This window comes from Paenibacillus sp. sgz302164 (genome assembly GCF_056120505.1).
The window spans coordinates 398,328-455,998 of the sequence record NZ_JBVYOL010000003.1 but is presented as its reverse complement, the minus strand read 5'-3'; the positions used below and the strand labels follow the sequence as shown (position 1 = coordinate 455,998).

Annotated in this window: 44 protein-coding genes and 1 pseudogene (1 of these 45 only partly in view); 33 read left to right on the top strand and 12 right to left on the bottom strand. The window is 54.4% G+C overall.

The annotated features are described in order from the left end of the window. Window positions 1-83, top strand: partial view of a dTDP-4-dehydrorhamnose 3,5-epimerase gene (gene rfbC / locus AC0LWT_RS07830; protein WP_474680708.1) — the 3' end only. The gene continues 424 nt to the left of window position 1, outside the view; 83 of the gene's 507 nt are visible here — the last part of the coding sequence; the start codon falls outside the window, past its left edge; it ends in the stop codon at window positions 81-83. 255 nt (window positions 84-338) lie between these two features. Further along, window positions 339-488, top strand: coding sequence for a hypothetical protein (locus tag AC0LWT_RS07825; RefSeq protein ID WP_474680665.1), 150 nt, complete (start codon window positions 339-341; stop codon window positions 486-488). Between the two features lie 155 nt (window positions 489-643). Here AC0LWT_RS07825 and AC0LWT_RS07820 read toward each other — a convergent pair. Beyond that, a pseudogene (locus AC0LWT_RS07820) lies at window positions 644-948 on the bottom strand (transposase); the annotation flags it as partial. Between AC0LWT_RS07820 and AC0LWT_RS07815 the strand changes: the two are divergent. The 5 genes from AC0LWT_RS07815 to AC0LWT_RS07795 all read left to right on the top strand — a co-directional run bounded on the left by AC0LWT_RS07815 (window position 942) and on the right by AC0LWT_RS07795 (window position 5,957). Further along, on the top strand, window positions 942-1,367 hold the full coding sequence (locus tag AC0LWT_RS07815) for a right-handed parallel beta-helix repeat-containing protein (RefSeq protein ID WP_474680664.1): 426 nt from the start codon (window positions 942-944) through the stop codon (window positions 1,365-1,367). The pseudogene AC0LWT_RS07820 and the gene AC0LWT_RS07815 sit on opposite strands and share 7 nt — an antisense overlap. A 21-nt stretch (window positions 1,368-1,388) precedes the next feature. Then, the gene (locus AC0LWT_RS07810) at window positions 1,389-1,544 is read left to right on the top strand and encodes a hypothetical protein (RefSeq protein ID WP_474680663.1); all 156 of its coding nucleotides are present in this window, start codon (window positions 1,389-1,391) and stop codon (window positions 1,542-1,544) included. 235 nt (window positions 1,545-1,779) lie between these two features. Beyond that, window positions 1,780-2,352: a carbohydrate binding domain-containing protein gene (locus tag AC0LWT_RS07805; RefSeq protein WP_474680662.1), complete on the top strand. Its 573-nt coding sequence runs from the start codon at window positions 1,780-1,782 to the stop codon at window positions 2,350-2,352. 107 nt (window positions 2,353-2,459) lie between these two features. Next, window positions 2,460-2,963, top strand: a complete 504-nt coding sequence (locus AC0LWT_RS07800; protein WP_474680661.1) for a fibronectin type III domain-containing protein — start codon at window positions 2,460-2,462, stop codon at window positions 2,961-2,963. Between the two features lie 312 nt (window positions 2,964-3,275). Continuing rightward, window positions 3,276-5,957 carry a bifunctional diguanylate cyclase/phosphodiesterase gene (locus tag AC0LWT_RS07795; RefSeq protein ID WP_474680660.1) on the top strand — a complete coding sequence of 894 codons (2,682 nt, stop codon included), beginning with the start codon at window positions 3,276-3,278 and terminating at the stop codon, window positions 5,955-5,957. A 40-nt stretch (window positions 5,958-5,997) separates the two neighbouring features. Here AC0LWT_RS07795 and AC0LWT_RS07790 read toward each other — a convergent pair whose 3' ends face one another. Both AC0LWT_RS07790 and AC0LWT_RS07785 read right to left on the bottom strand, forming a co-directional pair. Beyond that, window positions 5,998-7,305: an aminotransferase class I/II-fold pyridoxal phosphate-dependent enzyme gene (locus AC0LWT_RS07790; protein WP_474680659.1), complete on the bottom strand. Its 1,308-nt coding sequence runs from the start codon at window positions 7,303-7,305 to the stop codon at window positions 5,998-6,000. A gap of 70 nt (window positions 7,306-7,375) precedes the next feature. After that, complete coding sequence (locus AC0LWT_RS07785) at window positions 7,376-7,975, bottom strand: GNAT family N-acetyltransferase (RefSeq protein ID WP_474680658.1); 600 nt, start codon at window positions 7,973-7,975, stop codon at window positions 7,376-7,378. Between the two features lie 129 nt (window positions 7,976-8,104). Here AC0LWT_RS07785 and AC0LWT_RS07780 point away from each other — a divergent pair, with 129 nt between their 5' ends. The 4 genes from AC0LWT_RS07780 to AC0LWT_RS07765 all read left to right on the top strand — a co-directional run bounded on the left by AC0LWT_RS07780 (window position 8,105) and on the right by AC0LWT_RS07765 (window position 12,827). Further along, window positions 8,105-9,058: an aminotransferase-like domain-containing protein gene (locus AC0LWT_RS07780; protein ID WP_474680657.1), complete on the top strand. Its 954-nt coding sequence runs from the start codon at window positions 8,105-8,107 to the stop codon at window positions 9,056-9,058. Then, entirely contained in the window at window positions 8,979-9,701 is a 723-nt protein-coding gene (locus AC0LWT_RS07775; RefSeq protein WP_474680656.1) for an aminotransferase-like domain-containing protein, read from the top strand. Before AC0LWT_RS07780 ends, AC0LWT_RS07775 begins: the two co-directional genes overlap by 80 nt. 95 nt (window positions 9,702-9,796) lie before the next feature. Beyond that, a complete protein-coding gene (locus AC0LWT_RS07770) occupies window positions 9,797-11,266 on the top strand; it encodes a hypothetical protein (protein ID WP_474680655.1) in 1,470 nt (489 codons plus the stop codon). Between the two features lie 124 nt (window positions 11,267-11,390). After that, window positions 11,391-12,827 (top strand): NAD-dependent malic enzyme, encoded by a 1,437-nt coding sequence (locus AC0LWT_RS07765; RefSeq protein WP_474680654.1) that lies wholly within the window; start codon window positions 11,391-11,393, stop codon window positions 12,825-12,827. Window positions 12,828-12,911: 84 nt separating this feature from the next. Here AC0LWT_RS07765 and AC0LWT_RS07760 read toward each other — a convergent pair whose 3' ends face one another. Further along, window positions 12,912-14,174, bottom strand: coding sequence for an MFS transporter (locus tag AC0LWT_RS07760; protein WP_474680653.1), 1,263 nt, complete (start codon window positions 14,172-14,174; stop codon window positions 12,912-12,914). Window positions 14,175-14,206: 32 nt separating this feature from the next. After that, the gene (asd, locus tag AC0LWT_RS07755; RefSeq protein WP_474680652.1) at window positions 14,207-14,995 is read right to left on the bottom strand and encodes an archaetidylserine decarboxylase; all 789 of its coding nucleotides are present in this window, start codon (window positions 14,993-14,995) and stop codon (window positions 14,207-14,209) included. Between the two features lie 1,295 nt (window positions 14,996-16,290). Between asd and AC0LWT_RS07750 the strand changes: the two genes are divergently transcribed. After that, window positions 16,291-16,626 (top strand): hypothetical protein, encoded by a 336-nt coding sequence (locus AC0LWT_RS07750; protein ID WP_474680651.1) that lies wholly within the window; start codon window positions 16,291-16,293, stop codon window positions 16,624-16,626. Window positions 16,627-16,653: 27 nt separating this feature from the next. Continuing rightward, window positions 16,654-18,048 (top strand): beta-N-acetylhexosaminidase, encoded by a 1,395-nt coding sequence (nagZ, locus tag AC0LWT_RS07745; protein ID WP_474680650.1) that lies wholly within the window; start codon window positions 16,654-16,656, stop codon window positions 18,046-18,048. A 157-nt stretch (window positions 18,049-18,205) separates the two neighbouring features. Here nagZ and AC0LWT_RS07740 read toward each other — a convergent pair whose 3' ends face one another. Continuing rightward, window positions 18,206-19,303, bottom strand: a complete 1,098-nt coding sequence (locus tag AC0LWT_RS07740; RefSeq protein ID WP_474680649.1) for a YheC/YheD family endospore coat-associated protein — start codon at window positions 19,301-19,303, stop codon at window positions 18,206-18,208. Between the two features lie 213 nt (window positions 19,304-19,516). Between AC0LWT_RS07740 and AC0LWT_RS07735 the strand changes: the two genes are divergently transcribed. From AC0LWT_RS07735 to AC0LWT_RS07700, 8 genes are all read left to right on the top strand, one after another. Beyond that, window positions 19,517-20,698: a glycosyltransferase family 4 protein gene (locus AC0LWT_RS07735; protein ID WP_474680648.1), complete on the top strand. Its 1,182-nt coding sequence runs from the start codon at window positions 19,517-19,519 to the stop codon at window positions 20,696-20,698. 86 nt (window positions 20,699-20,784) lie between these two features. Beyond that, complete coding sequence (locus AC0LWT_RS07730; protein ID WP_474680647.1) at window positions 20,785-29,289, top strand: WIAG-tail domain; 8,505 nt, start codon at window positions 20,785-20,787, stop codon at window positions 29,287-29,289. Window positions 29,290-29,466: 177 nt separating this feature from the next. After that, window positions 29,467-30,513: a mannose-1-phosphate guanylyltransferase gene (locus tag AC0LWT_RS07725; protein ID WP_474680646.1), complete on the top strand. Its 1,047-nt coding sequence runs from the start codon at window positions 29,467-29,469 to the stop codon at window positions 30,511-30,513. A gap of 86 nt (window positions 30,514-30,599) precedes the next feature. Then, on the top strand, window positions 30,600-33,230 hold the full coding sequence (locus AC0LWT_RS07720) for a glycosyltransferase (protein WP_474680645.1): 2,631 nt from the start codon (window positions 30,600-30,602) through the stop codon (window positions 33,228-33,230). A gap of 47 nt (window positions 33,231-33,277) precedes the next feature. Continuing rightward, window positions 33,278-34,156 carry a UTP--glucose-1-phosphate uridylyltransferase GalU gene (galU, locus tag AC0LWT_RS07715; protein ID WP_474680644.1) on the top strand — a complete coding sequence of 293 codons (879 nt, stop codon included), beginning with the start codon at window positions 33,278-33,280 and terminating at the stop codon, window positions 34,154-34,156. Continuing rightward, the gene (locus tag AC0LWT_RS07710) at window positions 34,153-35,109 is read left to right on the top strand and encodes an NAD-dependent epimerase/dehydratase family protein (protein ID WP_474680643.1); all 957 of its coding nucleotides are present in this window, start codon (window positions 34,153-34,155) and stop codon (window positions 35,107-35,109) included. Before galU ends, AC0LWT_RS07710 begins: the two co-directional genes overlap by 4 nt. Window positions 35,110-35,129: 20 nt before the next feature. After that, on the top strand, window positions 35,130-36,539 hold the full coding sequence (locus AC0LWT_RS07705) for a UDP-glucose dehydrogenase family protein (RefSeq protein WP_474680642.1): 1,410 nt from the start codon (window positions 35,130-35,132) through the stop codon (window positions 36,537-36,539). Beyond that, entirely contained in the window at window positions 36,527-37,303 is a 777-nt protein-coding gene (locus AC0LWT_RS07700) for a HipA family kinase (protein ID WP_474680641.1), read from the top strand. Before AC0LWT_RS07705 ends, AC0LWT_RS07700 begins: the two co-directional genes overlap by 13 nt. Before the next feature lie 71 nt (window positions 37,304-37,374). On the opposite strand, the gene AC0LWT_RS07695 is transcribed toward AC0LWT_RS07700, so the two are convergent. Genes AC0LWT_RS07695 through AC0LWT_RS07685 form a run of 3 tightly spaced genes read right to left on the bottom strand, consistent with a single transcriptional unit; the run spans window position 37,375 to window position 40,331 of the window. After that, window positions 37,375-38,490: a glycosyltransferase family 61 protein gene (locus tag AC0LWT_RS07695; RefSeq protein ID WP_474680640.1), complete on the bottom strand. Its 1,116-nt coding sequence runs from the start codon at window positions 38,488-38,490 to the stop codon at window positions 37,375-37,377. A 12-nt stretch (window positions 38,491-38,502) separates the two neighbouring features. Continuing rightward, on the bottom strand, window positions 38,503-39,633 hold the full coding sequence (locus tag AC0LWT_RS07690) for a glycosyltransferase family 61 protein (protein WP_474680707.1): 1,131 nt from the start codon (window positions 39,631-39,633) through the stop codon (window positions 38,503-38,505). Between the two features lie 5 nt (window positions 39,634-39,638). Continuing rightward, the gene (locus AC0LWT_RS07685; protein ID WP_474680639.1) at window positions 39,639-40,331 is read right to left on the bottom strand and encodes a galactosyltransferase-related protein; all 693 of its coding nucleotides are present in this window, start codon (window positions 40,329-40,331) and stop codon (window positions 39,639-39,641) included. Window positions 40,332-40,541: 210 nt separating this feature from the next. Here AC0LWT_RS07685 and AC0LWT_RS07680 point away from each other — a divergent pair, with 210 nt between their 5' ends. The 12 genes from AC0LWT_RS07680 to AC0LWT_RS07625 all read left to right on the top strand — a co-directional run bounded on the left by AC0LWT_RS07680 (window position 40,542) and on the right by AC0LWT_RS07625 (window position 53,096). Continuing rightward, window positions 40,542-41,636: a glycosyltransferase family 4 protein gene (locus AC0LWT_RS07680; RefSeq protein ID WP_474680638.1), complete on the top strand. Its 1,095-nt coding sequence runs from the start codon at window positions 40,542-40,544 to the stop codon at window positions 41,634-41,636. Between the two features lie 62 nt (window positions 41,637-41,698). After that, window positions 41,699-42,787, top strand: a complete 1,089-nt coding sequence (locus AC0LWT_RS07675; protein ID WP_474680637.1) for a glycosyltransferase family 4 protein — start codon at window positions 41,699-41,701, stop codon at window positions 42,785-42,787. Window positions 42,788-42,813: 26 nt separating this feature from the next. Then, the gene (locus AC0LWT_RS07670; RefSeq protein ID WP_474680636.1) at window positions 42,814-43,929 is read left to right on the top strand and encodes a glycosyltransferase family 4 protein; all 1,116 of its coding nucleotides are present in this window, start codon (window positions 42,814-42,816) and stop codon (window positions 43,927-43,929) included. Further along, window positions 43,926-45,044, top strand: a complete 1,119-nt coding sequence (locus AC0LWT_RS07665; protein ID WP_474680635.1) for a glycosyltransferase — start codon at window positions 43,926-43,928, stop codon at window positions 45,042-45,044. The genes AC0LWT_RS07670 and AC0LWT_RS07665 overlap by 4 nt, the downstream gene beginning before the upstream one ends. A 10-nt stretch (window positions 45,045-45,054) precedes the next feature. Beyond that, a complete protein-coding gene (locus AC0LWT_RS07660) occupies window positions 45,055-46,389 on the top strand; it encodes a nucleotide sugar dehydrogenase (protein ID WP_474680634.1) in 1,335 nt (444 codons plus the stop codon). 123 nt (window positions 46,390-46,512) lie between these two features. Continuing rightward, window positions 46,513-47,952: a glycosyltransferase family 4 protein gene (locus AC0LWT_RS07655; RefSeq protein ID WP_474680633.1), complete on the top strand. Its 1,440-nt coding sequence runs from the start codon at window positions 46,513-46,515 to the stop codon at window positions 47,950-47,952. 28 nt (window positions 47,953-47,980) lie between these two features. Beyond that, entirely contained in the window at window positions 47,981-48,796 is an 816-nt protein-coding gene (locus AC0LWT_RS07650; protein ID WP_474680632.1) for a glycosyltransferase family 2 protein, read from the top strand. A gap of 4 nt (window positions 48,797-48,800) precedes the next feature. Continuing rightward, the gene (locus tag AC0LWT_RS07645; RefSeq protein WP_474680631.1) at window positions 48,801-49,874 is read left to right on the top strand and encodes a glycosyltransferase family 2 protein; all 1,074 of its coding nucleotides are present in this window, start codon (window positions 48,801-48,803) and stop codon (window positions 49,872-49,874) included. Then, a complete protein-coding gene (locus AC0LWT_RS07640; RefSeq protein WP_474680630.1) occupies window positions 49,871-50,599 on the top strand; it encodes a glycosyltransferase family 2 protein in 729 nt (242 codons plus the stop codon). Before AC0LWT_RS07645 ends, AC0LWT_RS07640 begins: the two co-directional genes overlap by 4 nt. A gap of 90 nt (window positions 50,600-50,689) precedes the next feature. Beyond that, window positions 50,690-51,583 (top strand): dTDP-4-dehydrorhamnose reductase, encoded by an 894-nt coding sequence (gene rfbD / locus AC0LWT_RS07635; RefSeq protein ID WP_474680629.1) that lies wholly within the window; start codon window positions 50,690-50,692, stop codon window positions 51,581-51,583. Then, the gene (locus AC0LWT_RS07630) at window positions 51,580-52,737 is read left to right on the top strand and encodes a CgeB family protein (protein WP_474680628.1); all 1,158 of its coding nucleotides are present in this window, start codon (window positions 51,580-51,582) and stop codon (window positions 52,735-52,737) included. The genes rfbD and AC0LWT_RS07630 overlap by 4 nt, the downstream gene beginning before the upstream one ends. 17 nt (window positions 52,738-52,754) lie before the next feature. Continuing rightward, on the top strand, window positions 52,755-53,096 hold the full coding sequence (locus AC0LWT_RS07625; RefSeq protein WP_474680627.1) for a hypothetical protein: 342 nt from the start codon (window positions 52,755-52,757) through the stop codon (window positions 53,094-53,096). On the opposite strand, the gene AC0LWT_RS07620 is transcribed toward AC0LWT_RS07625, so the two are convergent. The 3 genes from AC0LWT_RS07620 to AC0LWT_RS07610 all read right to left on the bottom strand — a co-directional run bounded on the left by AC0LWT_RS07620 (window position 53,093) and on the right by AC0LWT_RS07610 (window position 57,285). Further along, the gene (locus AC0LWT_RS07620) at window positions 53,093-54,088 is read right to left on the bottom strand and encodes a ketoacyl-ACP synthase III (protein WP_474680626.1); all 996 of its coding nucleotides are present in this window, start codon (window positions 54,086-54,088) and stop codon (window positions 53,093-53,095) included. The genes AC0LWT_RS07625 and AC0LWT_RS07620 overlap by 4 nt on opposite strands. Before the next feature lie 174 nt (window positions 54,089-54,262). Beyond that, entirely contained in the window at window positions 54,263-56,260 is a 1,998-nt protein-coding gene (locus tag AC0LWT_RS07615) for an alpha-amylase family protein (RefSeq protein WP_474680625.1), read from the bottom strand. 140 nt (window positions 56,261-56,400) lie between these two features. Further along, window positions 56,401-57,285, bottom strand: a complete 885-nt coding sequence (locus AC0LWT_RS07610) for an AraC family transcriptional regulator (protein ID WP_474680624.1) — start codon at window positions 57,283-57,285, stop codon at window positions 56,401-56,403. Window positions 57,286-57,671 lie beyond the last annotated feature (386 nt).

Below are 57,671 nucleotides of genomic sequence, written 5' to 3'. Positions count from 1 at the left end.
TTGATTGGCCAACTTCCAAACCGATTCTTTCGGATAAAGATCAAAAACACCCGCTGCTGAAAGACACAGAGATCAATTTTTAGAAGAGGGAGAAAGCAGCAGAGCCTTGGCCTGCAGGTTATTGCAATAACAGATCAAGTTAAAGATACCTTTGACGGAGTTATAGAAGCTCAATGGATTGGCCATGAGATTGGCGCAGAAGTATAATTTCCGAAGTAGAATTAAGCACCAAGTATAAAGGTAAAACAATAGATATTCTAGGGCACCAGTTGACTAAGATTGAGGAATTAAATCAACTTCTGACAAGAGTGCGCAGGACAAGGGAAAATCGTGCGCGAGTGATTATTGAAAAGTTTTCCGAGATTGGTATGAACATAATAATGGACGATATTTTGGAGTTTAGTCAGGGCGGTATCGTTGCACGTCCGCATAATGCCAAAGCGATTATTACGCCAGAGGAAGGCCTTCAACTTCCTCCTGGTACATAATTAGCCTCTTGGCATTCGCCAAGGCAGATGGGACAAGGGGTTCCTTGAACCATCAAACTTGCTAGGGCTGCCCCGAAAGTAATTTTAGCTACTGCTCGTTCAGCCCCGTTCTTTATTTGCCAAGATATTTGTGAAATCAACCGCTATGCAAGGGGTTAACCTTGCATAGCGGTTATGCTTTTGTTGCATATTGCTGCTTTTTTCAGCAAATTGTGGGCAAGCGAAAGCCACCCGACCTCTAAGCCTACTTTGGGTAAGCCGCGAAGCAGGAATCGACGGAAGCCCTGGTTGTTTTCCTCTGACCAAACACACTTTCACATTCTATCATCCGACGCACAGATAGGGCTCTGCCTTCTTCACTCCATAGTTGTTCTCTAGCTTGTTCTTTGTAGCGAAGATAGGCTATACCTATTCTAAATTCTCTGTTGCCTGCCGCTTTCGTGCATTTCTCATATGCGGGAATATTGGACGATTGAGAACCTGGAAATTACAAATGACGCTGCATTGCCGGACAAAAGAAACGGAATTTTCGTTCATGGCAACGAGTCCGGCTCGACAGGCGCACCTTTGCATGGCATTCAACTGCTGAATCTGGATGTTCATAACCTAAAAGGCATTCACAAAAGCACCGATGGCGACGTTTGGCGATCAGCCGCCATACAATTTTACGGCATTTTTAACGATGTGCTCGTATCAGGCAACAATGTGCACGATGTAACGAGCGGGGGCATTTTCCATTTTTCTGAAGGCACTTCCGATGGAATCGTCATAAGCAACAATATCGTCAACAAAACGGGACGTGACGGAATTATCGCAGCGCAGGCCAAAAGCGTGCTGGTCGAGTACAATACGGTTTTGGCCGCCGGGATCAACGGCTAAGGGTTTAAATGGATTGCGGGCATGTTCCCGACTTGCGTAGAAAATGCCACTTTTCAATATAACGAACTGGCCAGAACAGTGAAAGAAATTTCAGACGGCCAAGGGCTGGATTCGGACATTTACAATGGCGGCAGCATCGTGTTCCAGTACAATTACAGCCACGACAATTTTTTCTGACCATTGCCAACGATATTTACTGTCCGGCTTGTTTTATCAAAATAAGCAGCGACGGCGGCACAGACTACAGCGAGGGCGCGAAAATATGGAACAATATTTTGTTTGGTGCCGGAGGCATGTACCAGTAGGATATTGTATACGATTTCAACGTTTATACCGGGACCGGCGCTATCCCCGACGATCCTTATTCAATCACAGCGGATCCGTTATTCGTGGCTCCGGGGCAAGGCGGAGATTGGAAGACAGGTCTCGACGGATACCATCTGAAGCCGGAGTCGCCGGCGCTGAACGCCGGCAAAGCAGTACCGGGCAACAGCGCAAAGATTTCTGGGGCAATCCGTTGTACTACGGGCAGCCCGATATCGGCGCTTTTGAATACCAGGCAGCCGACAATAAACCGCCGGGCGGAGCCGCCGGCCAGAGGCCGACAAACCTGGTGCTGAACCCCGATTTTGAAATTGCAACTACAGGCACTGTGCCCTGGTCTTATGGCTATGGGGACGCGGCTTCTCCATTTTCTTTTACGACAGAGCAAAACCATACGGCAAACGGCATCCAATCCATGAAGCTGTCGGGCAAGGGTGGCTATAGAGGAATCAGGCAGGGTATCAGTGTAAAACAAAACACGGATTACATATTTTCCCTTTATGCCAAAACGAACAAAAACGGGGATTCCACGAAAGTAGTCGTATTCAAAGTGCTGGATACGGCGGAGAAAACGATAGGGCAGACGATTATCGGAAACAGCGGCGATTGGAAGTTATTCACGATAAAAGTGAACAGCGGCAGTCTTACGCGTTGCGAATAGCGCGGTGCTGGACGGAGGCATAACAGGCTATTTCGATGCTTTCAGTGCTGCTCCGCGGATTCTGTGGCCTCGGTGTGGCCTGACGGAAGCCTGCCACGGCAGCGAATGTGGGCCCCGCGTCGCTTACTTTAAACTGGCCCACAGCAGCGGACAATGTAGGCGTCGCTCAGTACCGGATTTATGCGGAAGGGCGTTGGCTCGCCACCGAAGCGGGAAATGTGTACGCTTGCGATGTATCCGGACTTGCGGAAAACACGAATTACACGTTCAAAGTAACGGCTGGCGACAGCGCCGGGAATTGGAGCGCAACCGGTTTGACTGCATCGGTAAGAACGGCGGATGCGACTCCGCCAACCGCTGCCATTACCTACAGCAGCATTGCTCTGACAAGCGGCAGCGTGATTGCGACGATGACGCCGAGTGAGCCTGTAACAATTACAAACAACGGGGGTTCAAACAGCTATACGTTTTTGTATAACGGCAGCTATAAGGTGAACATGAACATGTGGTGGGGCAACAACGGCGCCGAATATCGTCTGTATGAAAATGGCGTGCTCATCGATACGCAGACGCTGACCGATCAAACGCCGCAGGCGCAGAGGCATCAGTGACGACGATTGCGAACAAGCAGCCCGACACCTATAAATATCGGGCCGAGCTGGTCAACTATGCTGGAGTCGCCTCCAGCGAACGGGTGATCGTACAAGTGAAAGGATAGCGGCCTGAGTAAATCGCTGTAAGCGCTAACAGCATTGCAGGCACTGCGTTAATATTGCACAAAAAGCCTTGATGATCAAGGCTTTTTGCTTTTTTTGCGGTCGCGATTGCAGTTGGCTTTTAAAAAAGAAGAATTCTGAAGAATGATGTCGAATCTGTGATATAGTAAATGTTGGATGGATTCTTTTGAAAGGATGAAGAGTGTTATGCCCGATAATCCTTTTCCAATTAGTGCCCTCTATTTTCTCATTGCCGTGTCCGGTTTATGCGTCATTTTAACGTATTGGTTGCATGCGAGAAAAGCGAGACTTTCGAAAGAATATCAAGATTTGTTTCTATCGTTACATAATAATGATTTGACGGCTATTTTTTCTTTTGATGCGGAAGGACGCATTACCCGAGCTAACGAAGTGGGATTGTCTGTGTTCGGATATGCTTTTGCTGAAATTGAAAATACCGATATAACGGATCTGTTCCGGTCCGACGCTGCTTTCCACGCGCGTTTAAAAGATATGGTTGCAAATCCGCGGCAGTATGCGGAAACAAGCAAGCGGCCGCTCTCCGCAGCGTGTACATGCAAGGACGGCAGGGTCATTTATTTAGACGTATCCGTCGTTTTCCGTTTGCAAATGGGGGGACATAAGGGAGGCTTTCTTCTCGCGCAAAATGTGACCGAGCAGAAAGTATCCGAGCAGTTGAAACACGAACAGGCTCAAATACTGGAGACGATCGTTCAAGGAACATGCATGAACGAGATCATGCACAGCATTGTATCGATCATCGAAAAGAATCATCAGAACCGGATTTGTTCGATTTTGCTCGTGGACGAGGAGACAAATACGCTGCATACGGCGTCGGCGCCTTCGCTTCCGGCGGCGTATACCGCTTTTATTAACGGAAGCCGCATTGCGTCTGATGTCGGTTCTTGCGGCAAAGCCGCATACTGCGGTGAAACGGTTATCGTGGAGGATATTGCAACCGATCCCTTATGGATCGGTTACAGCGAAATTGCGCTGGAGCACGACCTTCGCTCCTGCTGGTCTACGCCTATTTTTTCGCACAGCGGCAAAGTGCTGGGTACATTCGCGATGTACGCCGGAACGGTGTCCAGACCGGAGCTGCGCCATGTCGAGAGTCTAGAGGGCTATTCCAGGCTTGTGGGCATGGCAATTGACCATAAGCGATCGGAAGACAAGCTTAGGGAAAGCGAATTTCGGTACCAGCTGATCGCCGATAATATGTCCGATTTCATCTGTCTGCGCGATATAACAGGCAAGCTGACCTTTTTGTCCCCATCGTACCGGAAATTTACTCAGAATGAGCAAATCTCGATGCAATCTTTGATTCATGAAGAAGATTTGCCTAAACTTATCGATCACTATCAGAGAAGTATTCGCGAGCGCAAATCTCTTACGCTGGAAGCAAGAGTTTGGAGTGTGCAGGAAAATAGCTATGCATGGTTGGAGACCCATATCAACCCGATTATGAACGTCGAAGGCGAAATCGAGTATGTTATGTTCGTTTCCAGAGATATTACCGCCATTAAAAATTATGCTCATTCCTTGGAGCAAATGGTTTACTTCGATTCGTTGACGGGATTGCCCAACAGGCGGTTTATGACGTTGAAAGTGGCCGAGCAAATAAAGCGCGTTAAAGACCGGAAAGAGTCGTTTGCCCTGCTCTATTTGGACTGCGATCGGTTCAAAAATTTGAACGAATCGCTAGGTCATGAGGCTGGAGATTATTTTTTGCAGATGATGGGAGCCCGGCTTAAAGAATGTATGCTGGAGCAGGACACCGTTGCTCGCGTAGGGGGCGATAGTTTTATGCTGCTTCTGTCGGGCCTTCATGCGGAGGAGGAGGCTTTGCAGGTAGCCGACCGGCTGCTGAATGCCTTGCGGAAGCCTTGGGAAATTAACGGGGAGGTGTTTTACTTAACCTCCAGCATCGGTTTGGTTTATTACACGGGGCAAAGCGAGTCGGAAATGATGCAGCAGGCGGAGGTTGCCGGTTACAGCGTCAAGCGCTCTGGCAAAAACAATTTTAGAATTTATCAGCCATTTGCCGAAAGAACGGCGTCGTACAACTCGTTTTTGCTGGAAAAAAATCTTGCCGGCGCGTTGGGCCGGGGCGAGTTCGAAGTTTGGTACCAGGCCCAGGTGAACAACCAAACGGGGGAGATCGTCGGAGCAGAGGCGCTGCTGCGCTGGAACCATCCTCAGTGGGGGCTTATCTATCCCGGCGAATTCATACAATTGGCGGAAGATACGGGCCAAATCGTAGAGATCGGGTTATGGGTTTTGAAGTCGGCCTGCCTGCAAATGGTGGAATGGCAATCCAAAGGGCTGCCGAGGATGCATATTTGCGTCAATATTTCTCCGCGGCAGCTTCATGAGCCTGGATTTATTTCCGCGGTCCGGAGAGTGCTGGTGCAAACCGGGCTGGACCCCGGGCTTTTGTATCTGGAAATTACGGAAGGCATGCTGCTGCGGGACGATCCCGGAACGCTTGAGCTGCTGAATCAATTGTGCCAAACCGGCCTTCATCTATCGGTTGACGATTTTGGGACAGGTTATTCATCTTTGTCTTACATTAAAAGCTACCCAATTGATCTCATAAAAATCGACCGCTCTTTCATCCGGGATATTCCTCACGATTCCGATGATATCGCCATTATTAAAGCGATTATCGACATGTCGAAATCGATGGAAATTTCCGTGCTGGCGGAAGGGACGGAGAGCAGGGAGCAGGTTGAATGCTTGCGCGAGCTCGGCTGCGAAGTCGTGCAGGGCTATTTGTACGCCAAGCCGATGAACGCGGAAATTTTCCGGCATAAATACGCGGAAATAGCCGATTATGCCAGAGATATGGGAAAAAGCACCTTCTAACGGCGGTTAGAAAGGTGCTTTTTTTGCGTTGTGCCGGCTCTTATCTGGCGGCAATGGTTTCTATATCTTTGACGCCTTGATAGATCAAGTTGAACAGATCCTCGATTTGAGATTCGTCGATGCAGGAGAATGCGACGCGAAGGTCCGTTTCTCCGAGTGCGATCGTGCCAACGCCGTATTGCTCAATCAGGTGAGGGCGAAGCACTTTCGCATCGACGGTTTTCAAGTTCAGGCACATGAAGTAGCCGGAATTGAACGGATAGTAGCTCCATGCATCATCGAATTTGCCGCTGTCGAGGACGGCTTTGGTGCGGTTGGCGCGGCCTTTCATAATTTCGAATTTTTCCTGTTTTTGCTCGTTGAACTCAGGCGAATTCAGGGCGTGCAGCACGAACGTTTGCGACGGGTGCGGTCCGCTGGAAATCGTGGCGCGGATAATGCCCATCGTTTTTTGTTCCAGAGCGGCGAGAAGCGCATCGCTGCCGCCGGCGTAAGTGATGAAGCCTACGCGGAAGCCCCAGACGTATTCTTCTTTCGTCGCGCCGTCCACTTTGACCGCCAATACGCGCGGATGAAGACCGGCCAACTGTCCGAAGAGGGACTCGTGCAAGGAACCTTCGAAGAAAAGGCCGAAGTAAGCGTCGTCCGTCAACGCTACGACGTTAATGCCCGCCTCTGCGGCTTCGCGGATCGCTGCGGCGATTTCCCGGCCTTCCTGCGCATCAGGCGTGTACCCGGTCGGATTGTTCGGGAAGTTCAGAACGACGATGGCTTTGCCTTTCGACTGTTGAGCCAGCAAAGCGTCGCGCAGTCCCGCTGCGTTAAACCGGTTGTGCTCGTTATAGAGCGGGAAATTGACGATTGTCGCTCCGCGGCGGATTTCGAAAGTCAATTCGTAATTATCCCAGTTTTTGTCGGGAATGATAACGGCATCGCCCGCGTCCGCGAACAAATCGGCCGCGATGCTGAGCCCATGGGTAAGAGCGTTGGTGACGATCGGATTGCCGATCCGTTTGTCCGCGATGCTCGGATTTTCCTCGAGCATTTTTTTGCGCCAAGCGGCGCGCAGCTCCGGTTTGCCGGCAGGAGGAGCGTATTCATATATATCTTTTGGCGCGTAAGTGGAGAGGGTGTCTTGGATGACCTTCAAGTGCATAGGCTGTCCATTTTCAATGGCGATACCGATAGTAGCATTGTATTTCTTGGCTTTCGCCTTGGCTTCAGCGGATTGGCTGAGAATGCCTTCCTTCGGAAAGTAAATGGATTTGCCTAATGCCGAAAGCATGTCGTACACGTGAGAATTTTCACGTTCCAAGGTCTCGTTTAACTGTCGTGCCAGAGGATTCATAGGTTAGGGTCATTCCTTCCAATGAGCTTTTCATTTTTAGGAATTATTATATCATCTTCGAAAGGGAACGTCACGGCGTACGCCCATTTTTTTTGTTCAGAAAGTTTTCCAGCCGTTCTTTCACATCGGGCCACTCCCGATCAATGATGCTGAACATGACCGTATCGCGGATGTAACCGTCGTGCAGCACCCGATGCTGCCGCAAAACGCCTTCTTTGTGCGCGCCGAGCCTTGCTATGGCGGTCTGCGAACGAAGATTGCGAAGATCGGTCTTGATTTGCACCCGTACGGTGCCCAGCGCCTCAAAGCAGTGGCGGAGCAGCAAAAACTTGCATTCCGTATTTACGCGCGTCCGCCATACGCCGGGATGGTACCAGGTGTGGCCGATTTCCAGATGGCGGTGGGGCACGGAAATGTCAAACAGCCGCGTGCTGCCGACGAGCTTGTTCGTATCTTTATCAAAAACGCTGAAGGGAAGGCCGAGGCCCGCCTCCTGCTCTTGCAAGGCATGCTTGACGAAGCGCTGCAAACCGGCCGGCTCGAGCAGCGGTTCCATATAAGTCCAGATGGCCGGATCGCCCGCCGCTTCCGCGAGACCTGACAGGTGCGACAGTTCCAAAGGAAGGAGGATGACGCGCTCTCCTTCCAGGGTAAGAGGGGTGAGATTCATTTCATGTTCTCCTTGTCATTTGCGTTGGATTCGTTTGTAATAGAATAACGGACATATGGGTTCGTCAAAAGATCCATTTTATGCGATTTTTTATGTACCACTTTTCAGATAAAAGACAGGAGGGGCCGTATGGACTTTCATCTTCCTTTTGGTTCGTACCGGGACATGTACCCGAGTAAATATTTGGCTCTGTACCATGCTTTGCATGACGCGATCGTGCGGGGGGCGCTGGAACGGGATTCGAAGCTGCCGTCGACCAGGGAGCTTGCCGCCATGTACCGGATTTCGCGCGGGACGGTCAATCAGGTGTACGATATGCTGATTGCCGAAGGCTATTTGGAGGCGAAGGTCGGCAAAGGCACGTTTGTCGTCTACCAGGGCGGCACGGGCGAGCGCAAACCATCCCCTGGCAAGCCGCTGGAGCTATCGGGTTGGGCCAAGCGGCTCGAAACGGACGATGGGTGGCCCGGCGATCCGGCGGAAGACGGGCAAACGGGGGAAGTCGAGAGGGGGCGGAGCATCTCGTTTCAGTTCGGACAGGCGTCGCGCGCTTATTTTCCGCGGGAGCAGTGGAACCGCTGCGTGTATGAGCAGGTGCGGCGGATGACGGAATCGCCGCACGAGGAAGAGTATGCCGCGGAGGGGCATCGTGCGCTCCGCGAAGCGATCGCCCGGCACCTGCGGCGATCGCGGGGGATCGATGCGCCCGCGGAGCGCATCGTGATCGTGAACGGGTCGATGCAGGCGATCGCGCTGCTGACCCAGCTGCTCGTGGAGCCGGGCGATCCGGTCATCGTCGAGCGCCCGGGCTATTCCGGCGCCGTCCGCGCCGTGACGGCGGCCGGAGGCGTGCCCGTCCCGGCCGAGGTGGACGGGCAAGGGCTTGTGCCGCAGCCGTGGGACGCGAGGCTGCTGTTCGTCACGCCCANATTCCGGCGCCGTCCGCGCCGTGACGGCGGCCGGAGGCGTGCCCGTCCCGGCCGAGGTGGACGGGCAAGGGCTTGTGCCGCAGCCGTGGGACGCGAGGCTGCTGTTCGTCACGCCCAGCCGCCAGTTCCCGACGGGGGCTGTGCTGGGCCTTGAGCGCCGCCGGCAGCTGCTGCGGTGGGCGGCGGAGCAGGGCGCTGTCATCGTCGAAGACGACTATGACAGCGAATTCAGGCACCGCGGGCGGCCGATCGAGCCGCTCAAGGTGCTGGACCAGGAGGGCCGGGTGGTCTACATCGGCACCTTTTCCAAAACGATGCTGCAGAATCTGCGCATCGGTTACGCCGTGCTGCCGGAGGCGCTGCACGCCGCTTTTGCCGCCGCGAAGCGGCTGTTCGAGCCGCACCCTTCGGGGCTGCTCGAACAAAGATCGCTCGCCGCCTTCATGGCGAGCGGCGGGTACGAGCGTCACCTGCGCCGCATGCTGCGGGTGTACGCGGGCCAGTTCCTGCAGCTGCAGGCGCTGCTGCAGGAGCAGCTCTCCACCCCCTTCGAGTGGGTGGAGAGCGATGCGGGGCTGCATCTGTTCGGCTGGTGGCGGGGGGACCCCCGCGCCTATGCCCGCTATGTAGCCGAGTGCCGCCGCGCCGGCGTGTCGTGGAGCGACGCCGGCCGCTATGGGCTGCCCCCGGGGCGCGCGGGGGCATGCCTCGGATTCGCGCATCTCTCCGCGGAGGAGATGCGCCTTGGGGTGGAGCGGATGCGGCAGGTCTGGGCAGAAAGTTATATTAATTTTTAAATGATTTTGTCAAATTATGTCGGCATTTATGCCGGCATTCATGTATAATTTATTTCATACGATTTCAAAGATTTGCTAGTTTAGGAGAGTGGACAATGAGGATGAAAATGTTGTACCGCATGGCTCTTTTGGCTTCTTTGCTGGGTGCGCTGTTCATGCTGATGCCCGTGGCCGGCTTTGCCCGCTTGCCGGGCGCGGGGGACATTGCTCAGCATTTAACAGAAGTATCTCCCGGCGCCAGAATCCAGTATGGGGATTACAACTGGAAGTTGACCGACCCGGCCAGCGGGGAGCTGCTTTTGAGCGAGGTCAGCAGTTCAAGGCAGCGCGTGTGGGGAAGCCAGGCTTTGTTTAACCCCGGCACAGCCGGCTCCGTTGCGGAATACTTGAATACCGATTTTTACAACAACTTGTTCACTTATTCCGGTACGCCCGAACAGCTTGCCTGGATTCAAAATTACAACTGGCCGACGACCGATAACAATCCGAACATGACCGTGCAAGCGAAAGTCGGGCTTTTGTCCAAAGACCGCTTTTTGGCGATCAAAGATTCACTCCTTGGCGGAGAAGTTTCGGAAACTTTTCCGTACAGGGGCAATTGGTATTTGATGACTGCCTCCGTTACGGGAAGCGTCTACTATGTGAGTCCGTATAAAAGTTTGCTGGAGACGTCGGCTCTGAACGAGGCGATGATCGTCCGCCCGGTTATTCATGTGAATCCGGATTTATTTGCGCTTTCGGACGGTGACGGAGGTTACAAGCTTGCGGCTTCCATTCCCATGCCCGAACATTTGAGCGATGCGAGCCGCGGCGCCATCGTCAAATTTGCCGATAAGGACTGGATTGTGACCAACCCTGAAAGGGGCGAGCTGCTCTTGAAAGACAGCTTGGGCGCAATGCCCTGGGAAAGGCAATCAGGCGGCGGCGGTATTTATCAGTGGGAGCAGGCAGGCGATCTTCTGGAATTTAAACAAAGCGTGCCGGGAACGGTCGCTTATTATGTAAACCACGATTTCTACGAAAGTTTGGGGGCTAACAAAAAGTGGATCGTTCCCTACGAGTTTGACAATACCCCGTTGAAATACGAGGGGGGCGACAATCCTTACGCGGAGTACGATTCGAACTACGAATCCCATAGTGTGACGGCGAACGTGGGACTTTTATCTTTTGACAAGTATGAGGAATTAAGGGATAGGGGCGTCAGGCTGTACTACGGCACAGAGAACAAACCTTGGTGGCTGATGAATCCTATTCATGGAAGCTCTTACGTGTATTGGTACATAGCAGGCGTATACGACGGCATGGAGCGCATTTACTTTTATCCGATGGATCACGACGTGCGGCCTGTCATTCATTTGAAAGAAGGGTTTACGGTGCTTTCGGGAATCGGTTCGGAGGCCGAGCCTTATCTGATTATGGAACCGGCAGGGGATACGAACGGGGACAATCGGCTTGGCATCGAAGACATTCTTGCCATGATTTTAAAATACGGCGGGTCGCTGAGCCAGGCACAAATAAAAAGCTTGCTTGAAAAAATAGCTCCGATCTATGTGTCCGGTTCCTAACGATTCCGGCTGCATATATTGGTTTCAGCGTCGAAACGGACGGGACTTTTGTTCGAAGGAAGCAATTATGCTATGATTGTAAAGTTCAATGGCAATCAAAATTCGCATAGGAGTGATCCTTTTTATGGCGGGGCTGAATGGTGGCGGCACCAGTATCATTGTGCGTCTGGAAATGCACAAGGAACAGGTGACTTTTGGTAAAGTTGCAACAGCGATCGGAGACGCCGGCGGCGATATCGTGGCAATTGACGTGACCCGGGCTAGCAAAACGACGACAACGCGCGATATTACGGTAAAAGTTAGCGATCCGCAGCAAACGGACAACATTGTAAATGCGTTAAAAAGTCTTCCCGGCGTGCAGCTCGTCAACATTTCCGATCAGACGTTTCTGATGCATCTTGGCGGCAAAATTGAAGTGAGTCCGAAAATGCCGATCAAAAACCGGGACGACCTGTCCCGCGTGTATACGCCGGGTGTCGCCCGGGTCTGTATGGCTATCCACGAAGATCCTGCAAAGGCGCATTCTTTGACGATTAAACGGAATACGGTTGCCGTCGTATCGGACGGGACGGCTGTGCTCGGACTTGGCAATATCGGCCCTGAAGCGGCGATGCCGGTCATGGAGGGCAAGGCGATGCTGTTCAAACAGATGGCGGGCGTCGATGCTTTCCCGATCTGCCTGGATACGCAGGATACCGAAGAAATCATTCGCACCGTAAAAGCGATCGCTCCTGCTTTCGGCGGGATAAATTTGGAGGATATATCTTCTCCGAGATGTTTTGAAATTGAGAACCGGCTTATTGAAGAACTCGACATTCCGGTGTTCCACGACGATCAGCACGGAACGGCGGTCGTTCTGCTGGCGGGTCTGCTCAACGCGGTCAAATTGACCGGAAAACGGCTGGAGGACTGCAAAGTGGTCGTTACAGGCATTGGAGCCGCAGGGATTGCCTGCACGAAAATGCTGCTGGCCGCAGGCGTCACGAACGTGATCGGCGTCGACCGTCAGGGAGCGCTCGTGCGCGGTGAAAGTTACGCCAGCGAGGCGTGGGAATGGTACGCGCAAAATACGAATCCTCATCAGCAGCGGGGCGCTTTGAAGGACGTTATTTCCGGGGCTGATATTTTTATCGGGCTGTCGGGTCCCGGCGTTTTAAAAGTCGAAGACGTAAAGCAAATGGCGGCAGATCCGATCGTGTTCGCCATGGCCAATCCGACTCCGGAGATTACGCCGGAGGAAGCGGAGCCTTACGTCCGCGTTATGGCGACAGGGCGTTCGGATTATCCGAACCAGATCAACAACGTGCTCTGTTTTCCGGGCATGTTCCGCGGCGTGCTGGATTGCCGGGCTTCCCGTATTACCCAGGAAATGAAGCTGGCCGCGGCCAAGGCGATCGCTTCCGTCGTGAGCGACGACGAGCTGAACGAATACTACATCATTCCGAGCGTGTTCAATTCGGCCGTGGTGGAAAAAGTGCGCGAAGCGGTCATGGAAGCGGCCTACGAGTCGGGCGTGGCCAGACGCAAAAGCGCCCGCGAGCAGGAAGCGCATCACGAATAAACCAAAAAACCTTGTACGTCGAGCGCTGCGTTATGAAACGCGGGCTTCGCCGGACAAGGTTTTTTTGCGTGGAGCGGGCGGCGGTTATGCCGCGCTTTCTTCCGTCCATTCCTTCAGCTTGCGGTCCGAAGGGAGCAGGAAGGTCAGGATGCCGATCAGCGGCAGGAAGGCGCACAGTTCCATCACGCGGGTCGTGCCGAGCGTATCGCACAGATTGCCGAGGACGACGCTGCCGATCCCGCCCATCCCGAAGGCAAGCCCGGTCACTAGACCGGACACGGTGCCTACTTTGCCGGGATACAGCATTTGCGCGTAGACGACGGTCACGGAAAAGCTCGAAAGCAAAATGAAGCCGATGATGAGGAGAATGATATAAGACCATGTGTAGCCGACGTGCGGCAAAAGCAGGGCAAACGGCGCCGATCCGAGCATGGAGAAGAAAATGATATTTCTTCGGCCGAACCGGTCGGCCAGCGGCCCGCCGAAAAACGTTCCGACAGCTCCCGCGGCAAGGAAGAGGAAAATGAAATCCTGCGCGCGGTCTATGGACATTCCGTATTTATCCTGCAGGAAAAATGCGAAATACCCGCTCATCGCCGCTCCGTACCAGGAACGGACAAAGACGAGAAAAATCAGGATGCAGATCGCAAACAACACCTGCTTGCGCCGCTGCGGATTGACTTTGCTTTTGACGGCTTGCTTGACTTTCGCAGGGGCGTCCCGCAATACGGATTTGTACCAGCTTGCGATGTACATTTGCACGACGATCGCTAGCGCCGCGACGCCGGTGAACCAGATCGAGCCGAACAGGCCGAGCGGAATGAAAATCCATTTGGTCATAACGGGAGCCAAAGACTGCCCTGCATTGCCGCCGACCTGAAAAATCGATTGGGCCAAGCCTTTGCGGTCTCCGGCCGCCATATGGGAGACGCGCGATCCTTCGGGATGAAAGGCCGCCGAACCCAGACCGACCAGACAGACGGCCAGCAGCACGGCCCAGTAAGCGGGCGCAAAGGCGAGCAGCAGCATGCCCATCAGCGTGGAGGCCATACCGATGGGCAGCATGTAGGGAGAAGGTTTGCGATCCGTATATAGGCCCACAACGGGCTGCATGATCGATGCCGTAAAGTTGATGGCGAACTGTACCCATCCGACCTGGGTGTAGCTTAAGCCCATCTCACTTTTTAAAATAGGAAAGATGGCGGGTATAACGGATTGAATCGAATCGTTCAGCAAATGCACAAGACCTATCGCAAACAAAATGCGGTATACGGTCGGTTTGACATCTCCTGTATTATGCAGCCGCTGCGAGCCGGGTTTCGGAGACGCAGTTGTCGATGAAGCCATGTTCTCTCCACTCCTTTCGGGCGCCCGGCCGTTTATTTATGTAGGAAGATGCCGAGCGATTCTCCCATATTCACCTTGCTGTCCACCTGTAGATCCGCGCGAGGCCGGAACATGCCTTGTTCGAGCAGCAGCACGACCGTCGAGCCGAATTCGAAATAGGCGAGCTCTTGTCCGCGCTCCAGATGGCTCGGCAGCGGTTCGGCATATCGAATGCTGCTGACGTTCAGCGCTCCGACTTTGACGACGGCCACTTCGCCGGCTTCGTGCCTGATGAAAGTAATCAGCCTCTCGTTGCGGCTGAGCACTCTGCGCATGTGGCGCAGGCCGAACTCGTTCACCGGGTATACTTTGCCGGGCACATGCTCCTTCTCCAGCACTTCTCCGGTCACAGGGGAATGAATGCGGTGATAGTCGGTAGGGCTTAAATAAAGAACGAAATAAAAGCCGTTCCGGTAGTTTACCGTCCGCGGAGAGCGATTCAGCAGTTCGTCGATCGTATAATCCTGACCTTTTACGTTCACGATCAAGCCGTCCTTGATGTCGCCTATGCCTGTAATCTTCGCATCGACCGGACTTACGAGGCGGGTGGTGTCTTCATCGACGGGCCGCAGTCCGGGCTTCAGCCTTCTGGTGAAAAAATCGTTCAAAGAAGCGTATTCCTTCATATGCTTCTCGGCGTCCTCGATGCGAATTCCGTACGTTTGGGCAAATCGCGGAATGAACAGCCTGCTCGCTTTGGATTTGGCAAAAGCTCCGGTCAACTGCGACACCCATTTGCGTGACGACAGCTCCGTTAGCAATCGGAAAAACGGTTTGGACATAGATGAATGGCTCCTGTTCTTTCAATCGTTGTTAGGTTCTTCGATTATCTTGCCACAGAATGCAAGAAGAAGCAATTGCTCTTCCAGCTATTTCTAATTTTAAAAGCCGTTGACCGAGCGTCATGGATGGCGCAGCCGGTTGCTTAAAAGCGATCGACCGTTCACCGTCGCAGACGGCGCAACCGGTTTCGGTGGAGTTTGGTTGACATGGTGTGTATGGTGTGTGTGGCGTGGGCGTGGGCGTGAAAAGCCTGCGGAAGGGTGACCCGCCCGCCGCCTAGAGCAGGTGTATCGTGTGCGACGCGGAGAAAAGCTGCAAAAGCCCCGTGGCGCTGTGGGCGGCAACCATGAAGATGAAAATCGTGCATCGCTAGTGCAGCGTCAGCTCTGAAAATGTGGGTGATCGTTTGATAGTTTCAGAGCTTTAAGTATGTACGGTTTCCTGTTAATCCACCGATTTAGATCTGGCTGCATTTGCTCGGAGGCCTGCCTGCCTCGAAAAATGCCTGCAATCGTGTGGTTTTTTGCGGATATTCGGGGCTCAGCCCCATCATGACAGGAGACATCATGCACTATTGCAGGCTTTTCCTCAAACCAATCGTTTCCGTCGAAAAAACTACACGTGCGCAGGCTGCCTAGACTCACACGCCTGAGCCGGTCGCACAATCTGTCCGGTTGCACGAAGAAAACCTGCAAAAATACAGTTTTTGCTCGATGGAAACGCCGGCAGCGAAAAATTCCTGCAAATGTGCAGGCTTTTCGCCGCGAGCAGGGGCTTAGGTTCGTTTTCATCGAAAATTCCTGCACAATTGCAGGCTTTTCCCAAAAACGACCCGGTTTCCCGGAAAAAACCTGCACTTTCGCAGGTTTTCCCCCTGCCAAGCCGCCTTGTCCCCTCCACTTCAGCACCGCAACCCGTGCAATAGAGGCGCGGGTTGGGGAAGAGCGGCTGTGCCCTTCTAGTTTCTCTAACCCACCAGCCTGACTTTCACAAATTTTTTATGCGTTTATAGAGACACGTCTCTCCAATGTACGCTTTCCTACTACCTGACTTTCGCAGGTTTTCAACATGTTCAAAGAGATGCGTCTCTTCAATGCACGTTTTCCACTAGCCTGACTTTCGGACCGACCGCCGTCATGCAGCGAAACACCGCGCGCTGCCAGACATTGCATTTACGAAGCGTTTCGCAACCGGCTCGGACTGTCATTAGGCGGCAAAATGAAAAATTTTCATTCGCTCCTGCCCTTGCGGCTGCTCTCTAGAAAATTGACTAGGTTTAGAGAAAAGTTTGTTCATGATGGGTTTGAGCATAGGTTTTTATGGCGAGAATTGTATATTCGCAGGAACAGTTCAAGCAGCGACAGGCTTTACAGGAAATGAAGCGAAGGGCTTCGCTGTTTTTAGAAAAACGCTGCATTTGCGAATTTACAGGCATTCCTCGCTTTTGTCGCAACACCGCGCGGGCGGTGTTGTGCTGCATGTCGGTGCAGGCCGGAATTATTTCATTCGGGTGACGTCTATGACGGCATGGGAGTTTGCAAGTTTTGCAGCGGCATACAGCAATTCGGTCTGCAACTTACTACTAAACAGCAGCGTCAATATGGTGGTGGCGAGCATTCCATTATCTTGAAATCCGATCCAAGAAGAAGGTGTTGCTTTGACTGGAGTTACTTTAATTAGCGTTATTTTGACTGGTGTTACTGCGATTGGCGTTACTTTGACTGCTGTTACATTGATTAGTGTTATTTTAACTAGTGTTACTTTAATTAGCGTTACTTTAACTGGTGTTACTTTGAATGGCGTTACTTTGGCTGGTGCTGCTTTGACCCGATACGTTCGCGTGCTGAGCTGCATGACGATAAGCATGGTGCTCCTGACGGGTTGTCTGAAATCCGATCGTCCCGGCGGGACAGCGGCTTCCAGCCCGGCGGCGCTTCCTGCGTCCGGGACGGTCTCCGAGAAATTGGCCGCCATGAGCCCCGAAGAAAAAATCGGGCAAATGATCATCGCGGGCATTGACGGGCAGGACGTAAGCCGTTCTACGCAGGATTTGATCGGAACCTATCATGTAGGCGGCATTATTTTGTATAAAAATAATATTCAAAATTCGGCCCAGCTCGTGGGGCTTGTCAACAAACTGAAACAAGCGAATCAAGGCGGCAGCCAGACGCCTTTGTGGCTGAGCGTGGACGAAGAGGGCGGCAGGGTGACCCGGCTTCCCGATGAGCTGGTCAAGACGCCTTCGAACAAGGCGATCGGCCGAATCAACCGGAAACCTTTGGCATACGGGATCGGCGGGTTGTTGGGCAGCGAGCTGAAAGCATACGGCTTGAACATGGATTTTGCGCCGGTGCTCGATATTAACAGCAATCCGAACAATCCGGTCATCGGAGACCGGTCTTTTGGGGCGAATGCGGCTTTGGTGAGCGATTTGGGCATCCAAACGATGAAAGGGCTGCAGGCCCAGCATGTCGTGCCGGTCGTCAAGCATTTTCCCGGGCACGGGGATACGTCTGTCGATTCGCACGTCGGTTTGCCGGTCGTGCAGCATGATTTGGCCCGGCTGCGCCAGCTGGAGCTCGTCCCTTTTGCCGCAGCGGTGAAGGAACAGGCGGATGCGGTGATGGTCGCGCACATTTTGCTGCCCAAGGTGGATAAGCAGTATCCGGCTTCGTTGTCCGGCAAAATCATTACGGATTTGCTGCGTAAGGAAATGGGGTTCAAAGGGCTTGTCATCACGGATGACATGACGATGGGGGCGGTCGTGAAAAATTATGAGATCGGCGAAGCGGCGGTGCGGTCGGTGCTTGCAGGCGCAAATGTGATCCTGGTAGGCCATGACTACGATAAAGTGGTGACCGTAATCGATGCTCTGCGCAAGGCTGTGAAAGAGCAGCGCATCCCGATGCGGACGATCGATCAAAGCGCCGCGCAGGTTATGGAACTGAAAGCCCGTTATCAGGTCAGCGACGAACAGGTGCCGGTGCCGGATGTCAAGGCGCTGAATGCGGCGGTCCGGAAGCTTTTGGAAGCTAACGGAGGAGGCTCTTGAGAGCACGGTCGGCTGCGCCGGGAAAATAAAAGCGTAAATTATCGTGGAAAACCGTTTCTGCCGGAGTCGGCATATGAAACGGTTTTTTGGCGTGCAATGAATGCGCCGGATTCGCGGCTTGGTAAACGCGGTCGCTCATCTTCGATAGAGGTTTATCTCATAGCGGAGTGCCCCCGTCCAGCAAAAATTTGGCGTAGGCGATCGGATTGTAGTAGGCCAATTTCCACTCTTCCATCATGCCTGCTTCCCGGAAGCTGTAGCGCTGATCTTTTCCATTGCATTCAATAAACATCGGGAAGCCGTCGGCCGTCATTCCGATGTCCAGTCCGATATCGGCCAAGTGCGGAAGTTCCCTGCCCAAATGGCGGGCGACCCGCAGCGTAAAATCGGCGATTTTCCGGTGGACGGCGGCCTGATTGAGAAGCGGGTATTCGCGTGACAAAATGTCGGATAACGTCATAACAGTCCCGCCTTGTGCCACATTGGTCACAAAAAGCTTGGGCGCAGCGACTTTGGCGACGATGCCCGTAATTCCCCAATTCCCATCCGCTCCGCGCTGCACGGATATGCGCAAATCGAACGGCCGCCCTTCATAAGTGGCGAGCGGTAGACGCTGTTGGACGATGCAGGCGTGATTGTCGATCGTATTTTGCAGCAGCGGCGGAAGTTCGTTGCGAAATTTGGCAATTTGCCAGCCGGTATTGCCGGTTTTTAAAGTTGTCGGATACGTAAGCCTCCACCCGGTTCGGGTGCGGTCCAGTTTCATGACGCCGCGGCCGATGCTGCCGTTCGCCGGTTTGACAATGAGAGAATCGTAAAATTTCATCATTCTGTTTATGCTCGCCTTGGTTGCGGGTTTGGTGCCGGGAAGATGGGGGCGGATCGTTTCGTCTTTCATAAGAAGCTGATGGATAAGCAGCTTGTTGTAACGGTTCCATCGATTGAACAAAATGGCGCCGCGCTCAACCCAGTTTTCCATCGTCTGATAGTTTTGGAGATTCCGGTAAATGGCGCGATTGTGAATGACTTTGGGCAGATCGATCGTTTCCCGGGTAATTTCCGTTCCTTTCTGGATATGCGCAATCACTTTCAAAGAATCGGCAGCTACATCCTGCAGACGGAAATAGGCAGGAACGATACCGTATTGTTTGGCGGCATCGCTGTAATAGGAGATCTCTTCATAAGTCGTTTTGCCTTGGGGAATGCCTTCGTACAAGGTGTCGTTGACGAGGATGCCGACATAAGGATCTCCCATAAGCTTCACTCCTTTAGCAGGTGCCGGGTAGTGTATTACGGTTATGGCTGCGCTTGAATCAGTATATGAAAAAGCACTCATGCTTGTTTGTGCTGGTGCCGTGGATTCATGAATTCCAGAGACGGCATTTGTCTCGGATTTCCGGGATATACACCCAGTCTTTGCCTGTATTTCCGCATATGAATAAAGTATAGGCTGAAAAGGAGCTGGATCATGTTGAACACAAAATCCGTGAGTGTGGCTATTGTTACATCCGGTATTGGTCCCGTGCCGTCAAAATCGGGAGGCCCGATCGATCAGGCGATTTGCGAATCGGCCCGGCAGTTGGCGAAACGGATGACGGTCTGCGTTTTAGGACGTAAGGCGGGTCTGCAGCCGGAAAGCGAAGAACAGGAAGGAGTGAACTATGTTCGGGTTCCTTATGCGAATCCTGTCGCTTATTTGGAAAAAATCAGCAAGAAAATCGCAGGGCTGCGGCCATCCGTCATTCAGATCGAGAACCGGCCGAGGCTCGTCCGCCAACTGCGCAACAGGCACCCTGGGGCCAAGATCAGCCTCGTGCTGCATTCCGCATCGGCGATCGCGCCATACCGCATCTCCTCCAAGGAGCTTGCCGCATGTCTGCGCGCCGCGAATACAATTTTAGTGAACGGCGAGTTTCTGGGAAAAACGCTGCGGCGCAAAGTGCCCCAGATCGCCCATAAGCTGGTTGTCCAGCATTGGGGAGCGGACCCTATGCGGTTCATGTCCAAATGGTCCCCTCAAGCGAAAGAATCCCGTTCGCAGCTGCTGCAGGAGCTTGGACTCGAAAAGCGCAAAATCATCTTGTTTGCCGGCAGACTTATTCCGGAAACAGGAGCGCATCATCTCCTGGATGCGATGATCCAGGTGGTTCCGAAGGAGCCCGATGCCGTCCTGCTTATTGTCGGAAGCGCGCTCAACGGTGCGGACCGTCAGACGGACTATGTCCGCAAGCTTTACGAATCGGGCGGCGCGATACCGCAGTATGTCCGCTTCGTCTCTGATGTTTCCCGGGACGAAATGTCCAAATGGTACCGGATCGCGGATATCGTCGCTATCCCGTCGGCTTCGCACGAAGGGTTCGATCCGGTCTGTATCGGGGCGATGGCGTCGGGCGTGCCGGTCGTGGTGCCGCGGTCGGTCGAGATGCGGGAGCTGATCGAGGACGGGACAACCGGGTATTTGATGGATACCGGCTATTTAGCCGAAGAACTGCCCCGCTATTTGCTGCGGCTGCTTGGAAGCCCCGAGCTGCAATACGCAATGGGAGAGCTGGCGGCGCAAAAAGTGCGGCAGAAGTTCGCCTTGGAGCGGAGTGCCGAACGGCGTCACGAGCTGTACCAGTCATTGGCAAAACGGGGTTTGAATAGGTAAGCGCACATTTTATAAGGGCGAACGTACATCTTTTTGCGGAGATGAATATACAAATGACTAGATCGCGTACGAATGGAGAGGAGTCTATGAACAAACGGAAAGGCGGCCGGGGAGCAATCCGGAAACCGCAAGTGCAGAGAGTGAATGCCAATACGAACGAGCTTCAATGGTTAGATGAAACCGAACAGGTATCGATCAAAAAAAAGCAAGTTTCCGATTTATTGGATCAACCTCAAACAGACATTGACGACAATGAGACGAAAGATGCCGTCAAGCCGCGGAAAACAGATCCGTCAGCTGCGGACAAAAATCAGCCTTCCGCGGCTGCGCCATCCGGCCACGCTGCAATGTCTGCGCCTCCATTGATCCTGTTTTCGGAGCGCAAAGGCAGAGATTTTTCAACGAACCCTGTCATTTATACGGACGATATCGTTGAGGAAGCCGTCACGGGAGAAAAGATTGCCAATCGGGCTATCGATGAAACGAAAATTAAGCCGCAGAGTATCGTCGGCAAATTGATCAAAGATTTTTCTATTGATCACACGAAGTTGGCTTCCTCAAGCGTAACGAAAGAAAAACTTTCCCCTGGCGCCGTTCACGACGAACACATTGCGCCGCAAGCGATCTCCGGCTACAAAATCCAGGACATGTCCATTTCCGGAAGCAAACTGCTCAACAATAGCATTACAGCGGACAAATTGTCGGATCAGGCGATTGATTCGTTAAAAATTGCGGACGGTTCGATTTTCCCGCATCACCTGGCCGAGATGATTGTTTCCACAGAATTGATCGACGATCAGGCCGTAACATCGGAAAAAATACGCAGCGGAGCCATACAAGCGAAGCATCTTTCCAACTATATCATCGATGCGGCTAAAATTGCCGATACGGCAATTACAACGGAGAAACTGAGAGATCAATCGGTCACTGCGAAAATAATTGCAGATGGGAGCGTCGGCTCCGCCCATCTGCAGCCTGAAAGCGTCCTGTACGAACATTTGTCGCCAGGCAGCGTGCAAAGCGAAAGCATAGCCCCCGGTCAAGTGAACGGCGATCATCTTATGGATGATTCGATTTGCGAGCATCATTTGCAGAACGATTCCATTACGGCCGACAAACTCGTCAATCAATCGGTAATGGAAGAAAAGCTTGCCGATCAGGCGGTCAGCGGCCGCAAAATAGCGTACGGCTCCATCGAATCCTTTCACATCACGGAATCCGCGGTTCAACCGGAGCACATCGCCAAATGGGCAATTGCCGACAAGCATATAGGGACGGGACAAATCGGCCCCGATCATATCCGCCCCGGCTCCATTCATGAGGATCTGCTCCAGGATGCATCCGTTGCCCCCGGGAAACTGCAGGATGGCTCGGTTCATTCCCGGCACATTCAAGATCATGCCATACTCGGCGAACACTTGGCAGATGCTGCCGTAACTTCTTCCAAGCTTGCGCCGGAGTCGGTTGCCTCCGAACAATTAGCCGACTGGAGCGTTGGTACGGATAAGCTCGCGGATGAAAGTGTCTCATCGGCCAAAATTGCCCCCGGAGCCGTCCATGGCGGCCATTTGCAGCAAGGCACCTTATCCGGGGAACATCTGGCGGACCATTCGGTCGGAGAAGAGCAAATCGGCTTGCTGGCCATTCACCGCGAACATATCGCCGGCGAAGAGGTTATTACCAGACATTTGCAAGATGAGGTCGTGACGACGAGCAAAATAGCCGAAGAAGCGGTAACAGGCAGCAAAATAGCTCCGCTTACGATTGAAATGCGCCATCTTCAGGAAGGCATCATCGAAGGCTTCCATATTAAACCCGGATCGATTACATCGGACCATCTGGGCGAAAATTCCATCAGGCTCGATGTGTTCGCCGATCGAAGCCTTAGCGGCAAGAAACTGATCGAACGGTCTGTCTCGGAGGAGACGCTGACCGACGGCGCAGTTACGGAGCAAAAGATCGCATATGGCAGCATAGGAGCGCAGCATATGCAAGCCGGTTCGATTCTTGCTTCGGCGCTCGGCGATCAGGTCGTAACTGAAGCCAAAATCGCAGACGGAGCTGTCGGGCTGGCAAAGCTGGCGGACTCTAGCGTAACGTCCGACAAGCTTGCCCTCAAGGCCGTATCCAGTGAACATATCGCCGACGGCAGCATCACCGCGGCCAAGCTTGCGAATGAAAGCATTCACGGAAGCAAGATTGTTCCCGGAGTGATCCATGCGCGTCATCTGGCCGACGGCGCCGTGAATGGAGCGAAGCTGGCCTCGGGAAGCGTAGACGCGGAAAAGCTGGCAAGCGGCGCTGTGCAGAGCGAGCATCTCGCCGATCGAAGCGTAAGCGGAGCGAAGCTGGCTCCGGGCAGTGTGGACGGAGGCATATTGGCGGCGGAAGCCGTAGGTGCAAGCCACCTTGCGGAAGCTTCGGTCAACGCGGAACACATTGTCCCCGGCTCGATTGCCGCCGATCATATCGGCGCGGGCGAGATCGGAGCCGTGCATTTGCGCGCGAACTCGATTTATACGGATTTGCTGCAGGACGGCTCTGTCACCTCCGGCAAGCTGGCGGCCGGCAGCATCGAATCCGAGCACGTCCGCGAGGGGACGATACTTGACGAACACTTGGCAGATGGGGCCGTCACCACCTCCAAGCTGGCGCCGGGCTCCGTAACTGCCGGGCAGTTGGCGGACGGGAGCGTGGGCGCGGCGAAGCTGGAGGACGAAAGCGTAACGTCGGCGAAAATTGCTCCCGGAGCCATCCATGGCGGACATTTGCAGTCCGGATCGATTCACGCGGTCCATTTGAGCGGGCGCTCGGTTGCCGAAGAGCAGCTCGGTTTGTCCGCAGTGCGTCGCGAGCACATCGCCGATGAGGAAGTTATCACGCAAAAGCTGCACGATCAGGCCGTGACGACGAACAAAATTGCCGAGGAAGCCGTTACAAGCAGCAAAATCGCGCCTTTGGCCATCGAATCCAGCCATCTTCAAGAAAATACGATTGACGGCGCGCATATTAAGCAGGGGTCGATTACTTTTGAGCATTTGGCCGAACAATCGATTAAGTTTGATGCGGTGGCCGACCGAAGCTTGGACGGGGGTAAAAAGCTGATCGAACGATCCGTCACGCAGGAGACTTTGGCCGACGGTGCGGTAACGGAAACGAAACTGGCGGAAGCCAGCGTAACGTCCGGCAAGCTTGCCGCTAACGCTGTAAACGGCGAGCATGTGGCGGACGACGCCATTACCGGGGCAAAGCTGGCGGACGAAAGCATCCACGGCGGCAAACTGGCGGCAGGAGCGATCCAAACGCGCAATCTCATGGATGGGGCGGTTAGCGGAGAGAAGCTGGCTTCGGGCAGCGTGGACGGCAGCAAGCTGGCGGCAAACGCCGTGAGCGGCGAGCACATCGCCGATGGGGAAGTGATCACCCAAAAGCTGCACGATCAAGCGGTGACGACAAGCAAAATCGCCGAGGAAGCCGTTACAAGCAGCAAAATCGCACCTCTGGCCATCGAAACCTGCCATCTCCAGGAAAATACGATTGATGGTGCCCATATTAAGCAGGGGTCGATCACTTTTGAGCATTTGGCCGAACATTCGATCAAGTTTGATGCGGTAGCCGATCGAAGCCTGGACGGCGGCAAAAAGCTGATCGAACGTTCCGTTACGAAGGAGACGCTGGCCGACGGTGCGGTAACGGAAGCCAAACTGGCGGATGCGAGCGTAACGACCGGCAAGCTTGCGGCTAACGCTGTAAGCTGCGAGCATCTGGTGGACGGCGCTATTACCGGGGCAAAGCTGGCGAACGAAAGCATCCACGGCGGCAAGCTGGTAGCCGGGGCGATCCAAACGCGCAATCTCATGGATGGAGCGGTTAGCGGAGCGAAGCTGGCCCCGGGCAGCGTGGACGGCAGCAAGCTGGCGGCAAACGCCGTGAGCGGCGAGCATTTGGCGGACGGCGCCGTGAGCGGAGCGAAGCTGTCTGACGGCAGTGTCGATGCCGGCAAACTGGCAAGCGGGGCTGTGCAGAGTGAGCATCTCGCCGATCAAAGCGTAAGCGGAGCGAAGCTGGCGCCGGGCAGCGTGGGCGGAGACGTATTGGCGGCGGAGTCCGTAAGTTCAAGCCACCTTGCGCAAGCTTCGGTCAACGCGGAACACATTGTCCCGGGCTCGATTGCCGCCTGGCATATCGGCGCGGGCGAGATCGGAGCCGAGCATTTGCACGCAAATTCGATTTATACGGATTTGCTGCAGGACGGCTCTGTCACCTCCGGCAAGCTGGCGGCCGGCAGCATCGATTACGAGCACGTCCGCGAGGGGACGATACGGGGCGAACATCTGGCAGACCGGACCGTCACCAGCTCCAAGCTGGCGCCGGGCTCCGTAACCGCCGAGCAGTTGGCGGACGGGAGCGTGGGCGGGGCGAAGCTGGAGGACGAAAGCATAACATCGGCGAAAATCGCTCCGGGCGCCATTCATGGCGGACATTTGCAGTCCGGATCGATTCACGCGGTTCACTTGAGCGGGCGCTCGGTCGAAGAAGAGCATCTCGGTTTGTCCGCAGTGCGTCGCGAGCACATCGCCGATGAGGAAGTGATCACCCAAAAGCTGCACGATCAAGCCGTGACGGCGAACAAAATTGCCGAGGAGGCCGTTATAAGCAGCAAAATCGCACCTCTGGCCATCGAAGCTCGTCATCTTCAAGAAAATACGATCGATGGCGCCCATATTAAGCAGGGGTCGATCACTTTTGAGCATTTGGCCGAACATTCGATCAAGTTTGATGCGGTAGCTGATCGAAGCCTGGACGGCGGCAAAAAGCTGATCGAACGTTCCGTCACGAAGGAGACGCTGGCTGACGGTGCGGTAACGGAAGCCAAACTGGCGGATGCGAGCGTAACGACCGGCAAGCTTGCCGCTAACGCTGTAAACTGCGAGCATCTGGCGGACGGCGCTATTACCGGGGCAAAGCTGGCGAACGAAAGCATCCACGGCGGCAAGCTGGTAGCCGGGGCGATCCAAACGCGCAATCTCATGGATGGAGCGGTTAGCGGAGCGAAGCTGGCCCCGGGCAGCGTAGACGGCAGCAAGCTGGCGGCAAACGCCGTGAGCGGCGAGCATTTGGCGGACGGCGCCGTGAGCGGAGCGAAGCTGGCCTGGGGAAGCGTGGACGCAGGCAAGCTGGCAGGCGGGGCTGTGCAGAGTGAGCATCTCGCCGATCGCAGCGTAAGCGGAGCGAAGCTGGCTCCAGGCAGCGTGGACGGAGGCATATTGGCGACAGAGTCCGTAGGTTCAAGCCACCTAGCGCAAGCTTCGGTCAACGCAGAGCATATTGTTCCGGGCTCGATTGCCGCCTGGCATATCGGCGCGGGCGAGATCGGAGCCGAGCATTTGCGGGCAAATTCGATTTATCCGGATTTGCTGCAGGATGGCTCTATCACCTCCGGCAAGCTGGCGGCCGGCAGCATCGATTACGAGCACGTCCGCGAGGGGGCGATACGGGGCGAACATCTGGCAGACCGGACCGTCACCAGCTCCAAGCTGTCGCCGGGCTCCGTAACCGCCGAGCAGTTGGCGGACGGGAGCGTAGGTGCGGTGAAGCTTGAGGATGCGAGCGTCGTCTCGGCGAAAATCGCTCCGGGCGCTATCCATGGTGGACATTTGCAGTCCGGATCGATTCACGCGATCCATTTGAACGAGCGTTCGATTACAGAAATGCATCTCGGTTTGTCCGCAGTGCGTCGCGAGCACATCGCTGATGAGGAAGTGATCACCCAAAAGCTGCACGATCAGGCGGTGACGACGAGCAAAATCGCCGAAGAAGCCGTTACAAGCAGCAAAATCGCGCCTCTGGCCATCGATTCCGGCCATCTCCAGGAAAATGCGATCGGCGGTGCCCATATTAAGCGGGGGTCCATCACTTACGAGCATTTGGCTGAACATTCCATCAAGCTGGAGTCTATCGCCGACCGAAGCCTGGACGGCAGCAAGCTGATCGAACGTTCCGTCACGAAGGAGACGCTGGCCGACAGTGCGGTAACAGAAGCCAAACTGGCGGATGCGAGCGTAACGAACGGCAAGCTGGCCGCTAACGCTGTAAACTCCGAGCATCTGGCGGACGGCGCTATTACCGGGGCAAAGCTGGCGAACGAAAGCATCCACGGCGGCAAGCTGGTAGCCGGAGCGATCCAAACGCGCAATCTCATGGATGGAGCGGTTAGCGGAGCGAAGCTGGCCCCGGGCAGCGTGGACGGCAGCAAGCTGGCGGCCAACGCCGTGAGCGGCGAGCATTTGGCGGACGGCGCCGTGAGCGGAGCGAAGCTGGCCTGGGGAAGCGTAGACGCTGGCAAGCTGGCAGACGGCGCTGTGCAGAGTGAGCATCTCGCCGATCGCAGCGTAAGCGGAGCGAAACTGGCTCCAGGCAGTGTGGATGGAGACGTATTGGCGGCGGAAGCCGTGGGTTCAAGCCACCTTGCGGAAGCTTCGGTCAACGCAGGGCATATTGTTCCGGGCTCGATTGCCGCCTGGCATATCGGCGCAGGCGAGATCGGAGCCGAGCATCTGCGCGCGAATTCGATTTATGCAGATTTGCTGCAGGACGGCTCTATCACCTCCGGCAAGCTGGCGGCCGGCAGCATCGATCACGAGCACGTCCGCGAGGGGACGATACGGGGCGAACATCTGGCAGATCGGACCGTCACCACCTCCAAGCTGGCGCCGGGCTCCGTAACCGCCGAGCAGTTGGCGGACGGGAGCATCGACTCGGCGAAGCTTGAGGATGCGAGCGTCGTCTCGGCGAAAATCGCTCCGGGCGCCATCCATGGCGGACATTTGCAGTCCGGATCGATTCACGCGGTCCATTTGAACGAGCGCTCGGTTGCAGAAAGGCAGCTCGGTTTGTCCGCAGTGCATCGCGAGCACATCGCCGATGAGGAAGTGATCACCCAAAAGCTGCACGATCAGGCGGTGACGACGAGCAAAATCGCCGAGGAAGCCGTTACAAGCAGCAAAATCGCGCCCCTGACCATCGAATCCCGCCATCTCCAGGAAAATGTGATTGACGGCATCCATATTAAGCGGGGGTCCATCACTTTTGAGCATTTGGCTGAACATTGCATCAAGTTGGAGTCTAACACCGACCGAAGCCTGGACGGCTACAAGCTGAATGAACGGTCCGTCACAAAGGAGGCGCTGGCTGACGGCTCGGTGACGGAAGCGAAGCTGGCGGATGCCAGCGTGACGTCCGGCAAGCTGATAGCCGGGGCGATCCAAACGCGCAATCTCATGGATGGAGCGGTTAGCGGAGCGAAGCTGGCCTCGGGAAGCGTGGACGGCAGCAAGCTGGCGGCAAACGCTGTGAGCGGCGAGCATCTGGCGGACGGCGCCGTGAGCGGAGCGAAGCTGGCTCCAGGCAGCGTGGATGGAGACGTATTGGCGGCGGAAGCCGTAGGTTCAAGCCACCTTGCGGAAGCTTCGGTCAACGCAGGGCATATTGTCCCGGGCTCGATTGCCGCCTGGCATATCGGTGCGGGCGAGATCGGAGCCGAGCATTTGCGGGCAAATTCGATTTATACGGATTTGCTGCAGGACGGCTCCGTCACCTCCGGCAAGCTGGCGGTCGGCAGCATCGATTACGAGCACGTCCGCGAGGGGGCGATACGGGGCGAACATCTGGCAGACCGGACCGTTACCACCTCCAAGCTGGCGCCGGGTGCCGTAACCGCCGAGCAGTTGGCGGACGGGGGCGTCGACGCGGCAAAGCTTAGGGACGAAAGCGTAACTTCGGCGAAAATCGCTTCGGGCGCCATCCATGGCGGACATTTGCAGTCCGGATCGATTCACGGGGGCCACTTGAGCAGGCGCTCGGTTGCAGAAGAGCAGCTCAGTTTGTCCGCAGTACGTCGCGAACACATCGCCGACGAGGAAGTGCTTACCCAAAAGCTGCACGATCAGGCGGTGACGACGAGCAAAATTGCCGAGGAAGCCGTTACTAGCAGCAAAATCGCGCCTCTGGCCATCGAATCCGGCCATCTCCAGGAAAATGCGATTGACGGCACCCATATTAAGCGGGGTTCCATCACTTTTGAGCATTTGGCTGATCATTGCATCAAGTTGGAATCGATCGCCGACCGAAGCCTGGCCGGCAGCAAGCTGACCGAACGTTCCGTTACGCAGGAGACGCTGGCCGACGGCGCGGTAACGGAAGCCAAACTGGCGGACGCCAGCGTCACGTCCGGCAAATTAGCCGCTAACGCCGTAAGCGGTGAGCATCTGGCGGATGGCAGCGTGGACGAACAAAAATTGTCCTTCCGCACGATGCGGATTCCGGCTTCAAAACCGTCTTCGATCCAGCAGTTCGGCCTCATGCCGTTCGAATTTAAAGTGCAGGACGAAATTGTCGAAGTGCAAATTTATTTCGACGAGCCGTTTGAAGATATGAATTACGTCCTGGTCGCCATGACCAATCATACGGCCTGCTATGCCGTACTCAAGCAAAAACAGGCGAATTCCGCCACTTTGTCGGTCGTACGGACCCGGTTCTCGGCCGACGTATACGGCGTGATCAACTGGATGGCTGCAGGGACGAAGGCGTAATGGTATGCAAACGGGACCGTGCGGAAGCGCACGGTCCCGTTTGCTGTCTCCGCTCGTACCGAAGCATACGGCAGCAACCTATTTTTCCCTTCCCCCGTTATTCGTCCACGTCCGGAAAAGGGCCGCAGGAATATGATACAGGAAGAATTTTTGACGCTGCGAAGGAGATGAGCTTGCATGAAAGTGGCGATTATGGCCGGAGGGAAGGGGTTGCGTTTTTGGCCGCGAAGCGTCGAAACCAGGCCGAAGCAATTTCTGGCGCTGACCTCCCGCGAAAGCATGCTCCAGCAAACTTACCGCAGGTTTAATAAGTATTTGGATGCTGCGGATATATATATCGTTGCGCCCGGCTCGTACGAAGCGTTAATTCGCGAGCAGCTTCCCGACCTCGACCCGAGCCGCTTCATTGTGGAGCCCGATCAGCGGGATACGGGACCGTGCATCGCACTGACTTCGCGCTTCTTTTTGCGGCAAGGGCTGGACGATGTGCTCGTAACGGCACCTTCCGATCAATATATTCCCGACGACGAAGCGCTGATGAAAGCTTTGCAGGAAGCGGAACGCATCGCGCAAAACAACAAAACGATCGTCACATTGGGAATCGTGCCTACGCGGCCCGAGACCGGGTACGGATACATCCGGGCTGCAGCCGGAGCGGGGACAGGCCAAGCCAAGCGGGTATTGAAATTTGTGGAAAAGCCGGGCGAGCAGCGGGCGCGCGAATTAATAGCGGAGCCGGATACGTATTGGAACAGCGGCATATTCGTTTGGAAGCCGTCGACGATTCGCTATTATATGAATCTTTACCAGCGCGAGATGTGGAATAAGCTTTGGTTTTCGGGCGATTCCGCGGAAAGCGTGTATGCATCGCTGCCCAAAATATCCGTGGATTACGCCATTTTGGAAAAGGCGGAGAACGTATACATGGTCCCTGTCGATTTCGCATGGGACGACGTCGGTTCATGGACGTCTCTGGAGCGGGTTTTTCCGGCGGATGAGCAGGGAAACCTGTTTTTCGGCGAAGTGCATGCGCTTCGCACCGGCAGCTCCATCGTTTATGCGGAGGATCTCAAGGTGATCGCCATCGGAGTTGACGATCTGATCATCGTCCAGACGAAAAACGGCTTGTTAGTTTGCCGAAAATCGGAAGAACAGCACATAAAAACGGTTTTGGACTCCATGCATGCACCGCTTGGCAAACCCCGGGACACCCAATTTCCGTGACATCAGGTTAGTGGTCTATATGGGCGTTCTTATGCGCGCATACACTGGGAAAATACAAGTCCCAAGTTCAATCAGGTGGTGAATGTATGAACATCGCATTCGATATGTCCTTTACGCTGTCGAAGTCCGGCAATCGGACCGGCGCCCAGTTTGCCAAGCGGCTCGTCCGCGCGGTCGGAAAGGAAAGGCCGAACTGCCGCTGCCACTTTTTTTACCCGGATCGGGCGCCTGATGCTTTACCCCTGCAAATGCAGCTGGAACGGTTTTTATCCGAGCGCCAAATCGACATATACCAAATCCTCTGCCCTTACGATATGATCCATTCTCCCCTCAGCAAGGCATGGTTCGGAAAGACGAAAGTGGCCGTGCTTCTGCAAGATTTGTTTCCGAAAATTTTTTTCGATACGGCGCAGGTTTATGACGATATTCACGCCAGGCATGCGGCAGTGCTCGAATTTGTAAAAAATTGCGATCTGCTGATCGCCCATTCGGAGGCGTCGAAGGAGGAAACGATCCGCACGCTCGGAGCGGCACCGCAATCGGTGAAGGTAGTGCCCGGCAGCGCCGGCAAACAATTTCGGCATGTGCCGGTCGACCGGGCGGAGCTTGACAAATACGGCATCGTGAAAAAGTTTGTGGTCGCTATAGCCGACGTCCCCGATGAGCATCATCTTCCCGCTTTCGTTCAAGCGTTCGGCATCATGAATGCCGCGAACGACCGCTGCTTTCAGCTTGTGATGATCGGCAAAACGAGCGAAGCCGGGAAGGCCGCAATTCTCCATGCGGCGGCGGCGGTCGATACGTTGAGCGATATCGTATGGATTCGGCATTTGCGCGATTCTTCGCTGATGAAGCTCTATAACGGAGCGGAACTGTTCATATATCCGTCATTTTACGAGGGCAGCGGCATGCAGGTGTTGGACGCCATGGCATGCGGCACGCCGGTGCTGACCTTCGATCAGGCGGCAGGCAGCTCCGCATCCGGCGACGCCGCCTACCGGGTCCATCCGGGAAATTTCGCCGACCTGCAGCAGGCGCTGACCCGTTGCTTGTTGGATAAGGAATTGAGAAGCGGTTTGCGCAGCAAAGGCTACGACCGTACGGATCCTTACGACTGGCAGGGGACGGCGTCCAAGGTTCTGGACGCGTACCAATATGTGCTGCGCCGCAAACTGGCCATTTTCGCGCCGCTAGCGCCGCTGCAAACGGAAATTGCCGACTACGTGAACCTCATTTTACCCTCCTTGCATGAGCATTACGATTGCGATCTGTTTATCGATAAAGGGTACACGCCTTCATTGCCTCCCGAACTTGAGGGAACCGTGACGAATCATATTTTCCATCACCGCGATTTTCGGACAAAAGAGGGCCAGTACGATGAAGTCGTATTTCAGTTTGGCAATACTCCCTATCACGCTTATATGGTGCCGTATTTGCTGCAAACCGGGGGGATCGTCGTGCTTCACGATTTGCGAACGGACCGGCTCACCCGCGCATGGTCAGGCGGGGAAGGCGCTAAAAGAGCTTACGTTTTGGACGATTATTTGAAAAAAGCCAAAGTCGTTATCGTTCACAGCCGTTTTGCGAAATCGTATTTGAACCGCCATGGATACCGCAACGTCGGGCTGATCCGGCTGCCGCAAAAGCTGCCGGTCATGATTTCCTTGATCATGCACCGCGATTTTGTGTTTTCCAGCTTTGGCCCGGTGGATAAAGACAGGCATTTGGAGACTGCTCTCCGCTGCTTGAAGAAGCTTTACGCCGCCGGCAACAAAAATATCCGGTACGTCATTGTCGGCCGCGGAACGCCGGAATATTGGAACGAATTGAAGGCGCTGATCCGCAGGCTGGGGCTTACGGCAATCGTGGAGTTGAAGCCGGACACCGATAAGAGGGAGTATCAGACCCGGCTCAGCCATTCGGACGTATGCATCCAGTTGTCCGATACTGCCGATGGAGGAGCCTCGGGAGCGCTGCTTGACGTCATGTCTCACGGGAAAGCGGCGATTGTATCGAATCGCCACGCCCATGCCGAGCTGCCGAATGAAGCGGTATACAAAATCCGCCACGACGGCCGGCTGGAGGAGCGGCTGTACACCGCCATGCAGCGGCTTTACAAAAATAAGGAGCTGCGCAAGCAGATGCGGCAGCATTCGCGCAAGTACGTAGCGGAGAACCATCGTGTATCGATATATGCGGACAGATTCAAGGGAATTGTGGAGGACGGCTTGTACGACGAGGTGAAGGGCGCGTTTGAGGAGGGGCAGGGGAATGCCGGTCAGAACGTTCCTGCGGCCGAGGCCGACGGCCGTATACGCACGGTATACTTGCGGCCGAACCGGTATCGCCGTATTTTGCAGGACGGTATGCCCGCTGCGTATTTCTCGTTTAACTTAAGCGAGCTGCCCCAAGGCTGCACGATCCAAAAAGCGGTGATGCACATTCAAGCGGTTACGAAGCAGCTGCTCGTGTACCGGATTCGCTCGTCCTGGTCGGGCAAAAGCGCGTCGAACCCGTCTGTGCGCCAATATCCGTTTTACAAAAAAACGGCGTCGAACGCAACCAAGCTTCCCGCCGACAAACTGTTTGCGTTGGATTGCACGCAGCTGGCCCAAAGCTGGCGGGACGGCCCATCGAACAACCACGGCGTTTATGTGCCCAGGTTATCCGCCGCAAAAATGCCGCGACTCCAGGTGGTGATTCAGGAGCAAGGTTAGCGCCCATGCAACTGGCTCGAAAATGGGATAGAAAGAGGGAAAATGTGATGAAAAAGGTCAAAAAAGCAATTATCCCTGCCGCTGGCCTAGGTACCAGATTTCTTCCCGCAACGAAAGCGATGCCTAAGGAAATGCTGCCGATCGTGGATAAGCCGACCATTCAATACATTGTGGAGGAAGCGGTTCAATCGGGCATTGAAGATATTATCATCGTGACCGGACGCAGCAAAAGGTCGATTGAGGATCATTTCGATACGAACTACGAGCTGGAATACAATTTGCGGGAAAAGAACAAGCAGACTCTGCTCAAGATGGTGGATGATATTACAAATCTGGTGGACATTCATTACGTCCGGCAAAAGCAGGCGCTCGGTCTGGGCCATGCGATCTGGTGCGCCCGGAAGTTTATCGGCCACGAGCCGTTCGCCGTGCTGCTGGGGGACATGATTATCGACAGCGATATTCCGTGTTTGCAGCAATTAATGCAAATATACGAAGAGCGGCAGGAATCCGTTATTGCGGTAGATACCGTCGAGTGGGCGGAAGTGAGCAAGTACGGCGTCGTCGACGGGGAGCTCGTAGGAGAGCGGCTGTACCTGGTGGACAATTTGGTGGAGAAGCCGGTTGTTAATCCGCCCTCCAATGCCGCGATTGTGGGCCGATACATTTTGGAGCCGGACATTTTTGACATTCTGGAGCACGTTCCGGTTGGCGTAGGCGGAGAAATTCAGCTAACGGACGCGCTGCAAACGCTGCTTCAGTTCCGCCCCTTGTACGCTTACAAGTTGACCGGCAAATTGTACGACGTTGGGGATAAGCTCGGTTTTCTGAAAGCGACGGTCGAGCTGGCCTGCAAGGATGAGATGCTGAAAGGGGAATTTCGGCAGTATTTGAAGCGGATCGTTCCGGGAGGGGAGTCGACGTGAACAAAGTTTTGATCACCGGCGCCGCCGGTTTTTTGGGATTCCATCTGGCCGAGCGGCTGCTGGCCCGGAACGTCCGGGTCGTCGGGCTGGATAACTTTTCTTCGGGCACCGCCGATCGTATTCGCGCGTTATCCGGTTCCGGCCGATTCGAATTTATAGAGCGGGACGCCACAGACGAGTCCGTGCTCGCGCTAGAGCCGCTGAAGGACGTTGCGGAAATTTATCATCTGGCTTCCCCGGCCTCTCCGAAATTTTACCAGGCCGATCCGTTCGCGACGATTGCCGTCAATACGATCGGCACGCAGCGGATGCTCGACCTGGCGCTGCGCAACAAAGCGAAGCTTGTGTACACCAGCACGAGCGAAGCTTACGGCGACCCGGACGTTCATCCCCAGGATGAAACCTACCGGGGCAATGTGAACACATGGGGGCCGCGGGCTTGCTACGATGAAGCGAAACGGCTGGGCGAAGTGTTTTGCTACGAATACGCCCGGCGCTGCGGCGTGAAAGTGAAGGTGGCCCGGATCTTCAACACTTACTCGGCAGGCTTGCGCAACGATGACGGCCGGGTTATTTCCAATTTTGTCACCCAGGCGTTGAAAGGACACGATATTACCGTGTACGGCGACGGTTCGCAGACACGGTCGTTCTGTTATGTCGACGATACGGTCAGGGCGCTGCAGCTGATGATGGATGCCGATCAGGCCGACGGGGAACTGATCAATATCGGAAACCCTGCGGAAATTACGATTCTGGAGCTGGCGAAGCTGGTCAAAAGCATGACTTCGTCCGCAAGCGCCATCGTGTTCCGCCCGCTGCCCAAGGACGATCCCAAGGTGAGGCGGCCGGCGATCGATAAAGCGAAGAGAATATTGGGCTGGGAACCCCGCATGGACTTGCGGCAGGGATTGGTCCGCACCATAGAGGAGTACCGGAAGCGGCTGTCAGAGTAACTTTCGTGGGGGGATCGGGAATGGAGGTAGTTTGCGTAGGTTCCGGGTATGTGGGGAGCGTGACCGGGACCGCTTTGGCCGTGCTGGGGCATAGGGTGACGATTATAGATACGGATTCGCGCAAAGTGAAGGCGATCAATGCCGGCGCCAGTCCGATCTATGAGCCCGGTCTGGCGGCGCTGATCTCGCGTATGGTGAACGCCGGCAGGCTGTCGGCTTCGCAGACGTTTGACGCCGTGCACGAGGCCGACGTTGTGTTTATCGCCGTAGGCACGCCTGCGGGCGAAGACGGGACGGCGGATTTGACCTACATCCGGGCGGCGGCACGGAGCGTCGGGGAGCATCTGGACGCCGCGAAATTTACGGTGATCGCGGGCAAATCGACGGTCCCGGCCGGCACGGCGGATCTGGTCGCTTCGATCATCGAAGAAGCGTCCGGTTTGGAAAACAACCGGCATTTTGCGGTTGTCAGCAATCCCGAGTTTTTACGGGAAGGCTATGCGCTTGAGGATGTGTTTTTTCCCGACCGAATCGTGGTCGGCGCCGCTTCGCACAGGGCGAAAAAGGTCATGAAATCGCTGTACGCGCCTTTGCTGGAACGGAGCTTCGAAGCGGAGCTGAAGGGGCTGGACGCAGTTGCGGATCGCGCCGGTGCGCCCGTTCCGGTCTATTTTGAAACCGATACAAAAAGCGCGGAGCTGATTAAATACGTATCAAACGCTTTTTTGGCCGTGAAGATCAGCTATATTAACGAAGTCGCCAGGCTGTGCGATACGTTGGGCGCGAACGTGCTGGATGTCGCCCACGGGATGGGGCTGGATTCGCGCATCGGACATAAATTTCTGCAAGCTTCCAGCGGCTGGAGCGGGAGCTGCTTTCCGAAAGATACGGCGGAAATTGTAGCCGCCGGCCGCAAGCTCGGCAGCGAGATGTCGATCATCAGGGCGGCTATAGACGCCAATACCGCCATGCACGACTACTGCATGGATAAAATCCGCAAACATGTCGGCTCCCTGGAAGGCAAAAATATCGGCATTCTGGGCTTGACCTTTAAGCCCAACACGGACGATGCGCGCCATACGCAAGCTGCATACATGATCGGCAAGCTGGCGGATCAGGGGGCGAACGTGGCGGTTCATGACCCGCAGGGAATGAAGATGTTCCGGGAAATGAACGCTCATCTGCCTGTCCGCTACTGCGGGCGGCCGGAAGAAACGGCGTTAGACGCGGATGCGCTGGTGCTGCTGACGCACTGGGATGCGTACATGGCGCTGGATTGGCAGCAGATATACGGAACCATGAAGGGCACCCGGTACATTTTGGATACGCGAAACTTTTGGCGGAGTCTGAAGCTGGAGGGCAGGGGATTCGCATATGAGGGGCTGGGCACTTCAACGGATCGAAGAGGGGAAAGCGTATGGGAAGAATAAAGCCTGTATCCTATATACAACCGATGAGCAAAGGGCGATCTTCTCCGCAGCTCATCCGCTTTAACGATCAGTGCGAATACGTGGTCAAGTTCAAAAATAACCCGCAGGGCAATTGGGTAGTAGCTTACGAGTACCTTGTGAACAGTCTTGCTACACTCCTGCACTTGCCCGTTCCCGAATTCAAAATCGTGCGAATCCGCTCGAAATTTATTAAAGAATACAAGGAATTGAAGGGAAAAGAGTTCAAATCGGGCAACCAATTCGCCAGCAAATATATGAAAGATACGGTCTTATTCAGCGATTTGCCGAAGCTTTTGTCCAAAGATCAGGTCGTCAACCGGGATCAGGCGGCAGGCATGATCGTATTCGACCATTGGGTCAGCAATTCCGACCGCAACATAAAAAACTTGCTGTTTAAGCCGGAGGCGGGCCGTAAGGATAAATACACGTTTTGGATGATCGACCAAGCGAACTGCTTTAACATTACGACGACCAATCCGGAAAGGAAGTTTTTGCCTTTGAAAGTAAGAAATAAGGAAGTGTACCGGTGGTGCAATACGCTGGTGGATCACAAGAAGCAGCTGACCTCTTTCAGAGACCGGATTTTGGACATCAAAAACGAAAAAATTCACGAGCTTATTTATGCGATGCCTGAAGATTGGGATTTATCGGACAGGAAGAAGGAAGAGTTGTACAACCACATCAAATATGCCAAAAGAGCTTTGCCCAAAATCGTCGATAAGTATATCAAACGCTTTTTTTAGCGGAAACAGCGCCTTGAAGCCAAATATCCGGCATGCATCCTTTGCGGAGGAATGTGCACGCCGGATATTTGTCATTTGATGCCGGCAAGCGCCAGTATGCGCTTTACGTCTTTAAGGCCGACCGTAATATCCGCCTTATGCTCGTGGGGATCGACGAACTCGGGCGGACGCTCTCCTTTTCCGATTACATAATAATGCCGGTGCTTCATCAAGCTGCTCAAAATCGGGTAGCAGTTGTGCACAAGGGTTGGAGCGAAAAATTCGATAACCTTCGTCCCCGGCTGGCTGAACAATATGTTCGTTAGTCCTGCGCCGTGCGGAGCGGCGATGACTTTGGCGGCGGCGAAAACTTCAATCTGCCTGGCAACAGGCAAATCCTCCAGTATCATTTTCTCGAATCCGAATCGCTCCAAATATCCGAAAATTTCATCCTCGTTAAGCAAATGGCGTCTGCCGGCCTTGGAGCGGCTTATAAAAATTTTTTCCGGCCCCTCGCCCGCCTGCAATTTGGTCTCGTCCATCAGCTCTTGCCGCAAATAGTCGCAAACCCATCTGGGCCGGATGCCGTTCGAAAAATGCGGGATAACGAGCTTCTTCGCCCGGAGGTGGAACTGATCGTGGCTTTCGATCACTTGCTCTTGCGGGATGCCGAGCATCGCTAATGTTTCATACTGGAAAGGCGCCAGCTTGTTTCCGTTGATGACGTATTTATCGGGTTTGATTCCGCATAAATCCAGCATGTGCAAGCGGGGCAGCACATCCAGCATCCAGTGATAGTACACTCCGCTGTCCGCGATGCTCAGCAGGGCTACCGTCTCCGAAGTTTTCTCCAGCGGGGGCAGGCGCTCCAACTGGAAGATGGAATGCTCCTGCGGCAGCTTTTGCTTTTCCCGGGAATGCTTCCACACCAATTTGCCGTCCGGAGTCAAAATATCCGGCTTGGCGCCGCAGATGCGCCCTTTGGGGATCATATCGACGATGCCGTTTCGCTGTTTGAACAGCGTGTCGGACGAGGAAAAACGAACTGTCCAGAAGACGGGGTCCTCCAGGCCGAGAGGCTCCGTAAGTTCAACGGGATCGTTGAAATGCAGTTTTTTGATCAGTTTGCGCTTTTTGAGCTGAGCTGCGGCAATCCAGTCGGCGACAACTTCGTAATAGCCGTCGGGGACTTTCGTTTTTCCTCCCATGCGCGTGTCCTCCTAAATCCTTGGGATGTCGGCTTTTTGCAAAATCTGCTTTAAAGCTTCCAGATCGACCGTGATATCTTCATATAGCGCTTTTGTATAGCGGTGCTCCCGGGGCGGACGTTTGCCGGTACCGATCAAATAATAGTAATCGAGCTTCATATGGCTGCTGAGGCCGAGGTAATAGTCCCTGACATAGTTGGGGGAAAAGATTTCAATCAGCTTCGTGCCCGGATTGGCGAACACCAGATTGGCCAGGGAAGCGCCGTGCGGGGAAACGATTGTGCGCGCCGACTGAAAGGCGCGAATTTGTTCCGCAAACGGCATCGATTCCGGATGGATGCGGCGAAACCCGTATTTGTCAAGGAGCTTGACGACTTCTTTCTCATTCCGAACCCTGCGTCCGCCGGCATGGGCGCGGCTTACATAAATGCGTTCGTATTTGGGCGAAGGCGGCTTCTTGTTGCAGGGGGACAGCTGCTCTCTGAGAAAGCGGCTTGCCCATTGCGGATACACATGCTGGTAAGGCTTCCATCTGCTGAACTTTTCGGCGACAACGAGCCGCTTGGCTTTGATATGAAAATCTTTGCCGGCAACGATTACTTTGCTTTCGGGAATACCCAGGGCGGACAGCATTTCCTTGTAGGGGAACCGGCCCGGCGGGCTGATTACGTATTTATCGATGTGCAGTTTGCATTTACGTATCAAAGCGATGCGGGGCAGGACGTCGAACATCCAGTGAAAATAGTTTTCCGGGTAGCGGAAGGACAGCACGGCGACTGTCTTATTCGTATAGCGGGGAGGCGGAAGCGATGTTTTGCCGTCAAGTATATCTTTGAACGAAACATGCTTGATCATTTTGTTCTCGGGAGTCAGAACGACTCCCCGGTCCCCGTACAGTCTGCCGTTTTCGATGACGGCAACGGAAAGAGCGGGAAAGTGCGTATTCGCTTTCCAGATCGCTGCGCACCTTCGAAAGTACCAATGCAGTTTTTTTTCAACCGTCTTTGGCTGCGGGAACGGTACGGATTGACGAAAATGAAGGGTATGCAGCTGATTGAGTTGTCCGGACCGGCCGTGAAGTTTGAACCAGTTGCGGAGCGAGATATAGTTGCTTTTCTTTGGAATGGCGAGATCGGGTGGCATATCTTTCAAACGTATCTACCCCGTTTATCGATCAGTTTTTTCATCTGTTCCTTCGTAGCCGCCTTCTGGTACTGTTTCAGCAGCTCGATGTTCGCGTCGTGGTTCGGATTTCCTTTTGTCCCTACATAAGGATGCCAGAGGTGGTACACGTCTTTGTCAAGCCTTTTATGTTTGCCGCATATGGCGTCCATCGATAAGCCGAAAGCAGTATCTTCCGCGCCCCAGCCGATGAACCTTTGGTCGAATCCGCCGACCTTTTTGAAAGCTTCCCGGTACATAATGTTCATTTTTCCGGTCCAGCGCGAAAAGTCCTTGAACCGGTAATCCTTGATTTTCTCGCTTAAAGGCCAGTCGGCTTTGCTATCGTAAATTTTTTTGGAGTTAGACTCCGAGATGTTCAGCACATTGCGAAAGGGGACGACCCAGCCGTATTTTTGCAGCAGCTTGATCGATTTGGTGACGATCTTCGGATCGAAAATCGTATCGTTATCGACTATGACAATCACATTTCTTGTAGATTTTTTGAACGCCCTGTTAATGGCTTTGGATCGGTTGAAGAGCTCGCCGTTGTCTTTGCCGACAACGATTTCCGCCCCTGGCAGCGCATTTTTGTAAAATTTTTTCGACCATTTGAATGCAGCGTCTCTTGGGCCTTTGTCCGACTTGTAGGGGATAAGCACAGACACGTCTTCAAACATAGGATAACCTCCTTTAGGTGACTGCTATTTACAGGTTATGCGAATGTTCCTGTGCGGGTTGGGGCGAATAGACCAGTCCAATCACATAGATTTTTGGCGGAAGCGGATGAAATTGGATGGCTGAAGGGGGATACGCCCAACACGGGCACAGACAGGGATAAATATACTGGAGAAAGAGGCTGGAAAGGACGGTGGGCGCGCCTGAATATTTTGTTCAAGGGGTTCTTCTATTCCGGGAGCGGGTATGCCGAAGGCAACCGGGCTTTGCTGCGTATTTTGCAAGGGTGCGGCTATCGCGTGCGGATTGCGCCGAGGGACAAGGAGTCCGAGAGGACGATCGCCCTGACGCCGGAAGAAATCGGCTACCTTTCTTCATTCGAACGGACGAAGCTGTCGTCCAACGATATTTTTCTGTTCCGCGGTTCCGGCGGTGCGCTTCATACGAATCCCGATTTTCGCGTAAATATCGCGCATACGACGTTCGAGACCGACAGGCTGCCTGCGGCATGGGTTCCGGTTTTAAACCGGTTTAACGAGGTTTGGGTGCAGTGCAGGTTCAATCTGGAGACGTTCGGCGCTTCCGGAGTGAAGGTTCCCATGCGGTTTATTCCTTATTTTTTCAACGATTCCGCGTACGACCCGCAGGGGCCGAAGCTGGCGCTGCCTTTGTCCCGGTCGTACACCTTTTTGTCGGTGTTCGATTTGATCGAGCGCAAAGGATACGATGTGCTGCTGCGCGGTTATTTGAACGAATTTTCGGCGGCGGACGACGTCGCTCTGGTCATCAAGGTCAGAAACCGCGAAGGCACGGAGAAGCTGAAAAGCATCATACGCGCCCACCCCAAACCGGCGAAAGTACGCCCGGCCGTCCATATCATCGACAGGATGCTGCCGACGCCGGAACTGCACAGCCTGTACCGGGCTTGCAGCGCCTTCGTGCTGCCGACGCGCGGAGAAGGCTGGGGGAGGCCGTTTTTCGAAGCGATGCTGATGGAAATGCCTGTTATCGGCACGAATTGGAGCGGGCAGACGGAATATATGAACGAGGGGAACTCTTACCCGGTTCGCGTCAAGAAATTGGTGCCGGTGCGCTTGACCGATCATCCCGATCCCGCCAAGTACAGCGGGCATTATTGGGCGGAGCCGTCGACGAAAGATTTGCAGCGGAAAATGAGGCATGTGTTCGAGCATCGGCATGAAGCCAAAGCGCTCGGCCAAAAAGCCCGCCGCGAGCTTTTGAGCAAGTACAGCCTCCGGGAAGTAGCCGGGCAGGTAGCCAGGGAAATCGGCAAATTCGCGCAGTAAACCGGGAACTGCTTGCTCCACGTGCGCCCGGGACGGATTGGCAATAAGGATGGTGTCCTGGTATGAACATTTTGCTGGAGGGAATCTTCTATAATGGACACGGCTTTGCGGAAGGAAACCGCATCTTGCTGCGGATTCTCGACCGGGCCGGTTTCCGGGTGCGGATTGCCGCCAGAGATTCCCATGAGAAGCACCTCGTCCTCGATCAAAAAGAGATGGAGTACATCTCTTCGTTTGAAACGAACACATTGACTTCCAACGACGTGTACATTTGCAATTTCGTAGGATCGGCCGTCCGCTACCATCCCGAGTTCCGCGTGAACATCGCCCGCACGACGTTTGAGACGGACCGGATTCCGGCCCAATGGGTGCCGGAGCTGAACAAATTCGCGGAGGTGTGGGTGCAGAGCACGTTCAACGTCCGCACCTTCGCCGAATCCGGCGTCAAGGTGCCGCTCAGGCTGATCCCGAACTTTTTCGACATCGGGCAGTATGATCCGAAAGTGCCGAAGCTGTCCCTTCCTTTGGCAAAATCTTATTTGTTCCTGGCCGTCTTTGACCTGCAGCACCGCAAGGGCTACGACCTGCTGCTGCGCGCCTTTCTCAATGAGTTCTCGTCTGACGACGATACGGCGCTGGTCCTGAAAATACGCAGCGGCGACGGCGTGTACAAATTGGAGAAGGTCATGAAGGAGCACCCCAAGCCGGTAAAACAGCGTCCGGCCGTATATATCATCGACCAGATGCTGTCAACACAGGAACTGCTCGGGTTGTACCGGGCGTGCGACGCTTTCGTGCTGCCCACACGGGGCGAAGGCTGGGGCAGGCCGTTTTTCGAAGCGATGCTGATGGAAATGCCGGTGATCGGGACGAATTGGAGCGGGCAGACGGATTTTATGGACCACAGCAATTCGTACCTGATCCGGGTCGATCGTCTGCAGCGCATACAGGGCAACGAGTTCCGGCTGTTCAACGGCCATCGCTGGGCGGAGCCTTCCGTCGCCGATTTGCAAGCCAAAATGAGACATGTATTCGAGCACCGGCAGGAGGCCAAAGCGGTGGGCTGCAAAGCCCGCGAACATCTGCTGCGAAGCTACGATATGGACCGGATCGCGAAGAAAGTGGCGGAAGAGATTCGGAAGTACCAGTGAACGGATTTGAAGGAAGGTGGACGTAAGTGAACATCTTGCTGGACGGGAAATTTTACAACGGGCACGGGTTGGCCGAAGGAAACCGCATGCTGCTGCGTATTCTTGACAAGGCCGGGTACCGCATTCGCATACTCGCCAGAGACAGCGCCGAGAAGCACAAAGTGCTGGCTGCGGAGGAGGTAGGCTACATCTCCGCTTTTGAGAATACGAAACTGACTTCGAACGACATTTATATATATAACTGGGTCGGCTCGAGTGTGCGCTACAATCCCGACTTCCGCGTCAACATCGCCCGCACGACGTTTGAAGCCGACCGCATCCCGCACGTTTGGACTGCGGAGCTCAACAAATTCAACGAAGTGTGGGTACAGAGCTCCTTCAACAAGCGCACCTTCGCTTCTTCCGGCGTCACGGTTCCGCTGCGCCAGATCCCCAACTTTTTCGACATGAACCGGTTTTCGCCCAAAGGCCCCCGGCTGGCCGGCGTTTTGCCGAAAACCTATTTATTTTTATCCGTATTCGATTTGAAAAAGCGCAAAGGATACGACGTGCTGCTGCAGGCGTACCTGAACGAATTTTCCAGAGGGGAGCGCGTGGCGCTTGTCTTAAAAATTCGGGACGGCAGCAAAAGCGGAGCGATTGAACAGATCATCGCCCGCCATCCGAAACATCAGCGGCTGCGCCCTCCCGTTTACATCATCGATCAAATGCTGGGGACGGAGGAAATGCTCGCCTTGTACCGCAGCTGCAGCGCCTTTGTGCTGCCTACGCGGGGCGAGGGCTGGGGCAGACCGTTCTTTGAGGCGATGTTGATGGAGATGCCCGCGATCGGCACGAACTGGAGCGGTCATACCGAGTTTATGAACGCGGATAATTCCTTCCTCGTTCGCGTGAAGCGGATGGCCCGCATCGTGAACGAAGACGTCAACTTCAACGGGCACAGCTGGGCGGAACCGTCAGTGAAGGATCTGCAAAACAAAATGAGGCACGTGTTCGAGCATCAGGAGGAAGCCAAAGCTGTCGGGAAAAAGGCGCGCAAAGACCTGCTGGCCAAATACGGCATGCGCGGGGTCGCGAAAAAAGTCGTGAAGGAGATCGAGAAATACCGCTCGATGCCGGCCGTAAAGGCGGGAGGCGGATGAGCGCCAACATTTTGCTCGACGGCATTTTCTACAACGGGCATGGGCTTGCCGAAGGAAACCGGATGCTGCTGCGCATTTTGGACAGGGCGGGATTTCGCGTGAAAATTGCCGCTCGGGACCAAAGCGAGAAATATTCGGTTCTGCCTGCGAAAGACATCGGGTATATCGCTTCCTTCGAGACGACCCGGCTGCCGACGAACGACGTGTATTTGTACAACTGGGTGGGCTCGCATCTTCGGTTCAGACCGGATTATCGCATAAATATCGCCCGCACGACGTTCGAGACCGACCGCATTCCGCAAAAATGGGTGCCTGAACTGAACAAGTTTGATGAGGTTTGGGTGCAAAGCACGTTCAATCAAAAAACGTTCGCCTCCTCCGGGGTGAAGGCTCCGCTGCGGCTGATTCCGAATTTTTTCGATTTCAGCCAATTTTCCCCCGAAGGCGCCCCGCTGCCGCTTGCCGTACCGGAAAGCTTCAAATTTTTGTCTGTGTTCGATCTGAAGAAGCGCAAGGGTTACGATATTTTGTTAAACGCTTTTCTGAACGAATTCAGCGTACGGGACAATATCGCGCTGGTCATCAAGCTGCGGGAGACCGCACAGGCGGATGTCGTCGCCCGGTTCGTCGACGCCCACCCCAAACCGAAGCGCGAGCGGCCGTGCGTCTATGTCATCGACCATATGCTCGTTCCCGAGGAGATGGCCGCCTTGTACCGGATGTGCGACGCCTTCGTCCTGCCGACAAGGGGCGAGGGCTGGGGCAGGCCGTTCTTCGAAGCGATGCTGATGGAACTGCCGGTGATCGGAACTAATTGGAGCGGGCATACCGATTTTATGCATGCAAACAACGCTTATTTGGTTGATATCAAGGGGCTGACCCGTATCGCGAATAACGAAAATCCTTTGTTTAACGGGCACTGTTGGGCGGAACCGTCGCTCAAGGATTTGCAAAAGAAAATGCGGCTTGTTGCAGGCCGCCGGGCCGAAGCCAAGGAAATGGCCAAAGCGGCAAGGAAGGAGCTGCTGCAAACGTACGATGCGAAAGAAACGGCCCGCAAAGTCGTTCAGGCTATCGTAAGGTGCGCCGAGCAGCCGAAACGAGCACACCCATAAGGAGATGGTCATGCATATGACGAGCCCCGGACCTTTTTATACGATCGCTGTCTTTGGCCTCGGTTACGTCGGGTGCGTATCGGCGGCCTGTCTGGCCGGGATGGGCAACCGCGTCATCGGCGTAGACGTGAACCGCCATAAGGTCGAGCTGGTCGGTTCGGGCAAGCCGACGATCGTCGAAACCGGCATCGCCGCCCTGGTGGAGGAGCAGCACCGCGCAGGCAGGCTGACGGCTACAAGCGACATCCAAAGCGCGGTCCGGCAGGCCGATATTTGCCTCGTCTGCGTCGGCACGCCTTCCGACAAATACGGCTACCCGGATCTTTCCTACATTTGGCATGTAGCTGAGCAAATCAGCGATGCGATCCGGGCCCGGGAAGGGTTTCAAACGATCGTGATCCGCTCCACCGTGCCTCCCGGAACGTGCCGGGACATCGAACAGATCATCGCGCGGTCGGGCAAGCGGATCGATGCCGATTTTGCCGTCGTCAGTAATCCGGAATTTTTGCGCGAAGGGACCGGCATCGACGATTATTTTCACCCGCCGTATACGCTGATCGGCACGAAACACGAACGGGCGCTGCAGATGTTGCGGCATATTTACGCTCCTATACAGGCGGAAGTGCTGGAAACCGACCGCGAAGTCGCGGAGATGATCAAATACGTCAACAACTCGTTTCACGCGTTGAAAGTCGTTTTTGCCGGGGAGGTCGGCGCGCTCTGTCAATCGATGGGGGTAGATCCGCACAAGCTGATGAACCTGTTCTGCCAGGACCGCCAACTGAACATTTCACCGGCGTATTTGAAGCCGGGCTTTGCCTACGGGGGCTCCTGCCTGCCAAAGGATCTCAAGGCGCTCAACGCGATGGCCCGGGCGAGGAACGTGGAGCTGGCGGTGCTGTCCGCGGTCGAACGCAGCAATTCGCTGCTGATTGAGCGGGCTCTGGAGATGATTTTGGCGGAGGGCAAGGTCCGCATCGGCGTGCTCGGTCTGGCTTTCAAGCCGGGAACCGACGATTTGCGGGAAAGTCCGGTCGTCAAGCTGATGGAACGGTTAATCGGCAAAGGCTACGAGATCAAAATATACGATGACAATGTGCTCGCTTCCCAACTGATCGGCGCGAACAAGCAGTATATGGAAGCTACCGTGCCCCATCTGGCGGCTCTGCTGGCTTCCGATCTGAACAGCGTCGGCGAGTTCGCCGACCTTATCGTCGTCACGCAAAAAAGCAAGGAGTATGCCGCTTTCGCTGCGGGATTTTTGCGCACAAAGCCGGTCATCGATCTGGTGCGCCTTACCGACGAACTGCCTGAGGACAGCCACTATAAAGGGCTCCTCTGGTAACTGGTCATTCGCCAATTTCCAGCTAGGCTGGGTTAACGCGGATGAATCTGCAAATAGGTATTCATAGTATGGAAGCAGACGAATGCAATCAGGTGGTCATACGAGAAAGGAGTCGGGAACGGCATGAAGAAACCGTCAGCCCTCCGCATAACTACGAAAGCTCTGAAGTCTTCCCGGAAACTGCCGGCAGCAGGCGGACAAAAGCTTAAGCCCGCAAAGCGCAAGGTTAATGCCGGCATAGGGAAAAAGCGGCCTGCCCGCTCCGGGCAAGCGGCGGGCGCTGCAAAAAGGCGGAAAGCGCACCGGCGTTCTGCCGCAGCAGGCCTTGCGCTTCGCAAGCCGGTAACCCGCATCAGGAACAGGGAAGCTTTGATCCCGCTCCTCCCGCCGCCGGAGGCGGAAGGAGCGCACGCCGAATCCGTTCCGGATCCGCCGGACCTGCAGGCCGGGGTGAATTTGATCGGCTTTATCCGCACGGAGATCGGTGTGGGGGAAGCGTGCCGTTCTATGGCCGAGACGTTGGAAATCGCAGGAGTGCCTTTCGGAATTATGAATTATAAGGATCCGGGAGCCGGGGCGGCAAGAAATAAAGATACGCGCTGGATTCATAAGGAGAGGGAAGATACTCCGTACAGGATCAACCTTTTCCATATGAATGCGGACAGCTTGAAGCATGCTTATGATCGCCCGATTCGCCCGTTAAACCGCGACGTGTTCCGCAACCGGTTCAACATCGGCTATTGGGCATGGGAACTGCCGGAATTCCCCGACAAATGGCTCGACAGCTTCAAGCTGGTCGACGAGGTATGGGTGCCGTCCCGATTCGTCGAAGATGCCCTGCAGCCAAAATCTCCGGTGCCTGTCGTTAAAATTCCTCATGCTGTGTTCGTGAAGCATGCGGACGCTTACGACCGGAGTTTCTTCGGGCTGCCGGAGAAACCGTTTCTGTTCTTGACGATGTACGACACCCACAGCACGAAGGAGCGGAAAAATCCGCTGGCTGTCATCCGAGCATTCAAGAAGGCGTTCCCGGAAGGCAGCTCGAACGCCGCTCTGGTAATCAAAATCAACAATTCCAAAACGAATCCGGAAGATGTTCAGGCGATCAGGCAGCAGGTCGAAGGCTATTCCAACATCCATATCATCGACCGTATTTTGAGCCGCGATCAAGTGAACGCATTGCTCCAATCCGCGGATTGCCTGGTCTCCCTTCACCGTTCCGAAGGTTTCGGACTTGTGCTGGCCGAAGCGATGTATTTGGGCAAACCCGTCATCGGCACCAACTGGTCGGGAAATACCGATTTTATGAACAAGGATAATTCGTGTCCGGTAAATTACAAACTGGTTCAGGTAGGACAGGATGCGGGCCCGTATCAAGCGGGTCAGCTTTGGGCGGAGCCGGATATCGAGCATGCCGCGTATTACATGCGCAAACTGGCCGCATATCCGTCCTGGGGCAAGTCGCTTGGCGTCAGCGCCATGCAGACGATCCGCGAGGAATACTCGCCGGAGGCGGTCGGGCGGCAAGTTATGCAAAGGCTGACCGATCTCGAATTGTTATAAAATTTAGATCGTACGGGAGGAAGCGGACATGGAGCAGCGGTCAAAGCGAGCAGGGGGCAAGCCGAACGCGGCATCCCGCCATGCGGCTGCGCCTGCGCCTGCTTCCGATAACGCATTTCCGAAAGTATCCGTCATCATACCGGCGATGAACGAGCAAAAAACGATCGCCGCCGTCATCGCCCAGGCACAGCGGGTCCATCCTGCGACAGAGGTCATTGTCATCGTAAACGGCTCTGCGGACGAGACCGAACAAATCGCCCGCAGCACGGGCGCAAAGGTATTCGTATTCGGCGAGCCGTTAGGCCATGACGTGGGGCGCGGGATTGGCGCGATGCACGCGCAAGGAGAAGTTTTGCTGTTTATTGATTCCGATATGGTCATACCTTTCGCAGAGCTGGAACCGTTTGTCAGCGCCGTGGAAAGAGGCGTCGATGTGGCGTTGAACAAGTACTCGGGGCCTACGCTTACGAAGCGGGTTCACCCTGTCGTGTTGGCTAAGCACACCTTGAATCTTGCGCTGTCCCGCCCGGATCTTCGGGGAGCTTCGATGACGGCGGTTCCCCATGCGATCAGCAGAAGAGCTCTGGAGCTGATTGGAGTCAGGAGCCTGGCGGTGCCTCCGCTGGCCCAGACGATTGCGGCCCGCAGAGGACTTACCCTGCAGACGGTGCATAAAGTCGATGTCGGCCGTCTGAATCCTAAGAAAAGGAAGTCGTTCCGGGTAGATCCGCTGCAGGATCTTATCGTAGGAGATCACCTGGAAGCTATCGAATGGCTGCTCGCGGAGGCTGGGGAGCGGGGCCAACAGACGGATTTGTCCCGGGATCGATCTTTTGTGGGGTGAAACTATGAAGCGCACAGCCGACGGCCGGCCATCAGGCAAAAAACAGCCGGTCAAACAGGAAGCCGGCAGCAGCAAGCGGCGGGTCATCCGCCCGTCTTCACCGGCATTCCTGCAAAAGTTCCAGCGGTCCGGGAGCAGATATGCCGCCGATCATCCGCTGCCGAAAGGCGCGCCGCCAAACGCATTTATCAATTCGCTCTGGTACTCGTGCTACATTCACGAAGGAGAACAAATACTGGCTCCGCAATATGCCCCATGCATGAAGGCGTTCCTCAAAGGGTACTGTCTGGGCGCGGGCATGAAGAAGCCGGACTGGGTGCTCATGCCGACCTTGAAAAGCGTCGCAGCAGTCATTACGGTGCGCAATGAAGGAGCGACGGTATCGAAAGTGCTTGCGGAGCTGAGCCGGCTGCCGCTGAAAGAAATCATTGCCGTCGTCAACGGATCGGCGGACAACAGCTTTTCCGAAGCCAGAAAATGCCCGTCCGCCACGATCGTCCATATCCCGGAAGCGTTGGGGTATGACGTAGGCCGCTCGATCGGGGCTAAACTGTCGACCGCGGATATGGTGCTGTTCCTTGACGGCGATATCCCCATTCAGGCGGAACGGCTGATACCGTTCATTCTCGCTGTAGAGCGGGGAGCCGATGTGGCGCTTAACGATGTGACTCCGTTCATCGGTTCTTTCGCGGGCAGGGATAGCGTGACGATGATGAAAGAGTTTTTGAACATCGTCCAGGACAGGCGCGATTTGAACGCGAACTCGATGACGGCGGTTCCTCACATGCTCTCGCGCAAAGCGATCGAACGCATCGGGACGGGCAACCTGGCCGTTCCGCCCAAAGCCCAGTCGCTCGCCATCCGGCACGGTCTCTCCGTTTGCGCTCCCGCGAGCGTCGATGTCTTTAAAGCGAACAAAGCGACCGGGTTCAACAAAGGGGCGGCGAATCCGGTTTCCAAGCTGATTCTCGGCGATCATCTGGAGGCTTTGCACATGTTAATGGAGAAAAACGGCAGCCGGCTCCGCTACGAGGACGATATAAGGCAGCGGTCCGCATTTGCGGAGGGAACGACATGAGCATGACGAGCATTATCATCCCCACCTACAATGCCCAAAAACTGCTTGGGGACTGCATCGCTTCCATCCGACAGCATACGGATACCCCCTACGAAATTATCGTAGTCGATAACGGATCGACAGACGGAACGATTCCGTTTTTGCTCAAGGAAGCCGTTCCTTTCATCTCGTTCCATGAAAATAAAGGCTTCCCGATTGCCTGCAATGCAGGACTTAGGCTTGCGAAGGGCAGCGAGCTGCTGCTGCTCAACAATGACGTGCTGCTGACTCCGGGCTGGCTCCGCAATATGCTGGATTGTCTGTACCATCGGGAGGATGTGGGGCTCGTCGGGCCGATGACCAATTATGCCAGCGGCCGGCAGATGATGGGCGATTCGTACACGACTTTGGAAGAAATGTCGCAGACATACAACGTCGGCAAAAAAGGAACGTATACGGAGGTCATGCGGCTGATCGGCTTCTGCCTTTTGTTCCGGCGCTCGGTGTCGGACGCAGTCGGTCAGCTCGATGAGCGGTTCAGTCCGGGCCATTACGAGGACGACGACTTTTGTTACCGCGCGAGGCAGGCAGGCTACCGGCTAATGATCGCGGAGGATACGTTCGTGTTTCATTACGGCAGCGCCAGCTTCAATAAAAAAGGCAAGGAGCGGTTTCAAAAGATCGTGGACCGTTCGCGGCAGCTTTTTTTGGAAAAATGGGGAGTCGATCCGGCCGCTTTCATATGATGGAAAGGATGCAAGGCCGATGCCATTTTCACGAGGAGGATTGCGCATGAGTACGACCAGGATAGCGGGAGCCGAAGGAACGAACGCGCCATGAAACGGATTGCGCTGCTGGGCGCTAACGGACAATTGGGAACCGACATCAGCCGCGTATTTGCCGGCAATCCGGCGTACGAAATCGTCCCGGTCACCCGCAAGGAGTTGAATCTGGAAAACACGGAAACGATAATCCCGTATCTGGAAAAGCTGGAGCCCCTCGATGCCGTGATCAACTGCACGGCTTTTACCAACACGGAAGCATGCCAAAAGGACCCGCTGAAGGCGCTGGTCGTCAATTCGATCGCGCTGCACCGGATTGCCGTGTTTTGCAAGCAGGCGGATGCCGCCTTGTTCCACTTTAGCACGGATTACGTCTTTGACGGCATGAAAGAAACGCCTTATGCGGAAGACGACGCGACGTATCCGCTCAATGTGTACGGCAGCACGAAGGCGGCGGGGGAAAAAGTGGTTGCCGCTTATATGGACCGCTATTTTATTTTTCGCGTGTCCTCCTTGTTCGGCGCTGCGGGTTCGAGCGGTAAGGGCGGCAATTTTGTCGAAACGATGATCCGTCAAGTCCGGCAGGGCAAGCCGGTTTCCGTCGTTGATGATATCATCATGTCGCCGACGCATACGATGGACGTGGCCAAGGCGGTCTACGCGTTTTTCGAGCGCGATGTGAGCGAATACGGCATTTATCACTGCTCCTCGGAAGGGGCTTGCAGCTGGTATGAGTTTGCCGTCACTGCGTTCGGCTTGTATGGCATCGATTTTGAAGCGAAGCCGATTCCGTCCGGCCTCTACGAAAGCACATGCAAAAGGCCTACCTACAGTGTGCTGGATTCCGCGAAACTGGGCCGTTACTACCGGATGCCACACTGGAAAAGCGCGCTGGAGCAGTATTTGCTGCTGAAAGGGCATGTGGCGGAAAGCGGCGGACAGCCATGAAGACCGCAAAAACGCCGCCGGGCGGCGGTGCACAGCCGAAGGCCGCTGCGACCGGCCCGGATAGCGGCTGGGAAGCCGGGAACCGGGCCGGTTACCGGCAGGGCTGGGAGCACGGATTCCATATGGGCCGCTGCCAGCGGATCATCCGGGATTTTCCCCGGGAAGAGGGCATTCTTTGGGATTTGAAGATTATGTATGTCAAAGCCTCCGGCCCCCCTTATGCCTCGATGGACGAAGGCATTGCGGACGGCCTGCGCAAGCTGGTGCGCGAGACGATCGCCGTAGGCCCTCGCGACAACGTCGTTTCCATCGCCAAGGCGACCGGGCCCGATCTCGTCCTTGTGCTGGACACCGCCGGCAAATCGCTGGCGATCGACAAGGTGAAGGCTATTCGCTCGGCGGGGATACGGACGGCGGTATGGCTGCCGGACGATCCTTACCATACGGATCTGACGATGCTGCTCGCGCCTCATTACGACTACGTTTTCACGCTGGAGAGCAGCTGTGTCGACGTATACCGGTCGCTTGGATGCAAGCATGTGCATTATTTGCCGTTCGGCATTAACCCGGACGCGGTCAATCCGGCCTTTGTGCCCGCCTCGTACCGCAAAGACATTTGCTTCATCGGCTCCGCTTTCTGGAACCGGGTCGCGTTCATGGACGAAATGGCGGGTTACCTCGCCAATAAAAATGTTTGGATCAACGGACTTTGGTGGAACCGGATGAAATCCTACCGCAAGCTCGCCTCCAAAATCCACAACGTCTGGCTCACTCCGGAGGAAACCGCGAAATATTACGCGGCTTCGAAAATCGTCATCAACCTGCACCGCTCGATCGACGACTCTCACAACTGCAACAGCGGGGGCATTCCCGCCTATTCGCCCAATCCCCGGGTGATGAGCATTGCGGCATGCGGCACGCTGCAGCTTACGGATATGCGACGAGAGCTGGCAAGCTTGTATACGCCGGGCCAAGAGCTGGATACTTTCGATTCTCCCGGCGGGCTGATCGAGAAGATCGAATACTATTTGAGCCATGAAGAGGAGCGGCAGCAGATCGCGCTAAACGGATTGTCCCGAACGCTGCGGGAGCACACGTACCGGAGGCGGCTGCAGCAGCTTTTAACGATAACGAACGGGGACTCCGCGAAATGAGGAAGGTGAGGAATGCGATGAAAACGAAACAAACTGACAGGCCCAAGCGGAAAAAGCCGCTGGCCCAGGCGGGGAAGACGGCCGCGGCCGGGACCATCGCCAAGGAGGGCAACCCGCGCGGGCGCGGTTCGAACCGGCAGGGGCCGAGCGGGCACAGCCGCGTCCATGGAACTTACCGGCAAGGCTTCGACCACGGATACGACAGGGGGTATGCCGAAGGATTCGGCAAAGGCTTTAAGGCGGGCCAGGACTTTGCCGATCCGGCTCCGCCCGCGCCGGGAGATGCACTGGGGGGTGCGCTGGGAGATGCATCGGGGGATGCGCCTGTGAATGCACCCGGGATTGAACCTGCCTTTTAGCGCAAGTCCCACTTCATGAGCAGTCCCGCATGCGTCAGGCCGCCGCCAAAGCCGTACAGCAGCAGCGTATCGCCGGCTTTCACCTTGCCTTCCTTGACGCCGAGATCGAGTGCCAGCGGAATGGAAGCCGCGGAAGTGTTGCCGTAGTATACGAGGCTGTACAGCGCTTTTTCGAACGGAATGCCGCTCTTGTCGCAGATCGACTCGATAATGCGGAGATTGGCGCTGTGCGGGACGAACCAATCGATGTCTTCCAAGCCGAGCCCGCTTTTCTCAAGCAGGGCGGCGATGCCTTGCGGCACCGTGGTCACGGCGAATTTGTACACCTCGCGCCCGTTCTGCACGAGCTTGCCGTCGCCGGCAAGCCGGATGCCGTGCAGCTCGGAGGCCAGCCCCGTGCGGTACACATGCTTGCCTCCGGTGCCGTCGGAACCGAGATGATGAGCGAGGAACGACGGCTGCTCATCGTCTTTTTCCACCAGCACGGCGCCTGCCCCGTCGCCGAATAAAATACAGGTGGAACGGTCGGTATAATCCGTTATTTTGGACAAGCTGTCGCCGCCGACGATGAGAATTTTGCGGTGGACACCCGCCGAGATCAGCCCGCTTGCCGTATGCAGCGCGTATGTAAATCCGGCGCAGGTGGCGTTCAGATCGTACGTGCCGGTCGCGGGAATGCCGAAATGCGCCTGAATCAGACACGAGGTCGAAGGGAACGGCAGATCTGGCGTATGCGTAGCGACGATGATCAACTCGACGTCGTCCAGCCGCGAGCCGTATCGGGAAGTCATGTCCTCGACGGCACGGATGCAAAGATGGCTCGTATATTGCTCGGCGGCCGCAATCCGGCGTTCCCGGATGCCGGTCCGCTGGACGATCCATTCGTCGTTCGTGTCGACTAGCGCTTCCAGGTCGGCGTTGCTCAGCACTTTATCCGGCACATAACTGCCGATCGCCGTAATTCGGGCATGCAATGAAGGGGCTGTGTGCATAACGTTCACTCTCCAATGGTAAAGTATATAGTATCAGATATTAGTACCAGGTGCTAATTTATAGTTTTACTCTAAATCAAGCTAGTCGAAAAGTCAATTGTTGTTTCCTTTAAGAACAATAAAAGACGATTCCTTATTCAAAAAAATGAATTAGAATCGTCTTTTAAACGAACTTTAAGTTTGAAATAAGATCATTTGGTGACCTGTAAGACTCACGGACACGCAAGTATAGCCTTCTTCGTTCGTCATATGAGGTATAGTTATCATCTCGGGCAGCAGCATGGCTTGTTTTACCGACTCGTCCAATTTGATCTGCACGGAGATGTCTTTTAATGTAACCACATCTTCGATGATCTGGGTATCTCCACGCAAGATGGGAACGGCATAGAGCAAATGCAGCACGTATTCAGTCCCATTGGATTGACGGGTCAGGTTTACTCTACCAGCGGAAGGCAGATCGGTTTTCACTGTTGGTGCTGAGATAAACTGTTTAACACACGCAAGGAATAAGTCTCTATATAGCTGCACGCCATGTTTCCGATACAACCTGAATAGAGGTTGAGCGATATAGATGATATTGCCGTGTTTAATAACGGCCGGATAATCCGCTTCTTCTTTGGCCGGAGCATGGAGATGCGAACAGAAATGCCCGTATCTACGGTTGAAATAAGGCCTGTAGGACTGGGCCAACAGTTCAGCTTTGTTCACCTGAACTTGATAACCCGATTCATAATTGAGAAAAGGGGATCTCACTAGTGAACCAGTTAGTTGATGAGTGACTAAGGTGTAATCCACATCCCACTCTGATTTCCCTTTAAATTCAACGCCTAGATCTAGCGCGAATTCAGGTCGGTCAGCCCAAAGTCCACTTTCTGCGCTCAAAATCACATTTCCGCCGCTAGCTATATAATCTTCAAGTTTGCACTGTAAGGTATCAGATACTCGAATGCAGTCGGGCAGTACGATAATTCGATAGACGGAGAAGTCCATCGAGTCATCAATGATATCGAACAAATAGTGGCCCTCTTCCAGCATCATATAAGCACCCATGTCACTTGTTCGGCTATCATCGGCATCCATGAGAGCATTGGCTGAAAGGATGGCAATCTCGGCTATGCTGGTCGTATCCATACACCATGGTTCTTTGGCCGCAATTCCATCGAAAGCTTCCCCAATAATCCGGTAGGTTTCTTCGTCCATTCGTCCGTCTGGGTGGAGCTGATCCCCGATACAAATTCTTGCGCCGAAAGCTAGCATTTGCTGGCATTCATACTTCAGAGCAGCCGGATTTTTGAATCCGCCGAATTCTCCCCACGATTTGTGGAATTTCCCTGTCATTCCAAGATACTGGAAGTCTTGTTTGCGAATGTACCGAACCATGCTGGTGAAGTAATCATAACCCCATCCGCCTGTTGGCAGCGATTCGATGTCGTAATGTGAATAGTAAGGGTAGTATTGTTTTTCGCCCATTTTTTCCGTGCAGCAGTTATGATACAGTCTGGTTCCCGGGTTAAGGGACCAGATTAGTTCGGAGGTCTTCTGCAAGTAATTCAAGTACACTTGTTTGGCCAATTGCTTGCGGTGATCCGCGTTGTTTGCATCAAGCCCCATTTCTTTGAGGCTAGCGCGGCAGTAAGAACATACGCAAGGATATTCTCCTACAATATCGTAAAAGATGCCGATTGGCTGGAATCTCTCCGTAACTTCCTTCGTATAGTCCAGAAGATACTGTAAGTACGGTGTGTTCAGACACAGCATATGCCAACCGTCAAAGCCGGACGAACGGGGGGCCTCTGGATCCGATTTCGGTGGACCGTAAGGGTCATCACCTTCGGGGGCGATCGCCACCCAATCAGGGTGCTCGCGGGCAGAAAGCTCATTAAATCCAACCGTAATATATATTGGAGCTTCGATGTCATTTTTGGCGCAAGCATCTAGCATGCGCGGCAACATATTCGTTTCCAAATGAGGGTGTGGCTTCCCGACCTTCGTGTCAAAATAACTCCAACCATGATGGCACATCGCGAAGACGTTGATTGTATCTACTTGAGCACTTTGCAAAACAGAGATGAATTGTTCTTCATCGAAATCTCTGCCAACGCCGGTAATGTGCTCGGACGTATGGAAGTCCAGGTGGACTTGGCGGTAACGAATAGATGTAAATGACTTCATAGATTCACATTCTTTCTACGTGTATTGTTATTCCTTGTGAACCGTCAATCCGGATGGAAACTCACATTTAGAATAACAAAAGCGCTGTGGACTGTCTTTGAAGGAATGTGCGCTATTTATACAAAACTATCCTAATCTTTTTAATATCCCTCCCTTAATCGTTTGCGATATGCGGAGGGTGACTCGCCGTAATTTTGCGTAAATAATCGCGAGAAGTAATGTATGGAACCAAAACCAAGGTCTTCGGTGATATCGGTGATAGACAGATTGGTCTCACGCAGAATCTTTTTGGCTCTCTCCAGCTTGCATTTAATCGCATAAGAATGAGGGCTCATGCCTATTTCCTGGATAAATAACTTATGCAGATACGATGTGCTTATCCCTAGTTGTGAAGCCCATTGCTCAATAGAAATATTATGTTGAGGAAATTCCTTCATTTGCTTCATGATCGATTGCATTCTTCTGTCACTTTTAAGGATGGGATTCCGCCAGAAGCTCGCCAATTCTGAAACAAATTGCTCAAAAGCAGCCCTTCTGAAAAGCTTGGCATCTTCCTGTGTCTGCTCGATATTTTCAATGACATGCAGATATAATTCCATCCATCTCATCTGTTTGGGGGCGTGCATTTTGGTAGGAATCGTAGGCAAATCGTGAAATACGACGTTAGGTGAGCACTCGGAAGTATCACAGATCTGGTCTCCGAAATGAAACAAAGACATATCTCCCGCTCGGGGTCTCGTGTTGATCCAATCAAAGTAAATCGAAGCATGAACCATCGGATGCTGGTGATCTGAATGAAAAGAGTGGGGCAGGCCCGGCGGAATGTAAAATAGCTCTTCTCTGGTACAGGAATACATAGATGTTCCAATGGATATTGAACCCTTGCCTTCATAAATGTATACAAATGAATGTACGAACGATGTGCGCGGACCAATTCGCTCATTGGGACGAAACGGAAAATAATCGGCACGAAATATTTGCGGCACAATGTCCGAAAGTTGTATCGTTTTCACTTCTAGATTCATATATGCAGTGTCACCTCGATCACCTTAATATTTGTATAATACAATACTTTATGAATGAGATTTGCAGGATGAAAAAATAAAACATTTGTAAATTTATGCCATTGTCAAAAGAAGATAATCGATTTATACTTTGAACCAGAAGCATAGTAAACCTTCTGGTATCGATACCAGAAAACGCTTTATGTATTCAGATTTTAATTATTTGGGTATTTAACGCTGAAGTTGGTATCGATACCAGATTGTAATCTTACACGGGAAGGTGGTTAGCCTCTGCGGACGTTTTGCCTGTCATTCTGGAATCGATACCAGAAATAATTCTTAGACGAAATGTTTATGCTAATGGAAAACGTGAAATCAAGAGGGCGTCGTATGTGGTTGGGGAAAGC

Excerpts from the sequence above, each read along its gene's own strand:
- AC0LWT_RS07770 (WP_474680655.1), top strand. The coding sequence starts at position 9,797 with ATGAGGATGAAAATGTTGTACCGCATGGCTCTTTTGGCTTCTTTGCTG.
- AC0LWT_RS07795 (WP_474680660.1), top strand. The coding sequence starts at position 3,276 with ATGCCCGATAATCCTTTTCCAATTAGTGCCCTCTATTTTCTCATTGCC.
- rfbD (WP_474680629.1), top strand. The coding sequence starts at position 50,690 with ATGAAACGGATTGCGCTGCTGGGCGCTAACGGACAATTGGGAACCGAC.
- AC0LWT_RS07620 (WP_474680626.1), bottom strand. The coding sequence starts at position 54,088 with ATGCACACAGCCCCTTCATTGCATGCCCGAATTACGGCGATCGGCAGT.
- asd (WP_474680652.1), bottom strand. The coding sequence starts at position 14,995 with ATGTCCAAACCGTTTTTCCGATTGCTAACGGAGCTGTCGTCACGCAAA.
- AC0LWT_RS07760 (WP_474680653.1), bottom strand. The coding sequence starts at position 14,174 with ATGGCTTCATCGACAACTGCGTCTCCGAAACCCGGCTCGCAGCGGCTG.
- AC0LWT_RS07765 (WP_474680654.1), top strand. The coding sequence starts at position 11,391 with ATGGCGGGGCTGAATGGTGGCGGCACCAGTATCATTGTGCGTCTGGAA.
- AC0LWT_RS07815 (WP_474680664.1), top strand. The coding sequence starts at position 942 with ATGCGGGAATATTGGACGATTGAGAACCTGGAAATTACAAATGACGCT.
- AC0LWT_RS07810 (WP_474680663.1), top strand. The coding sequence starts at position 1,389 with ATGTTCCCGACTTGCGTAGAAAATGCCACTTTTCAATATAACGAACTG.
- AC0LWT_RS07790 (WP_474680659.1), bottom strand. The coding sequence starts at position 7,305 with ATGAATCCTCTGGCACGACAGTTAAACGAGACCTTGGAACGTGAAAAT.
- AC0LWT_RS07640 (WP_474680630.1), top strand. The coding sequence starts at position 49,871 with ATGAGCATGACGAGCATTATCATCCCCACCTACAATGCCCAAAAACTG.
- AC0LWT_RS07725 (WP_474680646.1), top strand. The coding sequence starts at position 29,467 with ATGAAAGTGGCGATTATGGCCGGAGGGAAGGGGTTGCGTTTTTGGCCG.
- AC0LWT_RS07660 (WP_474680634.1), top strand. The coding sequence starts at position 45,055 with ATGCATATGACGAGCCCCGGACCTTTTTATACGATCGCTGTCTTTGGC.
- AC0LWT_RS07610 (WP_474680624.1), bottom strand. The coding sequence starts at position 57,285 with ATGAATCTAGAAGTGAAAACGATACAACTTTCGGACATTGTGCCGCAA.
- AC0LWT_RS07675 (WP_474680637.1), top strand. The coding sequence starts at position 41,699 with ATGAACATTTTGCTGGAGGGAATCTTCTATAATGGACACGGCTTTGCG.
- AC0LWT_RS07625 (WP_474680627.1), top strand. The coding sequence starts at position 52,755 with ATGAAAACGAAACAAACTGACAGGCCCAAGCGGAAAAAGCCGCTGGCC.
- AC0LWT_RS07630 (WP_474680628.1), top strand. The coding sequence starts at position 51,580 with ATGAAGACCGCAAAAACGCCGCCGGGCGGCGGTGCACAGCCGAAGGCC.
- AC0LWT_RS07650 (WP_474680632.1), top strand. The coding sequence starts at position 47,981 with ATGGAGCAGCGGTCAAAGCGAGCAGGGGGCAAGCCGAACGCGGCATCC.
- AC0LWT_RS07700 (WP_474680641.1), top strand. The coding sequence starts at position 36,527 with ATGGGAAGAATAAAGCCTGTATCCTATATACAACCGATGAGCAAAGGG.
- AC0LWT_RS07720 (WP_474680645.1), top strand. The coding sequence starts at position 30,600 with ATGAACATCGCATTCGATATGTCCTTTACGCTGTCGAAGTCCGGCAAT.
- AC0LWT_RS07665 (WP_474680635.1), top strand. The coding sequence starts at position 43,926 with ATGAGCGCCAACATTTTGCTCGACGGCATTTTCTACAACGGGCATGGG.
- AC0LWT_RS07740 (WP_474680649.1), bottom strand. The coding sequence starts at position 19,303 with ATGGGAGATCCTTATGTCGGCATCCTCGTCAACGACACCTTGTACGAA.
- AC0LWT_RS07655 (WP_474680633.1), top strand. The coding sequence starts at position 46,513 with ATGAAGAAACCGTCAGCCCTCCGCATAACTACGAAAGCTCTGAAGTCT.
- AC0LWT_RS07785 (WP_474680658.1), bottom strand. The coding sequence starts at position 7,975 with ATGAATCTCACCCCTCTTACCCTGGAAGGAGAGCGCGTCATCCTCCTT.
- AC0LWT_RS07750 (WP_474680651.1), top strand. The coding sequence starts at position 16,291 with ATGATGGGTTTGAGCATAGGTTTTTATGGCGAGAATTGTATATTCGCA.
- AC0LWT_RS07705 (WP_474680642.1), top strand. The coding sequence starts at position 35,130 with ATGGAGGTAGTTTGCGTAGGTTCCGGGTATGTGGGGAGCGTGACCGGG.
- AC0LWT_RS07615 (WP_474680625.1), bottom strand. The coding sequence starts at position 56,260 with ATGAAGTCATTTACATCTATTCGTTACCGCCAAGTCCACCTGGACTTC.
- AC0LWT_RS07730 (WP_474680647.1), top strand. The coding sequence starts at position 20,785 with ATGAACAAACGGAAAGGCGGCCGGGGAGCAATCCGGAAACCGCAAGTG.
- AC0LWT_RS07690 (WP_474680707.1), bottom strand. The coding sequence starts at position 39,633 with ATGCCACCCGATCTCGCCATTCCAAAGAAAAGCAACTATATCTCGCTC.
- AC0LWT_RS07735 (WP_474680648.1), top strand. The coding sequence starts at position 19,517 with ATGTTGAACACAAAATCCGTGAGTGTGGCTATTGTTACATCCGGTATT.
- AC0LWT_RS07685 (WP_474680639.1), bottom strand. The coding sequence starts at position 40,331 with ATGTTTGAAGACGTGTCTGTGCTTATCCCCTACAAGTCGGACAAAGGC.
- AC0LWT_RS07645 (WP_474680631.1), top strand. The coding sequence starts at position 48,801 with ATGAAGCGCACAGCCGACGGCCGGCCATCAGGCAAAAAACAGCCGGTC.
- AC0LWT_RS07695 (WP_474680640.1), bottom strand. The coding sequence starts at position 38,490 with ATGGGAGGAAAAACGAAAGTCCCCGACGGCTATTACGAAGTTGTCGCC.
- galU (WP_474680644.1), top strand. The coding sequence starts at position 33,278 with ATGAAAAAGGTCAAAAAAGCAATTATCCCTGCCGCTGGCCTAGGTACC.